58 protein-coding genes are annotated in these 55139 nt (G+C 62.8%); 17 read left to right on the top strand and 41 right to left on the bottom strand.

Annotation, left to right across the window (positions count from 1 at the left end; genetic code table 11):
* Nucleotides 1-132 precede the first annotated feature (132 nt).
* Nucleotides 133-588: a BA14K family protein gene (locus LB520_RS03780; protein ID WP_140841227.1), complete on the top strand. Its 456-nt coding sequence runs from the start codon at nt 133-135 to the stop codon at nt 586-588.
* A 73-nt stretch (nt 589-661) separates the two neighbouring features.
* On the opposite strand, the gene glpK is transcribed toward LB520_RS03780, so the two are convergent.
* The 16 genes from glpK to LB520_RS03700 all read right to left on the bottom strand — a co-directional run bounded on the left by glpK (nt 662) and on the right by LB520_RS03700 (nt 17156).
* On the bottom strand, nt 662-2155 hold the full coding sequence (gene glpK / locus LB520_RS03775; protein WP_224636471.1) for a glycerol kinase GlpK: 1494 nt from the start codon (nt 2153-2155) through the stop codon (nt 662-664).
* 92 nt (nt 2156-2247) lie between these two features.
* Nucleotides 2248-3978, bottom strand: coding sequence for an ABC transporter substrate-binding protein (locus LB520_RS03770; RefSeq protein ID WP_095765319.1), 1731 nt, complete (start codon nt 3976-3978; stop codon nt 2248-2250).
* A gap of 76 nt (nt 3979-4054) precedes the next feature.
* Nucleotides 4055-4342, bottom strand: coding sequence for a DUF2160 domain-containing protein (locus LB520_RS03765; protein ID WP_224636470.1), 288 nt, complete (start codon nt 4340-4342; stop codon nt 4055-4057).
* A gap of 4 nt (nt 4343-4346) precedes the next feature.
* A complete protein-coding gene (locus LB520_RS03760) occupies nt 4347-5255 on the bottom strand; it encodes a carbohydrate ABC transporter permease (protein ID WP_095765317.1) in 909 nt (302 codons plus the stop codon).
* A 1-nt stretch (nt 5256) separates the two neighbouring features.
* Complete coding sequence (locus LB520_RS03755) at nt 5257-6123, bottom strand: carbohydrate ABC transporter permease (protein ID WP_095765316.1); 867 nt, start codon at nt 6121-6123, stop codon at nt 5257-5259.
* Nucleotides 6124-7191 carry an ABC transporter ATP-binding protein gene (locus LB520_RS03750; protein WP_224636469.1) on the bottom strand — a complete coding sequence of 356 codons (1068 nt, stop codon included), beginning with the start codon at nt 7189-7191 and terminating at the stop codon, nt 6124-6126.
* A gap of 10 nt (nt 7192-7201) precedes the next feature.
* Complete coding sequence (locus LB520_RS03745) at nt 7202-8281, bottom strand: ABC transporter ATP-binding protein (protein WP_224636467.1); 1080 nt, start codon at nt 8279-8281, stop codon at nt 7202-7204.
* A 39-nt stretch (nt 8282-8320) separates the two neighbouring features.
* On the bottom strand, nt 8321-9847 hold the full coding sequence (gene glpD, locus LB520_RS03740; protein WP_224636466.1) for a glycerol-3-phosphate dehydrogenase: 1527 nt from the start codon (nt 9845-9847) through the stop codon (nt 8321-8323).
* A 128-nt stretch (nt 9848-9975) separates the two neighbouring features.
* Complete coding sequence (locus tag LB520_RS03735; protein WP_140545843.1) at nt 9976-10743, bottom strand: DeoR/GlpR family DNA-binding transcription regulator; 768 nt, start codon at nt 10741-10743, stop codon at nt 9976-9978.
* Nucleotides 10744-10869: 126 nt separating this feature from the next.
* Entirely contained in the window at nt 10870-12282 is a 1413-nt protein-coding gene (locus tag LB520_RS03730; protein WP_224636465.1) for a pyridoxal phosphate-dependent decarboxylase family protein, read from the bottom strand.
* 58 nt (nt 12283-12340) lie between these two features.
* A complete protein-coding gene (locus LB520_RS03725) occupies nt 12341-13072 on the bottom strand; it encodes a peptidase (RefSeq protein WP_095765311.1) in 732 nt (243 codons plus the stop codon).
* Between the two features lie 32 nt (nt 13073-13104).
* Nucleotides 13105-13899: a transglutaminase domain-containing protein gene (locus LB520_RS03720; RefSeq protein ID WP_224636464.1), complete on the bottom strand. Its 795-nt coding sequence runs from the start codon at nt 13897-13899 to the stop codon at nt 13105-13107.
* Between the two features lie 20 nt (nt 13900-13919).
* The gene (locus LB520_RS03715) at nt 13920-14861 is read right to left on the bottom strand and encodes an alpha-E domain-containing protein (RefSeq protein WP_095765309.1); all 942 of its coding nucleotides are present in this window, start codon (nt 14859-14861) and stop codon (nt 13920-13922) included.
* A gap of 63 nt (nt 14862-14924) precedes the next feature.
* A complete protein-coding gene (locus LB520_RS03710; protein ID WP_095765308.1) occupies nt 14925-15284 on the bottom strand; it encodes a four helix bundle protein in 360 nt (119 codons plus the stop codon).
* Between the two features lie 53 nt (nt 15285-15337).
* On the bottom strand, nt 15338-16750 hold the full coding sequence (locus LB520_RS03705; RefSeq protein ID WP_224602430.1) for a circularly permuted type 2 ATP-grasp protein: 1413 nt from the start codon (nt 16748-16750) through the stop codon (nt 15338-15340).
* A gap of 169 nt (nt 16751-16919) precedes the next feature.
* Nucleotides 16920-17156 (bottom strand): Lrp/AsnC ligand binding domain-containing protein, encoded by a 237-nt coding sequence (locus tag LB520_RS03700; RefSeq protein WP_040995065.1) that lies wholly within the window; start codon nt 17154-17156, stop codon nt 16920-16922.
* Between the two features lie 214 nt (nt 17157-17370).
* Here LB520_RS03700 and LB520_RS03695 point away from each other — a divergent pair, with 214 nt between their 5' ends.
* A complete protein-coding gene (locus tag LB520_RS03695; protein ID WP_224636463.1) occupies nt 17371-17790 on the top strand; it encodes a DUF4864 domain-containing protein in 420 nt (139 codons plus the stop codon).
* A 19-nt stretch (nt 17791-17809) separates the two neighbouring features.
* On the opposite strand, the gene LB520_RS03690 is transcribed toward LB520_RS03695, so the two are convergent.
* The 8 genes from LB520_RS03690 to coaD form a co-directional block, all read right to left on the bottom strand.
* On the bottom strand, nt 17810-19267 hold the full coding sequence (locus LB520_RS03690; RefSeq protein ID WP_224636462.1) for a hypothetical protein: 1458 nt from the start codon (nt 19265-19267) through the stop codon (nt 17810-17812).
* A gap of 92 nt (nt 19268-19359) precedes the next feature.
* The gene (gene tgt / locus LB520_RS03685) at nt 19360-20490 is read right to left on the bottom strand and encodes a tRNA guanosine(34) transglycosylase Tgt (RefSeq protein ID WP_224636461.1); all 1131 of its coding nucleotides are present in this window, start codon (nt 20488-20490) and stop codon (nt 19360-19362) included.
* The gene (locus LB520_RS03680) at nt 20483-20752 is read right to left on the bottom strand and encodes a hypothetical protein (RefSeq protein ID WP_224636460.1); all 270 of its coding nucleotides are present in this window, start codon (nt 20750-20752) and stop codon (nt 20483-20485) included. The genes tgt and LB520_RS03680 overlap by 8 nt, the downstream gene beginning before the upstream one ends.
* Nucleotides 20742-21830, bottom strand: coding sequence for a tRNA preQ1(34) S-adenosylmethionine ribosyltransferase-isomerase QueA (gene queA / locus LB520_RS03675; protein ID WP_224636459.1), 1089 nt, complete (start codon nt 21828-21830; stop codon nt 20742-20744). The genes LB520_RS03680 and queA overlap by 11 nt, the downstream gene beginning before the upstream one ends.
* 90 nt (nt 21831-21920) lie before the next feature.
* The gene (locus LB520_RS03670) at nt 21921-22370 is read right to left on the bottom strand and encodes a DMT family transporter (protein WP_224636458.1); all 450 of its coding nucleotides are present in this window, start codon (nt 22368-22370) and stop codon (nt 21921-21923) included.
* Nucleotides 22371-22380: 10 nt separating this feature from the next.
* Nucleotides 22381-22893, bottom strand: coding sequence for a peptidylprolyl isomerase (locus tag LB520_RS03665; protein WP_095765300.1), 513 nt, complete (start codon nt 22891-22893; stop codon nt 22381-22383).
* 29 nt (nt 22894-22922) lie between these two features.
* Nucleotides 22923-23513 carry a peptidylprolyl isomerase gene (locus LB520_RS03660; RefSeq protein ID WP_411969854.1) on the bottom strand — a complete coding sequence of 197 codons (591 nt, stop codon included), beginning with the start codon at nt 23511-23513 and terminating at the stop codon, nt 22923-22925.
* 18 nt (nt 23514-23531) lie between these two features.
* A complete protein-coding gene (gene coaD, locus LB520_RS03655; protein ID WP_095765298.1) occupies nt 23532-24032 on the bottom strand; it encodes a pantetheine-phosphate adenylyltransferase in 501 nt (166 codons plus the stop codon).
* Nucleotides 24033-24223: 191 nt separating this feature from the next.
* Between coaD and LB520_RS03650 the strand changes: the two genes are divergently transcribed.
* The gene (locus tag LB520_RS03650) at nt 24224-24376 is read left to right on the top strand and encodes a hypothetical protein (RefSeq protein ID WP_095765297.1); all 153 of its coding nucleotides are present in this window, start codon (nt 24224-24226) and stop codon (nt 24374-24376) included.
* A 41-nt stretch (nt 24377-24417) separates the two neighbouring features.
* Here the strand turns inward: LB520_RS03650 and gyrA are convergent, their stop codons facing one another.
* Together gyrA and LB520_RS03640 are read right to left on the bottom strand one after the other, a co-directional pair.
* Complete coding sequence (gene gyrA, locus LB520_RS03645) at nt 24418-27204, bottom strand: DNA gyrase subunit A (protein WP_224528955.1); 2787 nt, start codon at nt 27202-27204, stop codon at nt 24418-24420.
* 163 nt (nt 27205-27367) lie between these two features.
* Nucleotides 27368-28198 (bottom strand): AraC family transcriptional regulator, encoded by an 831-nt coding sequence (locus tag LB520_RS03640; protein ID WP_224636457.1) that lies wholly within the window; start codon nt 28196-28198, stop codon nt 27368-27370.
* Nucleotides 28199-28283: 85 nt separating this feature from the next.
* Between LB520_RS03640 and LB520_RS03635 the strand changes: the two genes are divergently transcribed.
* Together LB520_RS03635 and LB520_RS03630 are read left to right on the top strand one after the other, a co-directional pair.
* Nucleotides 28284-28817 carry a hypothetical protein gene (locus LB520_RS03635; protein WP_224636456.1) on the top strand — a complete coding sequence of 178 codons (534 nt, stop codon included), beginning with the start codon at nt 28284-28286 and terminating at the stop codon, nt 28815-28817.
* A gap of 149 nt (nt 28818-28966) precedes the next feature.
* Nucleotides 28967-29596: a MarC family protein gene (locus LB520_RS03630; RefSeq protein WP_140546758.1), complete on the top strand. Its 630-nt coding sequence runs from the start codon at nt 28967-28969 to the stop codon at nt 29594-29596.
* A gap of 30 nt (nt 29597-29626) precedes the next feature.
* Here LB520_RS03630 and LB520_RS03625 read toward each other — a convergent pair whose 3' ends face one another.
* The 3 genes from LB520_RS03625 to LB520_RS03615 form a co-directional block, all read right to left on the bottom strand.
* A complete protein-coding gene (locus tag LB520_RS03625) occupies nt 29627-30052 on the bottom strand; it encodes an OsmC family protein (protein WP_140841187.1) in 426 nt (141 codons plus the stop codon).
* A 73-nt stretch (nt 30053-30125) separates the two neighbouring features.
* Nucleotides 30126-30533, bottom strand: coding sequence for a DUF2306 domain-containing protein (locus LB520_RS03620; RefSeq protein ID WP_411969853.1), 408 nt, complete (start codon nt 30531-30533; stop codon nt 30126-30128).
* A gap of 33 nt (nt 30534-30566) precedes the next feature.
* Entirely contained in the window at nt 30567-31082 is a 516-nt protein-coding gene (locus LB520_RS03615) for a single-stranded DNA-binding protein (protein ID WP_224636454.1), read from the bottom strand.
* A gap of 236 nt (nt 31083-31318) precedes the next feature.
* On the opposite strand from LB520_RS03615, the gene LB520_RS03610 reads away from it, so the two are divergent.
* The 9 genes from LB520_RS03610 (at nt 31319) to LB520_RS03570 (ending at nt 39792) form a co-directional block, all read left to right on the top strand.
* Nucleotides 31319-31633: an ArsR/SmtB family transcription factor gene (locus LB520_RS03610; RefSeq protein ID WP_095765290.1), complete on the top strand. Its 315-nt coding sequence runs from the start codon at nt 31319-31321 to the stop codon at nt 31631-31633.
* On the top strand, nt 31630-32106 hold the full coding sequence (locus tag LB520_RS03605) for an SRPBCC family protein (protein ID WP_224636453.1): 477 nt from the start codon (nt 31630-31632) through the stop codon (nt 32104-32106). The genes LB520_RS03610 and LB520_RS03605 overlap by 4 nt, the downstream gene beginning before the upstream one ends.
* A 27-nt stretch (nt 32107-32133) precedes the next feature.
* Nucleotides 32134-32736, top strand: a complete 603-nt coding sequence (locus tag LB520_RS03600; protein ID WP_224601284.1) for an ATP-dependent Clp protease proteolytic subunit — start codon at nt 32134-32136, stop codon at nt 32734-32736.
* Between the two features lie 75 nt (nt 32737-32811).
* Nucleotides 32812-33090 (top strand): hypothetical protein, encoded by a 279-nt coding sequence (locus LB520_RS03595; protein ID WP_224544440.1) that lies wholly within the window; start codon nt 32812-32814, stop codon nt 33088-33090.
* A gap of 798 nt (nt 33091-33888) precedes the next feature.
* Nucleotides 33889-36810 (top strand): excinuclease ABC subunit UvrA, encoded by a 2922-nt coding sequence (gene uvrA / locus LB520_RS03590; protein ID WP_224636451.1) that lies wholly within the window; start codon nt 33889-33891, stop codon nt 36808-36810.
* A gap of 28 nt (nt 36811-36838) precedes the next feature.
* On the top strand, nt 36839-37303 hold the full coding sequence (locus LB520_RS03585; RefSeq protein ID WP_224636450.1) for a GNAT family N-acetyltransferase: 465 nt from the start codon (nt 36839-36841) through the stop codon (nt 37301-37303).
* A 26-nt stretch (nt 37304-37329) separates the two neighbouring features.
* Entirely contained in the window at nt 37330-38133 is an 804-nt protein-coding gene (locus tag LB520_RS03580) for a DUF72 domain-containing protein (protein ID WP_263483572.1), read from the top strand.
* Nucleotides 38134-38275: 142 nt separating this feature from the next.
* The gene (locus LB520_RS03575) at nt 38276-38533 is read left to right on the top strand and encodes a hypothetical protein (RefSeq protein ID WP_140841177.1); all 258 of its coding nucleotides are present in this window, start codon (nt 38276-38278) and stop codon (nt 38531-38533) included.
* A 113-nt stretch (nt 38534-38646) separates the two neighbouring features.
* Nucleotides 38647-39792 carry a GGDEF domain-containing protein gene (locus tag LB520_RS03570; protein ID WP_224636537.1) on the top strand — a complete coding sequence of 382 codons (1146 nt, stop codon included), beginning with the start codon at nt 38647-38649 and terminating at the stop codon, nt 39790-39792.
* Nucleotides 39793-39813: 21 nt separating this feature from the next.
* Here the strand turns inward: LB520_RS03570 and LB520_RS03565 are convergent, their stop codons facing one another.
* The 6 genes from LB520_RS03565 to urtA all read right to left on the bottom strand — a co-directional run bounded on the left by LB520_RS03565 (nt 39814) and on the right by urtA (nt 46107).
* Complete coding sequence (locus LB520_RS03565) at nt 39814-39990, bottom strand: hypothetical protein (RefSeq protein WP_095765283.1); 177 nt, start codon at nt 39988-39990, stop codon at nt 39814-39816.
* A gap of 265 nt (nt 39991-40255) precedes the next feature.
* Nucleotides 40256-40951, bottom strand: a complete 696-nt coding sequence (gene urtE, locus LB520_RS03560) for an urea ABC transporter ATP-binding subunit UrtE (RefSeq protein WP_224636449.1) — start codon at nt 40949-40951, stop codon at nt 40256-40258.
* Between the two features lie 70 nt (nt 40952-41021).
* On the bottom strand, nt 41022-41768 hold the full coding sequence (urtD, locus tag LB520_RS03555) for an urea ABC transporter ATP-binding protein UrtD (RefSeq protein ID WP_140841173.1): 747 nt from the start codon (nt 41766-41768) through the stop codon (nt 41022-41024).
* A 6-nt stretch (nt 41769-41774) separates the two neighbouring features.
* Nucleotides 41775-43001: an urea ABC transporter permease subunit UrtC gene (urtC, locus tag LB520_RS03550; RefSeq protein ID WP_224636448.1), complete on the bottom strand. Its 1227-nt coding sequence runs from the start codon at nt 42999-43001 to the stop codon at nt 41775-41777.
* Nucleotides 42998-44614, bottom strand: a complete 1617-nt coding sequence (gene urtB, locus LB520_RS03545) for an urea ABC transporter permease subunit UrtB (protein WP_224636447.1) — start codon at nt 44612-44614, stop codon at nt 42998-43000. Before urtB ends, urtC begins: the two co-directional genes overlap by 4 nt.
* A gap of 182 nt (nt 44615-44796) precedes the next feature.
* A complete protein-coding gene (urtA, locus tag LB520_RS03540) occupies nt 44797-46107 on the bottom strand; it encodes an urea ABC transporter substrate-binding protein (RefSeq protein WP_095765278.1) in 1311 nt (436 codons plus the stop codon).
* A gap of 307 nt (nt 46108-46414) precedes the next feature.
* On the opposite strand from urtA, the gene LB520_RS03535 reads away from it, so the two are divergent.
* Complete coding sequence (locus LB520_RS03535; protein WP_224636446.1) at nt 46415-46804, top strand: hypothetical protein; 390 nt, start codon at nt 46415-46417, stop codon at nt 46802-46804.
* A 58-nt stretch (nt 46805-46862) separates the two neighbouring features.
* Here the strand turns inward: LB520_RS03535 and LB520_RS03530 are convergent, their stop codons facing one another.
* From LB520_RS03530 to LB520_RS03520, 3 genes are all read right to left on the bottom strand, one after another.
* Nucleotides 46863-48434 carry a GMC family oxidoreductase gene (locus LB520_RS03530; protein ID WP_224636445.1) on the bottom strand — a complete coding sequence of 524 codons (1572 nt, stop codon included), beginning with the start codon at nt 48432-48434 and terminating at the stop codon, nt 46863-46865.
* Between the two features lie 48 nt (nt 48435-48482).
* Nucleotides 48483-49031: a gluconate 2-dehydrogenase subunit 3 family protein gene (locus LB520_RS03525; RefSeq protein ID WP_224636444.1), complete on the bottom strand. Its 549-nt coding sequence runs from the start codon at nt 49029-49031 to the stop codon at nt 48483-48485.
* Nucleotides 49032-49106: 75 nt separating this feature from the next.
* Nucleotides 49107-49502, bottom strand: coding sequence for a VOC family protein (locus LB520_RS03520; RefSeq protein WP_224636443.1), 396 nt, complete (start codon nt 49500-49502; stop codon nt 49107-49109).
* A gap of 239 nt (nt 49503-49741) precedes the next feature.
* Here LB520_RS03520 and LB520_RS03515 point away from each other — a divergent pair, with 239 nt between their 5' ends.
* A complete protein-coding gene (locus LB520_RS03515; protein ID WP_095765274.1) occupies nt 49742-50047 on the top strand; it encodes a ribbon-helix-helix domain-containing protein in 306 nt (101 codons plus the stop codon).
* Here the strand turns inward: LB520_RS03515 and LB520_RS03510 are convergent.
* Together LB520_RS03510 and cckA are read right to left on the bottom strand one after the other, a co-directional pair.
* Nucleotides 50044-50754 carry a DeoD-type purine-nucleoside phosphorylase gene (locus LB520_RS03510; RefSeq protein WP_224544432.1) on the bottom strand — a complete coding sequence of 237 codons (711 nt, stop codon included), beginning with the start codon at nt 50752-50754 and terminating at the stop codon, nt 50044-50046. The two genes, LB520_RS03515 and LB520_RS03510, sit on opposite strands and share 4 nt — an antisense overlap.
* Before the next feature lie 104 nt (nt 50755-50858).
* The gene (gene cckA / locus LB520_RS03505) at nt 50859-53444 is read right to left on the bottom strand and encodes a cell cycle histidine kinase CckA (RefSeq protein ID WP_224636442.1); all 2586 of its coding nucleotides are present in this window, start codon (nt 53442-53444) and stop codon (nt 50859-50861) included.
* A gap of 211 nt (nt 53445-53655) precedes the next feature.
* Here cckA and LB520_RS03500 point away from each other — a divergent pair, with 211 nt between their 5' ends.
* Entirely contained in the window at nt 53656-54375 is a 720-nt protein-coding gene (locus tag LB520_RS03500) for a flagellar biosynthetic protein FliO (protein ID WP_224636441.1), read from the top strand.
* Nucleotides 54376-54492: 117 nt separating this feature from the next.
* Here the strand turns inward: LB520_RS03500 and dksA are convergent, their stop codons facing one another.
* Complete coding sequence (dksA, locus tag LB520_RS03495; RefSeq protein WP_095765270.1) at nt 54493-54909, bottom strand: RNA polymerase-binding protein DksA; 417 nt, start codon at nt 54907-54909, stop codon at nt 54493-54495.
* Between the last annotated feature and the right edge of the window lie 230 nt (nt 54910-55139).

Below are 55139 nucleotides of genomic sequence, written 5' to 3'. Positions count from 1 at the left end.
CTGGGGCTGCTTCAGAAAGCCCTACAATAACAATGGGCTGACACAATGGGCTGATGGTGGAACGGGAACCATTGCAATCCGGGCCCGTTTCGCAAAACAGGACGTCCCCATCAACCATCGAGGAGAAGATCAATGAACAAGATCGCATCCGGCCTGTTGGCAACCGCTCTCTCGGCGTCGTTCCTCGCGGCGGAGATGGTGCCGGTCAACGCTCAGCCAGCTTATGTACCGCAACCCCAGGGCCTGTCGTCAGATCTTCAGACCGTGCAGTATCGGGACTGGAGAAGGCACCGCAGCTTCAACCGGGATTTCTCGCGTCGTGGTGACGCCGTCTACTGGAACGGCCATCGCGGCTATCGCGAGTATCGCCGCGGCTATCGCCGGCATGGCGACTATTGGTTTCCGCTGGCAGCTTTCGCCACCGGCGCGCTGATCACCGGCGCCATCGTCAACAGCGAGAACAACCGCGTCTATCGCGGCAACTCGCACGTGCAGTGGTGCTACGACCGCTACCGCTCCTATCGCGCCTCGGACAACACCTTCCAGCCTAACAACGGCCCGCGTCAGCAGTGCGTTTCGCCCTACTGACGGCCTCCAGTCAGTACCCAGGGCCGTTGACTGAGCCCGTGCCTCGAGAGGCACGGGCTCTCTCGTTCCGATGTTAGCGAGAGCTCAGCGTCCTGCGCACCGCATCGCGCCATCCGGCCAGTTTCGCACCCCGCGTTGCGGCGTCCATCTGCGGCTTGAAGCGCCGCTCCAGCGCCCAGCTCTTGGCGAAGTCCTTCGCTTTCGGCCAGACACCCGCCCTCGACCCGGCAAGCCAGGCCGCGCCCAGCGCCGTCGTCTCCAGGATCGTCGGACGGTCGACCGGTGCGTCGAGAATGTCGGCGAGCCTCTGCATGGTCCAGTCGGATGCCACCATGCCGCCATCGACGCGAAGCACCGTCTTGGCCGAAGCGCCTTTCCAGTCCTTGCGCATCGCGTCGAGCAGGTCGCGCGTCTGGAAGGCGACCGATTCCAGTGCCGCGCGGGCGAACTCGGCCGGGCCCGAATTGCGGGTCAACCCGAAGATCGCGCCGCGCGCATCCGCGTCCCAATGCGGCGCGCCGAGGCCGACGAAGGCCGGCACCAGATAGACCTGCTGCGCAGGGTCAGCGGCCGCAGCCAATACTCCGCTTTGCTCGGCCTTGCCGATCACCTTGATGCCGTCGCGCAGCCACTGCACGGCTGCGCCCGCGATGAAGATCGAGCCTTCCAGCGCATAGGTTGTCTTGCCGTTGAGCCGATAGGCGATGGTGGTCAAAAGCCGGTTCTTCGAACGCACCAGATCGGCGCCGGTGTTGAGCAGCGCGAAGCAGCCGGTGCCATAGGTCGATTTCATCATGCCGGGCTCGAAACAGGCCTGGCCGATGGTCGCCGCATGCTGGTCGCCGGCCACCCCGAGGATCCGCATCTCGGCCCCGAAAAGGCTCTTCTCGGTGACGCCGAAATCGTCGGCGCAGTCCTTCACCTGCGGCAGGATCGCGGCCGGAATCTTCAGGATCGAAAGCAGCTCGTCGTCCCAGATATTCTTCTCGATGTTGTAGACCAGCGTGCGCGAGGCATTTGTCGCGTCGGTGGCGTGCACTTTACCGCCGGTCAGCCGCCAGATAAGAAAGCTGTCGATGGTACCGGCAAGCAGTTCGCCCCTCTCGGCGCGGCTTCTGGCACCCTTCACCTTGTCCAACATCCAGGCGATCTTGGTGCCGGAGAAATAGGGGTCGAGCAGCAGGCCGGTCTTCTTCGTGAATGTCTTCTCCAGCCCCTGCTTGTTCAGCTTCTGACAGAGCGGCGCGGTGCGCCTGTCCTGCCAGACGATCGCGTTGTGGATCGGCTTGCCGGTCGCCTTGTCCCAGATGACGACGGTCTCGCGCTGGTTGGTGATGCCGATCGCGGCTACATCCAAAGCCGTGCGGCCGGCGGCCTTCAAAGCCGCTTTCACCGTGGCGAGAACGCTTGCCCAAATGTCTTCCGGGTCATGTTCGACCCAGCCGGAAGCCGGATAATGCTGCGCGAATTCCTGCTGGCCGGTGCCGGCGACTTTCATCTTGTCGTCGAACAGTATCGCCCTGGTCGAGGTCGTTCCCTGATCGATGGCCAGCACAAAACCGCTCATTCCGCATCCCTCCGCTTCTCATGCAACAGGGGAGACGGCAAAGCCGCCTCCCCTGCACTTCCTACATGGGCAAGCACGCCCGCGTCATGCAGTTACTGCTGCTGCCAGCTCTTCACCAGTTCGTCATAGTTGATGGTGACCGGCTTTTCCTTTTCGTTCTCGATCTTCAACTGAGGAGCGAGATTGCCTTTCTTGACCGCGTCGGCATTCCAGTAGGCAAGATCGTGCTCTTCGGCCATCTTCGGGCCGATGTCGCCCTGGACGCCCGACTTCTCGATGCGGCTCATGACCTTTTCCTGCTCGGCGCAGAGCGAGTCCATCGCTTCCTGGGCCGACTTGGCGCCGGACGAGGCATCGCCGATCGCTTGCCACCAGAGCTGCGCCAGCTTCGGATAATCAGGCACGTTGGTGCCGGTCGGCGACCACTGGACGCGGGCCGGCGAGCGATAGAACTCGATCAGGCCGCCGAGCTTCGGAGCGCGCTCGGTGAAGCTCTTGTCGTGGATCGTGCTCTCGCGGATGAAGGTCAAGCCGACATGGCTCTTCTTCACGTCGACCGTCTTCGAGGTGACGAACTGCGCGTAGAGCCAGGCGGCCTTGGCGCGATCGTCAGGCGTCGACTTCATCAGTGTCCAGGAACCCACGTCCTGGTAACCGAGCTTCATGCCGTCCTTCCAGTAGACGCCGTGCGGCGACGGCGCCATGCGCCACTTCGGCGTGCCGTCGTCGTTCAGCACCGCTTTGGCGCCGGCGTCGACCATCGAAGCGGTGAAGGCGGTGTACCAGAAGATCTGCTGCGCGACCCCGCCCTGCGCCGGCACCGGGCCGGATTCGGAGAAGGTCATGCCCTGGGCTTCCGCCGGAGCGTAGGCCTTCAGCCAGTCGAGATATTTCTGGATCGAGTAGACCGCGGCCGGGCCGTTGGTATCGCCGCCACGCGCCGTGCAGGAGCCGACAGGACGCGATTTCTCGTCGACCTTGATGCCCCATTCGTCGACGGGCAGGCCGTTCGGAATGCCCTTGTCGCCATTGCCGGCCATGGACAGCCAGGCGTCAGTGAACCGCCAGCCGAGCGACGGGTCCTTCTTGCCGTAGTCCATATGGCCGTAGACCTTCTTGCCGTCGATCTCGCGGCCTGTGAAGAACTGGGCGATGTCCTCATAAGCCGACCAGTTGACCGGAACGCCTAGGTCGTAGCCGTATTTGGCCTTGAAGTCGGCTTTGTTCTTCTCGTCGTTGAACCAGTCGTAGCGGAACCAGTAGAGGTTCGCGAACTGCTGGTCGGGGAGCTGATAGAGCTTCTTGTCGGGCGCCGTCGTGAACGAGGTGCCGATGAAGTCCTTCAGGTCGAGGTTCGGATTGGTGACGTCCTTGCCTTCATTCGCCATCCAGTCGGTCAGGTTGCGCACCTGCTGGTAGCGCCAATGCGTGCCGATCAGGTCGGAGTCGTTGACCCAGCCGTCATAGAGGTTCTGGCCGGTCTGCATCTGGGTCTGGATCTTCTCGACGACGTCGCCTTCCTGGATGACGTCATGTGTGACCTTGATGCCGGTGATGGCGGAGAAGGCCGGCGCCAGCACCTGTGACTCGTATTGGTGCGTGGCGATGGTTTCCGAAACGACCTTGATGTCCATGCCGGCGAACGGCTTGGCTGCGTCGATGAACCACTGCATTTCCTTTTCCTGGTCGGCGCGTGAAAGCGTCGACAGGTCGCCTATCTCCTTGTCGAGAAAGGCTTTTGCCTCGTCCATACCGGCATAGGCATGGCCCGCTCCCAGCAAAAGGACAAGGGCTGTCGTCGATGTTAGAAATTGCCGTCGCATGTGTCTCCTCCAGTCTTAAGTTGCAAGTGCGATCCGGGGCGGCCGCCAGCACGCGGCCGCTCCGGCTATTCCCCCTCTATACGTATCGGAACACGCCAACGGCGTAGACCACGGAGAGAGCGAGAGCCCACCACAGGTTGGGTCCAACCAGACCCAGCCAAGCGAGATGGATAAATGCGCTGCCAAGCAGCGACAGGAACAAACGATCGCCGCGCGTCGTCTCGAAGCGCAGCACCCCGATGCGCGGATGACCGCCGGGCGAGGCATATTCCCAGACGCCCATGCCAAAGAGCATCAGCACGATGATGATGAAGAAGGCGGCCGTCGGCCACGTCCACGCCATCCAGGAGAAGTCGAGATTCATGGCTTTAGACCCTCCCCAGGGCAAAGCCCTTGGCGATATAATTTCGCACGAACCAGATAACCAAAGCGCCGGGGATCAGCGTCAGCACGCCGGCGGCGGCGAGCAGACCCCAATCCATGCCGGCGGCAGAGACCGTGCGGGTCATGGTGGCGGCGATCGGCTTGGCGTCCGTCGTGGTCAGCGTGCGCGCGATCAAGAGCTCCACCCACGAGAACATGAAGCAGAAGAAGCAGGCGACGCCGATGCCGCTCGCGATCAGCGGCATGAAAATCTTCAGAAAGAAGCGCGGGAAGGAATAGCCGTCGATATAGGCGGTCTCGTCTATCTCCTTCGGCACGCCGGACATGAAGCCTTCGAGGATCCACACCGCGAGCGGCACGTTGAACAGGCAGTGCGCCAGCGCCACGGCAATATGGGTGTCGATCAGGCCGAACGCTGAATAGAGCTGGAAGAACGGCAGCGCGAACACCGCGGGCGGCGCCATGCGGTTGGTCAAAAGCCAGAAGAACAAATGCTTGTCGCCGAGGAAGCGGTAACGCGAGAAGGCATAGGCCGCCGGCAGCGCCACCGCCACCGATATCACCATGTTCATCACCACATAGGTGATCGAATTGATGTAGCCCGAATACCACGAAGGGTCGGTGAAGATGGTGCGATAGTTCGCCAGTGTCGGATTATGCGGGAACAGCGTCAGCGACGACACGATCTCCGCATTGGTCTTGAAGCTCATGTTGATCAGCCAGTAGATCGGCAGCAGGATAACGACGATGTAGACCGTCGGCACGATCCACCACCAGCGTGATTCCTCGCCGCGGCGGCGCATCAGCTTCGCCACCTCGTCCTGCGACAGCGTGCTGCCCACTTCGGTGACCGCCGTCTCGCTCACGCGCGTCGTTTCGTTGGCGCCCGCCATCTCAGCGCTCCGCGTCGTAGTTGGTCATCACGGTGTAGAACACCCACGACAACAACAGGATGATCAGGAAGTAGACCAGCGACATCGCCGCCGCCGGGCCGAGGTCGAACTGGCCGAGCGCCGTCTTGACCAGGTCAATCGACAGAAAGGTGGTCGAATTGCCGGGACCGCCGCCGGTGACGACGAAGGGCTCGGTATAGATCATGAAACTGTCCATGAAGCGCAATAGCACGGCGATCAGCAACACGCGCTGCATCTTGGGCAGCTGGATGTAGCGGAACACAGCCCAGCGCGACGCGCCGTCGATCTTGGCCGCCTGGTAGAAGGCGTCGGGAATCGAGACCAAGCCGGCATAGCAAAGCAGCACGACCAGGCTGGTCCAGTGCCAGACATCCATGATGATGACGGTTACCCAGGCATCGATCGGATCCTGGACGTAGTTGTAGTCGATGCCGAGCGCATTGATGTAATAGCCGAGCAGGCCGATGTCGTTGCGGCCGAACACCTGCCAGATCGTGCCGACGACGTTCCACGGAATGAGCAGCGGCAGCGCCATCAGCACCAGGCAGACCGGCACGCCCCAGCCCTTCTTCGGCATGTTGAGCGCGATGAAGATGCCGAGCGGCACCTCGATCGCCAGGATGATGAAGGAGAAGATCAGGTTGCGCACCATCGCTTCCCAGAAGCGGTCGGAGTGCAGCAGGTCCTCGAACCATTCGGTGCCGGCCCAGAAGAAGACGTTGTTGCCGAACGTGTCCTGCACCGAATAGTTGACGACCGTCATCAGCGGGATGACGGCCGAGAACGCCACCAGCACCAGCACCGGCAGGACAAGGAACCAGGCCTTGTTGTTCCAGGTCTTGTCCATCTATGCCCCCATCTCGACGCGCCAGGAATCGGCATAGATGTTGATGCCGGCCGGATCGAAGCGGACTTTCGGTTCGGCCGGCACTTCGTCATCCTCGCCGATCACCGCGGCGATCTCCCTGCCCTCGAGATTGGCGCGCACGACCTTGTGGCGACCGACGTCCTCGACCTTGCTGACCTGCACCGTCATGCCCTCGCGGCCGAGCCGCACATATTCGGGACGAATGCCGAGCTCGACGGCGCCGGCTTCAGCCTTGGGCACGCCGGGTAACTCGATGTGCTGCGCGCCGAGCTTCGCCGTCCTGCCTTCCAGCGCAACCGGCAGCACGTTCATGCCCGGCGAGCCGATGAAATAACCGACGAAGGTGTGGCGCGGACGCTCGAAAAGTTCGGCAGGCGTGCCGATCTGCACGATCTCGCCGTCATACATGACCACGACGCGGTCGGCGAAAGTCAGCGCTTCGGTCTGGTCATGCGTGACATAAACCATGGTGTAGCCGAAGCGGCGGTGCAGCTGCTTCAACTGCGAGCGCAGCACCCACTTCATATGCGGGTCGATGACCGTCAGCGGTTCGTCGAACAGAATGGCGTTGACGTCGGAGCGCACCAGGCCGCGTCCAAGCGAGATCTTCTGCTTCTGGTCCGCGGTGAGCCGGCGCGCCTTCCTGTTCGCCATCGAAGCGAGATCGATCATGTCGAGCGTCTCGCGCACCTTGCGATCGACATCGGCTTCCGGCACGCGCCGGTTGCGCAGCGGGAAGGCCAGATTGTCGTAGACGGTCATGGTGTCGTAAATGACCGGGAACTGGAACACCTGCGCGATATTGCGCTCCTGCGTCGACAGCCTGGTCACGTCCCGGCCATTGAACAGCAACTTCCCGTGCGAGGGGTGCAGCAGTCCCGAAATGATGTTGAGCAAGGTGGTCTTGCCGCAGCCCGAAGGCCCGAGCAGCGCGTAGGCGCCGCCATCCTCGAAAGTATGGTGCACTTCCTTCAGAGCGAAGTCGGAATCCTTCTGCGGGTTGGGCAGGTAGGAGTGGCGGATGTGGTTGACCTCGATGCGCGCCATCGTTTTCCCCTCAGGCCGCCAGCTTCGACGCCGTCACGGCGCGGCCGTTATGGTCGAATACCATGATGTGGCGCGGATCGATGAACACCTCGACCTCGTCGTCCGTCTCGAAATCGAGAATACCATGCGCAAGCATCACCCAGCGCGCATCGGCGAAATCGAGATGGACGAAGCTTTCCGAGCCGGTGATCTCCGTGATGGTGACCTTGGCCCGCACCGGCACGGCGCCGGCGTTCGGCCGCTCCAGCGACAAATGATGCGGCTGGAAGCCGATCGTGTAGCTGGCATCCGCAATGCCGGCGAGTTCCGTCGGCACTGGCAGCTTGACGCCGCCTTCGAGCAGGAAATCCGACCCCTTCTTGAAGAGCACGATGGTGTTGAGCGGCGGATCGGCGAAGGTCCGCGCCGTCACCAGGTCGATGGGCTTGCGGAACACTTCGACCGTCGGGCCGAATTGCGTGACGCGGCCTTCCGAAAGCGTTGCCGTGTTGCCGCCGAGCAAAAGCGCCTCGTGCGGTTCGGTCGTGGCGTAGACGAAGATCGTGCCGGCCGCGGCGAAGATCTTCGGCAATTCGGCCCGCAATTCCTCGCGCAGCTTGTAGTCGAGATTGGCCAAAGGCTCGTCGAGCAACACCAGGCTGGCATTCTTGACGATGGCGCGGGCAAGCGCGGTGCGTTGCTGCTGTCCGCCGGACAGGCTGAGCGGCGTACGGTCGAGATAGGGCGTCAGCTTCAAGAGCGCCGCGGCGTTGCGCACCTCCTTGTCGATCATGGCCTGCTCGACGCCGGCGACCCGCAGCGGCGAGGCGATGTTCTCGTAGACGGTCATCGCCGGGTAATTGATGAACTGCTGGTAGACCATGGCGACGTTGCGCTTCTGCACCTTCTGTCCGGTGACGTCCTTGCCGTCGAACCAGACCGAGCCCGAAGTCGGCGCGTCGAGGCCCGCCATCAGCCGCATCAGGCTGGTCTTGCCGGAGAGCGTCGGCCCAAGCAGGACGTTCAGCGAGCCGTGCTGAAGCGTCAGCGACACGTCGCGGATATGCTCCTGCGCGCCGACGGTCTTCGTCACGTTCCTCAATTCCAGCATCACGCCTCCTCCCAGGCCTTGCGCATCAGCGGTCGATCCTCATTCCGCCGCCGCGACATGACGGCTGCTCAGTCCGCGCATGAATTCTTCCAATGCCGCCGTCTGCTCGCGGCTGAAATGCAGGCCGCGCTTGGTGCGGCGCCACAACACGTCCTCGGCGGTGACCGCCCATTCGTTTTCGGCCAGATAGCGAACTTCCGCCTCGAAAAGGTCGGCGCCGAAATTGCGGCCGAGATCGGCATTCGACTTGGCGAGCCCGAGCAGCCTTTCCGCCCGCGTGCCGTAGAGCCGGGTGAAGCGGCGCGCCAGCCGCTGGTCGAGGAACGGATAGGCGCTTTTCAGCCTGGCAACCTGGGCATCGAAGCCGGTCGCCGCGAAATCGCCGCCGGGCAGCGGCGCATCATGCGTCCACGGCCTGCCGCGCTTGCCGAGAAAACCTTCGATCTTCTCCAACATCGATTCGGCCAGCCGGCGGAAGGTGGTGATCTTGCCGCCGAAGGCGTTGAGCAAGGGGGCAGAACCCTCCCCGCCATCGGCCTTCAGCACATAATCGCGCGTTGCTTCCTGCGCCTTCGAGGCGCCGTCGTCATAGAGCGGGCGCACCGCCGAATAGGTCCAGACGATATCGGACCGCTTCACCGGCTGCGCGAAATATTCGCTTGCCGCCGCGCACAGATAGTCGATCTCGGCGTCGGAGATCTTCACCTCATGCGGATCGCCCGGATAGTCGCGGTCGGTGGTGCCGATCAGCGTGAATTCTTCCTCGTAAGGAATGGCGAAGATGATGCGGCCATCCTTGTTCTGGAAGAAATAGGCGCGCGGGTCGTCGAACTTCTTTCCGACTACGATATGGCTGCCCTGCACGAGGCGGACATTGTGGACGTCGTTCTGGCCGACCGCGGTCGAGAGCACGTGATCGACCCAGGGGCCGGCAGCGTTGACGAGAAGCCGCGCGCGGACCTCTTCGGTCTCCCCGGTAAGCACATTCTGCACCTTCACGGTCCAAAGCGCGCCGTCGCGCCGCGCGCTGACGACTTTTGTGCGGGTGCGGATAATGGCACCCCGGTCGGCGGCATCACGCGCGTTCAGCGCCACCAGGCGCGCGTCGTTGACCCAACCGTCCGAATACTCGAAAGCCTTGCGGAACAAAGGCTTGAGCGGCTTGCCTGCCGGATCGCGGGCCATGTCCAGCGTCTTCGTCGCCGGCAGCAGCTTGCGCCCGCCGATATGATCGTAAAGGAACAATCCCAACCGGATCAGCCAGGCGGGCCTGAGGCCCTTGGCATAGGGCAGCACGAAGCGCATCGGCCAGATGATGTGCGGCGCGTTCTTCCACAGAACCTCGCGCTCCATCAGCGCTTCGCGCACCAGCCGGAATTCAAAGAATTCGAGATAACGCAGGCCGCCATGGATGAGCTTGGTCGAACCGGAGGAGGTCCCGCTGGCGAGATCGTTCATTTCGGCAAGGTAAACTGAAAATCCGCGGCCAACGGCATCGCGGGCTATGCCGCAGCCGTTGATGCCGCCGCCGATGACGAAAATGTCATGGATCGGATATGCGTCCAAAGATTCCTCCAACGATTTCGCATTGCACCATTTTTGTGTTTTACGAAACCGTGACGGAATTATTTCGAACTCAAAGCGAATGTCAAACGAAATATCGCAGTCGGCTGAGCAAGCCGTCGAGGCGTGCCTTATTCGAACGCTGTCTCGATCAGCCGGACTTCGGTTTCCTCGCAAATCCTGCGAATCGACGGGATCTCGCAACGATCGGTGATGAAGGTATTCACCTGCGAAAGATGGCCAATCCGGACCGGCGCGGTGCGTTCGAATTTCGTCCGGTCGGAAACCAGGATGACGTGGCGGGCATTTGCGATGATGGCCTGCGCAACCTTCACCTCGCGGAAATCGAAGTCGAGCAGCGCGCCGTCATGATCGATCGCCGAGGCGCCGATGACGGCGTAGTCGACCTTGAACTGGCGGATGAAATCGACGGCTGCCTCGCCGACAATGCCGCCGTCGGAACCGCGCACAACGCCGCCGGCGATCACCACCTCGATCGTGGGGTAGATGCGCATCCTATTGGCAACATTGATATTATTGGTGATGACCATAAGCCCGTTATGGTCGAGCAGCGCCTTGCTGACGGCCTCGGTGGTGGTGCCGATATTGATGAACAGCGAAGCATTGTCAGGAATCAGCCGCGCCGCCGCGCTGCCGATCGCCTCCTTCTCGTCGGCGGCAATCTTGCGGCGTGCCTCGTACTCCATGTTCTCGATGCCGGACGGGAACAGCGCACCGCCATGGATACGGGTCAGCAGGCGCTGATCGCACAGGTCGTTGAGGTCCTTGCGGATGGTCTGCGGCGTCACGTTGAAATGCGTCGCCAGGTCATCGACCAGCACCCGGCCATGGTCTTTCGCCCTCTGGATGATCTCGGCATGGCGTGGCGAAAGAAACATTGCGCGTCCTCCATTTTCGTTTTTCCCCGTCTATATCGGAAAACGAAAGCGAAGAAAAGGTATAAGCCGGCTAACGAAAATCACCTGATTGAAAAAGGCAAACCAGTGTGGAACAGGTCTGCTGCCTCAGGATACGCGCCGCGCAATCTCGGTTATGACGTCGAACGCCGCATCGACATCTGCCGCCGTCGACTCGAACTGCCCCGCCTGAAAGCGGATCGCCACGCGCCCATCTACCCGCGTTTGAGTCAGGTAAATGCGGCCGTCGGTGTTGATGGCGTCGACGAGGCGGAGGTTGTGCTCGTCAGGGTCGGCGCCTGCCACCGTGCGGTGCCGGAACGAGAACAGCGAAAGCATTGGCTCGCTGACGAGCTCGAAATCCTCTTCCCCGGCAAGGCGCGCGGCAAGCCCTGCGCTCCAGGCGACATGGTTGCGGATCATGGTGCGCAGGCCCTCGAGGCCATGGGCGCGCAGCAGGAACCAAAGTTTCAGGGCGCGGAAGCGGCGGCCGAGCGGCACCGACCATTCCGAATAGTTGATGATGCCGTCATGACCCAGCGTCTTCAGAAACTCCGGCTTGATGGCCAGCGTGCGCACCAGATCTTCCGGCTGGCGCACGAACTGGATCGAGCAATCGAACTGCGCGCCGAGCCACTTGTGCGGATTGAAGACAATGGAATCGGCGCCTTCGACGCCGGCCCAGAAATGCCGGTATTCCGGGCAGATCATCGCCGACCCTGCCCAGGCGGCGTCGACATGGAGGTAAAGCCCGTGCCGCTGAGCGACCGCGGCCACCGCCGCGATGTCGTCCGTGCCGCCGGTGCTGGTGCCGCCGACGCAGGCGATGATGCCGGCTGGCAGCAGGCCGGCCTTGCGATCGGCAACGATCGCGGCCTCGAGCGCGTGCGTATCCATGGCGCGAAAACGTCCGGCGACCGGGATACGGACAAGGTTGTCCTCGCCGATGCCGGAGACCCAGATGGCTCGGTCGATCGAGGTATGGACCTGGTCGGAGGAATAGACGCGTAGCTTCGCCTGCCCGGCCAGCCCCTTTTTGTTGCCCTGCCAGTCGAGCGCCCGCTCGCGCATGGTGAGCACCGCCGCAAGCGTCGCCGAGGAAGCCGAATCCTGGATGACGCCGGAAAAGCCCACGGGCAGGCCGAGCGCCTGGCGCATCCAGTCGACAATGCGCGTTTCGAGTTCGGTCGCCGCCGGCGAGGTCTGCCACAGCATGCATTGCGCGGCCATCGCCGAGACCAGATATTCGGCCACCACCGAAACCGGCGCTGCATTGGCGGGAAAATAGGCGAAGAAGCGCGGATGCTGCCAATGCGTCATGCCCGGCACGATCTTTTCTTCGAAGTCGGCGAAGATCCTGTCCATCGACTCCGGCATTTCCGGCGGCGACGCCTCGATGCTTCTGAAAATCTCGCCCGGCGCGATCGCCGGCCGCACCGGACGGTCGCGCAGGTTGGCGCGATAGTCAGCGCCCCAGTCGGCGGCGCGCCTCGACCAATCGCGGAATTCGTCGCTGTCCATATTTTCCCTCCCCAGCGGCCGTCGAAGATACCGGCCAGTCGAACCGCTCTCGCAAAGCCTATCCCGGAAAATCCGGCAGATTTGAAAAAGCGATTTTCAGCGCGTTGGACCAGCCGTCCGATATGGTGCGGTAGTAAGGGTCATCATGGCCGATCCGTCGGTTCAGCCCCACACTGAGCGCATCCTGTTCCAGGAACAGCAGATCGAGCGGCAGCCCGACCGAGAGGTTGGATTTCAGCGTCGAGTCGAACGACACCAGAAGCAGCTTCACCGTTTCGGCCAGGCTCATTGCCCGATCATAGGCACGGATGATGATCGGCTTGCCGTATTTCGTCTCGCCGATCTGGAAGAAAGGCGTGTCGTCGGTCGACTCGATGAAATTGCCTTCCGGATAGATCATAAACAGTCTGGGCGGGCTGCCCTTGATCTGGCCGCCGAGGATGAAGGAGGCATTGAAGTAGGAATCCGCCTTGTCGCCATTCGGCGAGGCATGCTCTATCACTTCCTTCACTGTATCGCCGACCAGCCGCACCGTCTGGTACATGGAGGGAGTTTCGAGCAGCTTCGGATGACGGTCGCTGACCGCCTTGTTACGCTCGTCGAGCAGGCTGACAACGGCCTGCGTCGTGGCAAGGTTGCCCGCCGACATCAGCACGATGACGCGCTCGCCGGGCTGTTCCCACACATGCATCTTCTTGAAGGTCGAGATCGAATCCATGCCGGCATTGGTGCGCGTGTCCGACATGAACACGAGCCCGCTATCGATCTTGAGGCCGACGCAATAGGTCATGATTGCTCTTCTGCTAGCGATTCCGGCGCAGATTACTGCTCTACCGTGACGGTGACGGCAAGCTTCTCTTGCGCCTGTCCGAGCAGTATTCCCGACACCGGCGAGGCATCGCGATAGTCACGCCCCGTCGCCACCCGCACATAGCGTTCGTCGGGAGAGATACCGTTCGCCGGGTCGAAGGCAACCCATCCGAGTCCCACGACATAGGCCTCGGCCCAGGCATGGCTTGCCGCCTGCTCGACGGCCGCATCCATCATCAGGTAGCCGCTGACATAGCGTGCGGGAAAGCCGAGGGCGACTGCGGCGGCGATGAAGATGTGGCTGTGGTCCTGGCAGACGCCGGACTTCAACGCGAGCGCCTCCTCCGCCGGCGTCACGACGCTGGTCGTGCCCGGCCTGTAGGCGACGCGTTCGCCGATAGCGCCCATCAGCCGGTGCAGTCGCTCGATCTCGGTGCCCTGGCCCAGCGTGCCGGCCAGTTCACGTATGCCCTCGCCGGCGACGGTGAGTGGCGTCGGCTGTCCGAACAGCCAGAGCGGCGCAAAGCCCTGATGCGGACCTGTCACGCCCGCCGTGTCATGCGTGGTCACGTCTCCGGCTGCCTCGACAGTGATCGAATTCTGGCCGCTCTCGGCGCTCACCAGCCGCGTCTCGTTGCCGAAATGGTCGGCAAAGCGCACCTCCTCGCGCGCGCCTTCGACCTTGACCGCCCAGGAGCCGACGGTCTGCGTGCGCCCGCTGGAAGGCCAAAGGCGCAGCCGCTGCAGCAGATACTGCACCGGCTGATCGTAGCTGTATTCGGTACGATGGGTGATCTTGAGCCGCATAACGCTCGCCTCGGCTGGCCTCAATAGAACCGGTAGTCCTGGGCGATCTCGTCGCCCAGCCTGGTGTTGTCGCGAATGAACTCGGCCAGGAACTCGTGCAGGCCATGATCGAATATGTCCTTGATCGAACCCCTTTTGAGCAGCGCCTGGATCTTCTCGGCCGTGCCATGGCAAGCATGGCGTTCACCGTAATCGTCGGCGAGGAATTTCAAATGCTCGCCGAGGAAGCGGTAGCAGAAAGTCAGCGAGCGCGGCATGCGCACGTTGAGGATCAGATAGTCGGCGATATTCGTCGGCTTGTAGTCGGCTTCATAAACCCAGCGATAGGAGCGATGCGCCGACACCGAGCGCAGGATCGATTCCCACTGGTAGTTGTCTAGCGTCGAGCCGACCCAGGACAGCGACGGCAGCAGCACATAATATTTCACGTCGAGGATGCGCGCCGTGTTGTCGGCGCGTTCGACATAGGTGCCGAGCTGCGAGAAATCGAAAATCTCGTTGCGCAGCATGGTGCCGTAGAATGAACCGCGGATCAGCGCCGTCTCGCGCTTGATTGCATCGAGGACCGTCGGCAGGTCGCGTTCGTCGATCGGCCTTGCCAGCATGCGCTTCAGCGACATCCAGGCTTCGTTGATGCTTTCCCAGGTCTCGCGGGTCAGCGCCGTGCGCACCATGCGGGCATTGTTGCGCGCCGTCTCGATCGACGACATCGTGCTCGACGGGTTCGAGGTGTCGCGCAGCAGGAAGTCCGAGACGTTGGCGGCGGTATAGTCCTGGTACTTCTGGCTGAAGGCGATGTCCGAGCCGGCGCTGAGCAGGACCGAGTTCCATTCCTCCGAAGCGCTCTGGGTGCGCGTCAACGCCATGCGTAGGCCGGCATCGACCAGGCGCGCCATGTTTTCGGCCCGCTCGATATAGCGGTTCATCCAGTAGAGACCGTTTGCGGTGCGGCCCAAAAGCATATCAGCTTGCTCCGGTGTCGAGCGAATAGCGAATAGCGAGTAGCGAATAGGGAGAAAAAGACTTCATGACTTTTGCTGCAGGCTCCGGATCATCGAACGTAGCATCTTTCCTATTTCGTCAGTTTGGCCAAGCAAGCTGGCGACCTTCGCTTCGACCATCAGCCCAACCTCTCCGCACAGGATGAGATGTGTCTCCAACTCTTTCAGAGAGCCCTGCGCTACCCGAAGAAATTGAATGAAAGCTCCCGTATTTTCTCTTCCGTGACCTTCCGCAACATTCGCTGCGATGGAAGCCGCCGAGCGTCTTATCTGAGAGGTCATTCCGTACGCTTCGCTGTTTGGAAAAGCTTTCGTGGCCGAATAGCAATCCACGGCCAACCTCAAAGCCGCCTTCCAAACAATCAGATCTCTGTAGGAATTGATTGCCGTCGTATCCCCCTTTTCCCTACTCGCTATTCGCTACTCTCTATTCGCTCTTAATCATCCAGCACCCACGTATCCTTCGTCCCGCCCCCCTGTGAGGAATTGACCACCAAGGACCCCTCCTTGAGCGCGACGCGCGTCAAGCCGCCGGGCACGATCTGGATACGATCCGAAACCAGCACGTACGGCCGAAGATCGACATGGCGCGGCGACAGGCCCTTTTCGGTCAGGATCGGGCAGGTCGACAGCGCCAGGGTCGGCTGGGCGATGTAGTTCGAGGGCTTCGCCTGCAGCTTTTTTGCAAAGTCCTGGCATTCCTTCTTGGTCGCCGCCGGGCCGACCAGCATGCCGTAGCCGCCGGAGCCGTGCACTTCCTTGATGACGAGCTCGTGGATGTGCTCGAGCACATATTTGAGGCTGTCGGGCTCCGAACAGCGCCAGGTCGGGATGTTGCCGAGGATCGCCTTGCGGCCGGTGTAGAACTCGACGATCTCCGGCATGTAGGAATAGATCGCCTTGTCGTCGGCGATGCCGGTTCCCGGCGCGTTGGCGATGGTGATGTTGCCGGCGCGGTAGACATCCATGATGCCGGGCACGCCGAGCGCGGAATCCGGCCGGAAGGTCAGCGGATCGAGGAAGTTGTCGTCGACGCGCCGGTAGAGCACGTCGATCTGCTTGTAACCTTCGGTCGTACGCATCGCCACATGGCCGTCGACGACACGTAGGTCCTGCCCTTCGACGAGTTGCACGCCCATCTGGTCGGCAAGGAACGCATGCTCGAAATAGGCCGAGTTGTACGAACCCGGCGTCAGCACCGCGATCGTTGGCGCGCCCTTGCTGCTTTGCGGCCGCACCGCGGCCAGCGACTGGCGCAGGAGTTGTGGGTAGTTCTCGACCGGCCGAACCTTGATCTTCTGGAACAGCTCCGGAAAGAGCTGCATCATCGTCTCGCGGTTCTCCAGCATGTAGGAGACGCCCGACGGCGTGCGGGCATTGTCCTCCAGCACGTAGAACTCGTTCTCCGAGATGCGGACGATATCGACGCCGATAATGTGGGTGTAGACGCCGGCCGGCGGCCTGATCCCGATCATCTCGGGCAGGAAGGCCTCATTCCTGGCGATCAGGTCCTTGGGTACCCGCCCGGCGCGCAGGATCTCCTGGCGATGATAGATGTCGTCGAGAAAGGCGTTCAGCGCCTGCACGCGCTGCTCGATGCCTTGCGTCAGCCGGCGCCATTCCTGGCCGGAGAGGATGCGCGGGACGATGTCGAAAGGGATCAGCCGCTCGGAAGCTTCCTGCTCGCCATAGACGGCAAAGGTAATGCCGGTCTTGCGGAAGACGCGCTCGGCATCCTGCATTTTCTGGGTAAGCCTGGCTGGGTCCTGCTCCTTCAGCCAGCGATCGTAAGCCTCATAAGGTCTTCTCAATCCGGAAACTTCCGGAAGCATTTCGTCGAACGCTGCCAATCGCGTACTCCCCTCTGAGACCATTTCACTGGCCTCGCCGGAGAAAATCAAGCGCAATCGGAGATTTAGGAAGCCGCGGCGGCCACTCTATGCAAATTGCCTAAAATCAAGGCACGGACAGCAAGGCTGGGTCAGCTCCTGCTTCCCGGCGGGGCACAGACAGGCCCGGTCAGAACGCCCGGAAGGTCACAATGGTGAAGGTGTCCTTGATTCCAGGCAGAATCTGCACCCGCTCGTTGACGAAATGGCCAACGTCTTCCTCGTCGTCGATATAGAATTTGGCAAGCAGGTCGTAATTGCCCGCGGTCGAGTAGATCTCGGAGGCGATCTCGGCATCGGCGAGCGCGCTGGCAACCTCATAGGACTTGCCCAGGTCGCACTTGATCTGCACGAAAAATGCCTTCATTGCCCGGTCCTGCCAGCCTGCTTCATGAATAAGCGGCCCTTGTGGCAGACTGCTGCCCGGCTTTCAAGCTTCCCGCGCCGCGCACCTCGAAGAGTACCTGATCCCGCTTCCCGACGCTGAAATGGTGAAATCTTCGCATCCCGGTGAAACCACGCCATGGCGCGATGCGTATGTTAGATTGCATTCGCCAAAGCGAATTCCGGGGAGGCAGGCCATGCGCCGCGCTTTGTTCGCACTTGCTCTTGTTCCGATGTTGATAGCCTCGCTTGCTTTCGCCGGCGACGCCGAGATCAAGGCCGCGCAGTCGGTCATCGACAGCCAGTTAAAGGCCTTCGTCGCCGATGACGGCGCCACCGCCTACAGCTTCGCCGCGCCGAACGTGAAGCAGATCTTTCCGACCGTCGACACCTTCATGAACATGGTGACGAACGGCTACGCGCCGGTGCGCAAGCCCCGGTCCTATTCCTTCGGCAAGGTCGAGCAGACCGGACCCGGCTCGATCATCCAGCAGGTGCTGATCGTCGGGCCCGACGGCAAGGATTATGAGGCGGTCTATACGCTGCAGCAACAAGCGGACGGCAGCTTCAAGATCACCGGCTGCAGCCTGCGCGCCTCGACTTCGGTCAGTACCTGAGCCCGCCCCGCATGACCGCTCAATCTCGGCGGCTATACAGTGTCCAGCCCAGACCGGAGAGGCCCCAGAAGGTCGAGGCTCCGGCTCGTTCGTAGGCAAGCGCGCAATCGAAATCCACGCGCTCCGGCTGTTTTTGGGTATCGCCTTCGAGAATCAGCCAGTCCGCGCGTCCGGTGCAAATCTTGTCCTGGGTGACGAGCGATGCCTGGCGGCCGATGCGCGCAGCGAAATAATCGACCACCATGCCGGTGCGGAAATCGGCGTTGGTGGCATATGTGGCGGCGCCGCTCTTTGTCATCTCGTCCACCATCCCGGAATAGGAACCGCGCCCATGCTCATAGAAATGGGCCAGCAACGCCGCGTTACCGCCGGCCACAAGAACGAGCATCCCGGCGGCAAAAAGCCTTCTCTTACCGCCGGCGTCGAAGCCGCGTCCGATCAAGTCTCCGGCCCAAAGCAGCAACAAGGTTCCGCTGACAATGAAATAGCGCGGGAATTCAACATTCGGCAGATGCGCCGCCGCCATCAGGGCGGGCAGCCCGACGACGCCGATGGCATAAAGGCTGGCCCGGCGATCGCGCGAGACGCCTGCATGTGCCAAGACCAGGATGCAGGTCACCGCGACGCACGTCCAGTCGCCGATCCAGTCCGGTAGACCGAAAAGATAGCGGATCATTCCGCCATAGCCGGCGGCGAATTTCTCGAGCGAGAAAGAGGAAAAACCGCCGATATTGAAGCTGAACCATCGTGCGCCTACAAGCATTGCCGCGGCAAGCGGAAGCACGGCAAGGAAAGCAGGCAGAAAGGCTTGGACGACCTCCTTGTTGACGACAATCAGACTGCGGCTGCCTCGCCAGCTCAGCCACGCCGTCCAGGCCGTTAGCACCACCACCGTTTCGACCATTGTCAGGTGGGAAAGGAAGCCAAGCAGAATTGCGACAGCAAGAGCGACGCCGTACGCACCCCGCTTGTCGAACCAGCGCTCCAGAAGAGCCACCGCAACGAGTGTGAACAGCGCCAGGCCGGCATAGCCACGCGCCTCCGAGCCGTAGTGAACCATCGGATAGCTCAACGCAAACAGCAGCGCCGACCCAATCATTGCCCAGCGTCCGCGCGATATCGCCGCGGCTGCAATGACGGTGCATCCGCTGAGCGTTATTGAGAAGCCGCGCTGGACCAGCGGCGCGGCATCGGGCCCGACGACATACTGGTATATCGAGTTGAGAAAGTGGTTGTTGTCGTGGTTCACACGCCAGAATATCTGGTCGATCGAGGTCAGCGGCTTCAGCAGCGTGATGCTCCAGATCTCGTCGTGCCAGAGATCCCCGCGCGCGCCGAGCAGGCGCAAGATAAGGCCGACAAGCACGACCCCTGAAATTACAAGTAATAGACTGTAACTCCATTGCTGGGTCGCCGCAGAACCTGGCCGGTAAAAATTAGCGCTTGCTGCTTTATGGTCGACGATCGACACGTCCATCTTTACCAAAGTCGTGCCGCCCCTTGCCTCGATATGGCAAGGCATACTTACTCTTGATCTGATTTATGAAAGGTTTTCCGACGCTTCCCCGATCAGAGGACCGGGATATCGCCCCGCGCCCAGCTTTCGGTAATCTCGGCGGCGCGCGCTTCGAAAGCCTGCGCCTCGATGGCTGCTCGGACGTCCTGCATCAGCCTCTGATAATAAGACAGGTTGTTCCAGGTGAGCAGCATGGCGCCGAGCGCTTCCTGCGAGCGCACCAGGTGATGCAGGTAGGCGCGCGAATAATCGCGCGCGGCCGGGCAGTCGCTTTCCTCGTCGAGCGGGCGCGGATCGTCGGCATGGCGGGCGTTCCTGAGATTGACCTTGCCGCGGCGCGTGTAGGCAAGGCCATGGCGGCCGGCGCGGGTCGGCATCACGCAGTCGAACATGTCGATGCCGCGCGCCACCGATTTCAGGATATCGTCCGGCGTGCCGACGCCCATCAGGTAGCGCGGTCTGTCGGCCGGCAGCTCCGGGCAGGTGATGTCGAGCATCTCCAGCATCACCGGCTGCGGCTCGCCGACCGCGAGCCCACCGACCGCATAGCCTTTCAGATCCATCGCTTTCAGCGCCTGGGCGGAGCGCACGCGCAAGGCCGCGCTGTCGCCTCCCTGGACGATGCCGAACATCGCCTTGCCTGGCTGGTCGCCGAACGCCGCCTTGCAGCGCTCTGCCCAGCGCAGCGACAATTCCATGGCGCGCTCGATCTCCTCGGGCTTGGCCGGCAGCGCCGTGCATTCATCGAGCTGCATCTGGATGTCGGAATCGAGCAGTCCCTGGATTTCGATCGATCGCTCCGGCGACATCTCGTAGGGCGCGCCGTCGATATGCGAGCGGAAGGTGACGCCCTGTTCGGTTAGCTTCCTGAGCTTCGACAGCGACATGACCTGAAAGCCGCCGCTGTCGGTCAGGATCGGATGCGGCCAGCGCGCGAACTCATGCAGGCCGCCGAGTCTGGCCACGCGCTCGGCGCCTGGTCGCAGCATCAGATGGTAGGTGTTGCCGAGGATGATGTCGGCGCCGACCCCGCGCACCTGGTCCATATACATGGTCTTGACGGTGCCGCCGGTGCCGACCGGCATGAAGGCCGGCGTGCGGATCTCGCCGCGCGGCATCGAGACCAGGCCGCGCCGCGCCTTGCCATCGGTGGCAAGCACCTCGAATGAAAAAGTCTCAGCCATTGAATTCCTTGTCGTGCTCCGGCGCGCCGGGCGCCTGCTCGTCGAGCGACTGCCGGTAGCGGATGCAGCCGCGCATGAATTTCGGCCATGGCGGCACGGCAATCGCCGGCTCGGTCCTTTCCGGCAAAAGCTCCCAGAGGTCAGGATGATGCCAGCACAGATCATGCCCGGTCGCGTCGCGATGCGCGCGAATGCCGGCGCGCAGTTTCTTCACCTCCGCGATCAGCGTATCGCGGTCCATGCTGTCGAGGTCATCGTCCATTGCTCGTCTCCGCACGAAAAAGCAGGCTTGCGTCTCCATAGGAGTAGAACCTGTAGCGGTTCTCGGTGGCATGCGCATAGGCCGAGCGCATCGTCTCCAGCCCGCTGAAGGCCGAGACCAGCATGAACAGCGTCGAGCGCGGCAGATGGAAATTGGTCATCAGCATGTCGGCCGTACGGAAGCGATAGCCGGGCGTGATGAAGATGTCGGTGGGTCCGGACCAAGGCTCTATCCTGCCGTCGTCGCGCGCCGCGCTCTCCAAGAGCCGCAGCGATGTCGTGCCGACGCAGATGATCCGCCCTCCCCGCGCCTTGGCCGCGTTGAGCGCCGCCGCCGTCTCCGGGCTTACCGAGCCGGTCTCGGCATGCATTTTGTGGTCGGTCGTGTCGTCGGCCTTCACCGGTAAAAAAGTGCCGGCGCCGACATGCAGCGTGACGAAGCGGCGCTCGATGCCGTTGGCGTCGAGCGCCGCGAACAGCTCCGGGGTGAAATGCAGGCCGGCGGTAGGCGCGGCCACCGCGCCTTCCTCGCGCGCATAGATCGTCTGATAATCGGCGCGGTCGCGCTCGTCGTCCTCGCGCTTCGACGCAATGTAGGGCGGCAGCGGGATATGCCCGACGGCATGCAGCGCCTCGTCGAGAAAGGCGCCCGACAGATCGAAGCCGAGCAGCGCTTCGCCGCCCTCGCCTTTTTCAAGCACCGTGGCGTCGAGCCGGCCCAGAAAGCAGGAACTGCCGTCATGGCCGAACTGGATGCGGTCGCCGGCGGCGATGCGCTTTCCCGGTCGCATGAAGGCCAGCCAGCGGTCGGGGCCGGTGCGCATGTGCAGCGTCGCCTCGACCTGCGCCGCCGCTTCGCCGCGCAGCCTGATGCCCTTCAATTGCGCCGGGACGACCTTGGTGTCGTTGAACACCAGCACGTCGCCGGCCTTAAGCAGCGCCGACAGGTCCCGGACTGTCCGGTCCTCGAAACCGGCACCCGGCCTCACCACCAGCAGCCGAGCGCTGTCGCGCGGCTCGGCCGGCCTGAGCGCGATGCGGTCTTCGGGAAGATCGAAATCGAAGAGGTCCACTTTCATGCCTGCGGCAATAACCCGATCGCCGCGCTCTCGCCACCGTCTTGTTGCCGCGCCTTGCGAGCAATTGCCGTCGAACGAAACAGCCGACGCTCAGGTCAGCCGCACCAGCAGCGCTCCGGCCAAGAGCAGCACAGCGCCGGCGACACGGCCAAGCGAGATTTCGCGCACCGCCACGCCAAGGAAGCCGGCGCGGTCGATCAGCATGCCGGCGATCAGCTGGCCGGCGACCAGGAAGGCCATCAGCGCCGCCGCGCCGATGCGTGGCGTGAGGATCGTCGACAGCGTCACATAGAAGCCGCCGAGCATGCCGCCGGCGACGAACAGCCAGGGCGCCGGCGCCTTCCAGTCGAGCGAGATGCCCTGCAGCTTCATCACCGAAATCGAGATGATGCCGAGCACGATGGCACCGGACAGGAAGGAAAAGGCGGCGGCCGCGACCGGAAGGCCGAGGCCCTTAGCCAATTGCGAATTGATCGGCGCCTGGATGGCGATGAAGGCGCCGGACAGGATGCCGAGCAGGGACCAGACAGCGCCCATCATCGTTCCGCCTTTACTTGACGTCTGCCGCGACTTTCAGCGACACGATCTTGTCGGGATCCTGCACCGGCTCGCCGCGCTTGATCTTGTCGACATTCTCCATGCCTTCGATGACCTGGCCCCAAACCGTGTACTGACGGTTGAGGAAGGCCGCGTCGTCGAAGCAGATGAAGAACTGCGAGTTCGCCGAGTTCGGGTTCTGGGCCCTAGCCATCGAGCAGGCGCCGCGGCCGTGATTGGCGTTGGAGAACTCGGCCTTGAGGTCTGGCTTGTCGGAGCCGCCCATACCCGCGCGCGACGGCGCATAAGTGGGCTTGCTCGAATTGCCGAACTTGACGTCGCCGGTCTGCGCCATGAAGCCGTCGATGACGCGGTGGAACACCACGCCGTCATAGGCGCCTTCGCGCGCCAGTTCCTTGATGCGGGCGACGTGCCCGGGCGCCAGCTCGGGATACATTTCGATGACGACCGGGCCCTTGGTCGTTTCCATGATGAGCGCGTTCTCGCGATCCTTGATCTCAGCCATGTCGGAAATTCCTTTGAAAATTGAGCGAGTTACTTACTGTCGGCGGCGATGCGAACCTTGATCATGCGGTCGGGCTCGGTGACCGTGCCGTTGTCGGCCTCATCGCCCTTCTTGATCTTATCGACGAGATCCATGCCGCCGACCACCTTGCCGACGATGGTGTACTGGCCGTCGAGGTTCGGCGCCGGCGCGAACATGATGAAGAATTGCGAGTTGGCCGAGTTCGGGTCCTGCGAACGGGCCATGCCGACCACGCCGCGCGCGAACTGCTCGCTCTGCGAAAACTCGGCCGGCAGGTCGGGAAGATCGGAGCCGCCGGTGCCGACGGCTTCGGGGTCGAACCCCTTCTTCATGTTGCCGAATTTAACGTCGCCCGTCTGCGCCATGAAGCCGTCAATGACGCGGTGGAAGGCGACGTTGTCGTAGGCGCTGTCGCGCACCAGCTTCTTGATCTGCGCGACATGCTTGGGCGCCAGATCGGGACGCAACGCGATGGTCACGTCGCCGTCCTTGAGCGTGATGATCATGGTGTTTTCCTTGTCGGCGGCGACGGCCGGCAAGGACGCCGCGAAAAGGCCGGCAACCACGACAAGGAACGAAGCGAGCTTCTTCAGCTGCATGGGTATCTCCGGGAAAACCTATTTGGTGAACTTGGCGGCGAGCGCGCCGGCAACGGCCGCAGGCACGAACGGGCGGATATCGCCGCCCATCGACGCAATCTGGCGCACAAGTGTGGCGGTAATGGTGCGCACCGACGGGCTGGCGGGCAGAAAAACCGTCTGCAATTCGGGCGCCATCGTCTCGTTCATGCCGGCCATCTGCATTTCGTAATCGAGGTCGGTGCCGTCGCGCAGCCCCCGGATCATGATCGAGGCGCCGTGCTTGCGGGCCGCGTCGATGACCAGCCCGTCGAAGGACACGACCTTGATACGATCGCTGTCGCGACCGAATTCGACCTTGGTTGCGGCCTCGATCAACTCAACGCGTTCCTCGAAGGAAAACAACGGCTTCTTGCCCGGATGAATGCCGATCGCCGCGTAGACGGTGTCGGCCACCGCCAGCGACGCTTTCAGCACATCGAGATGGCCATTGGTCAGCGGGTCGAAAGAGCCGGCGTAAAGGGCGGTGCGTTCCGTCATGGCAGGCTTCTAGCGACCCTCTCGGACAAAGGCAAATCTCATTAATTGCATTGCCGTGAACCTTTTCGCGCCGATGAACGACAGATGAATGTGGCAATCACGAACATTTCACGCAGCGTTCACTAGGTTGCCGCTTCAAGCGGTGAAACCAAATCCCCACCTCATCGTTGTACGCCCAGGAGAACACGCAAATGCTGATCTACATGCTTGCCACTGCAATGACCATTGTGATGCTGATCGCGACTGCATTCGGGTTGCATCAGGAAGCAGCGCGAGTGCGCGTCAAGGCCAATACCAAGCGGCTCGATGGTTTCGCCCATCGCAACGTCTACCGTCGCCACTGATCATGATCGCACCGGCCCAGAGAGGCCGGTGAAGCTTGAACCTATTCGCCTTCGCCCATGTCGTCGGTGCCGGTCTCGCTTGAAGCCACGTCTTCGGCCTCTTCGTCCGACTGCGGTTCCGAAATCCGCTCCACCGATACAACCTTCTCGCCTTCGGCCGTGTTGAAGATCGTCACGCCCTTAGTGGCCCGGCTGGCGAAGCGTATGCCGTTGACCGGCACGCGGATGACCGTGCCGCCGTCCGAAACCAGCATGATCTGATCGTCATTGCCGACCGGGAACGTCGCGACCAGCCGGCCGATCTCGGCTACCTTCGACACATCGGTGGCGCGGATACCTTTGCCGCCGCGGCCCGTCAGCCGGAAATCGTAGGACGACGAGCGCTTGCCGTAGCCATATTCGGTCACCGTGAGCACAAGCTTCTCATGCGCCTTGAGGAACTCGTAGCGCTCCTCGGAAAGCTCGGCTTCCTCGCCGATTTCCTCATTGGTGAGCGCGATCTCCTCCTCCTCGCCGGCTCCGCCGGCGGCAAGCCTGCGCTCCGCCGCGGCGCGCTTCAGATAGGCTGCGCGCTCTGCGGGCGACGCATCGACGTTCTCGATGATGGACATCGAGATGATGCGGTCGGTCTCGGCCATGGTTATGCCGCGCACGCCGACGGAATTGCGGCTCTGGAACACACGCACATCGGAGACCCGGAAACGGATGCACTGGCCGGAATTCGCTGTCAGAAGCACATCGTCATTGTCGGTGCAGGTCTCGACGCCGAGGATCTCGTCGCCCTCTTCCTCCAGCTTCATGGCGATCTTGCCATTGCGGTTGACCTGGACGAAGTCGGACAGCTTGTTGCGGCGCACGGTGCCACGCGTGGTCGCGAACATCACATCGAGCTCGCCCCAGCTGGTTTCGTCCTCCGGCAGCGGCATGATCGTCGTAATGCGCTCGCCCTGCTCGAGTGGCAGCATGTTGATCAGCGCCTTGCCGCGCGATTGCGGGTTTCCGATCGGCAGCCGCCAGACCTTTTCCTTGTAGACGATGCCGCGCGAGGAGAAGAACAGCACCGGCGTGTGCGTGTTGGCGACGAACAGGCGGGTGACGAAATCCTCTTCCTTGGTCGACATGCCGGAGCGGCCCTTGCCGCCGCGGCGCTGCGCTCGGTAGAGTGAAAGCGGCACGCGCTTGATGTAGCCGGAATGGCTGACGGTGACGACCATGTCCTCGCGCTGGATCAGGTCCTCGTCTTCCATATCCGAACCGCCGTCGGTCAGCTCGGTGCGGCGCGGTGTGCCGAACTCGTCGCGGACCGCGACCAGCTCGTGCTTGACGATCTGCTGGATACGCGCGCGCGATGACAAAATATCAAGGAAATCGACGATTTCAGCGCCGATCTGGTTCAATTCGTCGGCGATCTCGTCGCGGCCGAGCGCGGTCAGGCGCTGCAGGCGCAGGTCAAGAATGGCGCGCGCCTGTTCCTCGGACAGATTATAGGTGCCGTCCTCGTTGATGCGATGGCGCGGATCGTCGATCAGCTGGATCAGCGGAGCGACGTCGTGTGACGGCCAGCGCCGCTCCATCAACTGCTCGCGCGCCGTCTGCGGATCCGGCGCGGTGCGGATCAGCTTGATCACCTCGTCGATATTAGCGACCGCAATCGCCAGCCCGACCAACACATGCGCCCGCTCGCGCGCCTTGCGCAGCAGATATTTCGTGCGACGGCTGACGACTTCCTCGCGGAAGCCGACAAAGGCCTTCAGCATGTCGATCAGCGTCAGCACTTCCGGCTTGCCGCCGTTGAGCGCCACCATATTGGCGCCGAACGAGGTTTGCAGCGGCGTGAAACGGTAGAGCTGATTGAGGACAACGTCGGCTACGGCGTCGCGCTTCAACTCCACGACGACGCGGTAGCCCTGGCGGTCGCTCTCGTCGCGGATGTCGGAAATGCCCTCGATGCGCTTGTCGCGCACCAGCTCGGCCATCTTCTCGATCATCGAGGCCTTGTTCACCTGATAAGGAATCTCGGTGACGACGATGGATTCGCGGTCATTGCCGCGCTGCTCGATCTCGACGCGGCCGCGCATGACGATCGAACCGCGGCCCGTCGAATAGGCATTGTAGATGCCCGAACGGCCAAGCACGATGCCGCCGGTCGGGAAATCCGGACCGGGCACGATCTCCATCAGCGCCGTCAGGTCGATCGCCGGATTGTCGATGAGAGCGATGGCGCCGTTGCAGACTTCGACGAGATTGTGCGGTGGAATGTTGGTGGCCATGCCGACGGCGATACCGCCGGAGCCGTTGACCAGAAGGTTCGGGAAACGGGCCGGCAGTACCTTGGGCTCGCTGCCGGACGCATCATAAGTATCCTGAAAATCGACGGTTTCCTTGTCGATGTCCTCCAAGAGCTCATGCGCGACCTTGGTGAGCCTGGACTCGGTGTAGCGCATCGCCGCCGGCGGATCGCCGTCGATCGAGCCGAAATTGCCCTGACCGTCGATCAGCGGCACGCGTAGCGACCAGTCCTGCGCCATGCGCACCAGCGCGTCATAGATCGAGGCATCGCCATGCGGATGGTATTTACCCATCACGTCGGCGACCGGGCGGGCCGATTTCACATATTTGCGGTTCCAGTGGTAGCCGCTCTCATGCGAGGCATAGAGGATGCGGCGATGCACCGGCTTCAGGCCGTCGCGCACGTCGGGCAGCGCACGGCTGACGATCACGCTCATGGCGTAATCGAGATAGGAGCGCTGCATCTCCTCGATGATCGAAATCGGCTCGATGCCGGTGGGGCCGCCGTCCGGCCCGCGCGGTGTCTTCTGGTCGGTCAAATCAGGTCACAATCCAGTCGGGAATCACTCACCGCTTATATAGGAAGCCTCGCCGAAACTCCAATGTCGGCCGGACTTTTCCAGAGACAATTTTGATGGCAATTTCAAATGGATATCGCTGATTGCGACGATATGGCCAAGGTCGATTTCGCTTCAGCCGGCGTTAGCGCCCTCTGGTCCGTCTGGCGCGATACACGCCGGGAGCTTGTCCCATCTCGCGCCGGAACCGGCGGTTGAAGGTCGACAGATCGTTAAAGCCGGCATCGAAGGCGATCGTCGAGATCGCCGCGCTCGAGCTGCGCAGACGCACCGCGGCGCGGTGCAGCCTCGTCCTCAGCAGGAATTGATAGGGCGTCATGCCGGCAACCTGCCGGAACGTGCGCAGGAAGTGAAACGGGCTTGTCGCCACGCCGGCAGCGAGCTTGGCAAGCGACAATGGTCGATCGGGGTTGAGCTCGATCAGCCGCACCGCCTCGGCAACGCGTTTCTGGTCGCGGCGGCTGGGCGCCCGGCCAGCTGTGGAAGTGTCGGCCGCAGCCGTGGCGACCGCCCCGGCCATGCGCAGGCCCAGTTCCTCGAATGCGTCGCCGTCGCCCGCTTCCCGTGCCGCCTCCGCCTCGGCCAGCAGAGGCGCCAGCGCCGGCAAGGGCGGCAGGCGTGGATGGGTAAAGCCGAGCCGTTTCACATCCGGCAGGTCGGCCAGGACGCGCTCCAGATAGGCCGGCGAAAAATGGAAGGAGAGGCAGCGGTCGCCGGCGCCGTGCTCATGCCCGCATTCATAGCAGGCGCCGGGATTGCCGAGCAGGATGGCGCCCGGCGCCAGCATCGCCGTCCCCTGGCGCGTGCGATAGCGGAACGTGCCCCTGGTCACGGCGGCGACGCAAAAGCTGCAATGCTCTTCCTCGAATGGCTTGTCGCCGGCGATGGCCGTGCACACCACGTCGGACACCTGCCAGCCATGTCCGGAAGCCAGAGTTTTCTGCGCGGTCGTCATGGCTGAAAGATAGCAATTTTTCCCAAGCGCAGAACACTGCCATACCGCTATTGCTGGCCCTCTCCTGACAAACGAGGCAGCAACAATGACCGATCCTTTTGCCGAGGCCCTGCACAGCGACGGCCCAAAACCGGACCTTGCCGAAAAGCTGAAACTCTATGGCCGCTTCATCGGCGCATGGACGTTCGATGCCACACGCATTCTCGAGGATGGCACAAGGCTCGCGGGTCGCGGCGAAGTGCATTTCGGCTGGGTTCTCGAAGGCCGCGCCGTGCAGGACGTCTGGATCTTGCCCGCGCGGAACACCGGGGCCCAGACTTCGCTCGGAGCATGGACCTTCTACGGCACCACATTGCGTGTCTACGATCCGGGCGCCGACGCCTGGCACATCTTCTGGAGCGACCCGCGCAACCAGTATTACAGCCGCCAACTCGGCCACGCCGAGGACGGCACGATCGTCCAGGTCGGTACCGACGGCACCGGCGCGTCTGTGCGCTGGAGCTTTTCACGCATTACCGAAAACTCGTTTCGCTGGCTCGGCGAGCGCTCGCATGATGGCGGCGCGACCTGGCGCATGGAGGTCGAGTTTCTGGCTCGTCGCCTAAATGAACCTCAATAGCGATCGAAAAGCCGCAAGGAATTGAAAGTAGCGATCCTTCGCGCCTGCTTTCGCAGCTTCGCACACCATTTCCTTCCCGCTTTCCAGCGCCACGGCTTTGCTCTACCAATTGCAAAACCTGGGCTTCGCCCGGCGGGAGGGGACCAGCGATGCCGAGTTTCGACAGCCTGTTCAACGCCTTCGTCACCATCCTGGTGACCATCGACCCGCCGGGACTGGCGCCGCTGTTCCTTGCCGTGACGCGCGGCATGAATCGTGACGAGCGCCAGCAGGTTTCGGTCCGCGCCTCGGTGATCGGCTTCCTGGTCATGGCGCTGTTTGCGATTGCCGGCGCCTCGATCCTGTCGGTGTTCGGCATAACGCTGCCGGCCTTCCGCGTCGCCGGCGGCTTCCTCTTGTTCTTCATCGCCTTCGAAATGGTGTTCGAGCGCCGTCAGGACCGTAAGGAGAAGATCGGCGACGTCGCCATCACCAAGGACATGATTCACAACATCGCCGCCTTCCCGCTGGCAATCCCGCTGATCGCCGGTCCGGGCGCCATCTCGGCAACCGTGCTGCTATCGGGCTCCTTCCAGGGTTTTGGCGCACAGGCGGCGCTGGTCGGGATCATAGCGATCTGCCTGGTGATCACCTTTCTGGTTTTCGTGCTGTCCGAGCGCATCGACCGCATCCTCGGCCAGACCGGCCGCTCGATCCTGACCCGTCTGCTCGGCGTCATTCTCGCGGCGCTTGCCGTGCAGTTCGTGGCGGACGGCATCAAGGCGCTGATGGCCGCTTGAACAGTAGCCTACTGCCTACTGCCTACTGCCTCACTTCGCCGCCGTCTCGACCACCTCGAAATCATGCGTGATTGTCGCCGTCTTGGCCATCATGGCACTGGCCGAGCAGTATTTCTCGATCGACAGATCGATCGCGCGTTTCACCTTGTCGTGCGACAGGGCTCTGCCCTTGACGATGAAATGCATGTGGATGCGGGTGAACACTTTTGGGTCGGCTTCGGCTCGGTCGGCGTCGAGCTCGACCACGCAATCCTCGACCGCCTCCCGGCCCTTCTCGAGGATGTGCACGACATCATAGGCCGAGCAGCCGCCGGTGCCGATCAGCACCAGTTCCATCGGGCTCGGTCCCGGCGTCTTGCCTTCCGGCCTGTGCGCCGTGCCCAGCACGACCTTGTGGCCGCTGCCGGACTCGCCGACGAAGGTGCGTTCCTCGACCCATTTGATGCGTGCTTTCACGTTGACCTTCCTTGAGAAATTGCCGTCCGCCAAGGCGTGTTGATATTCAGGTCAGGCCGGCCTCACCTGAATATCAACACGCCTTACTGGCCGAACACAACGGCGTGCATGATCCGGCCGGCAGCAGCGTGAAGATGCCGGCGCCGACCAGCGCGAACAGATAGAGCTTGATCATGGCGCCGCGATGCGCGGTTACCTTATGCGTGTGCGCGTACCAGGCCGCCAGCGGCACGGTGCCCAGCACCAGGATCGACAACAGATGGATCGGGCTGAACGAACCGACGAGCCGGATCTGCTGGATCCAGAAGCTCGATATGGCGATGACCAGCATCAACGCCACCCAGGTGTAGCCCAGCACACGATGACGCACAGTACCTTTCGGCAGCGCCAGCTGGGCGCCGCCGATGGCCAAAGCGGCGAAGGCCGCGAATGCATGGCATGGAATGGGAGGCGGCGCCGACAGAAGCGGTCCGAGCGACATGACGCCTCCCCTCAGACGGCCGTTTCGAGACGCTTAGAACGGGATCTCGTCGTCCAGCTCGCGTGACGAGCCGCCGCCCCTGGAGCCGCCACTGCCGCCGCGGTTGAAGCTTTCATTCGGGCTGGACTGGCCGAAATCCGAGCCTCGGCTGTTGCCGCCACCGGAATAACTGCCGACCTGGCCGCCGCCGCCCTCGCCGCGCGCGTCGAGCATCTGCAACTCGCCTCGGAATTTCTGCAGCACGACCTCGGTGGTGTATTTGTCGGCACCGGTCTGGTCCTGCCATTTGCGGGTCTGCAGCTGACCCTCGACATAGACCTTCATGCCCTTCTTCAAATACTGCTCGGCCACCTTGGCGAGCTGGTCGTTGAAAATGACGACGTTATGCCACTCGGTCTTTTCCTTACGCTCGCCCGAGTTCTTGTCGCGCCAGCTTTCCGACGTGGCGATGCGAATGTTGACGACCGGATCACCGGAATTCAGGCGGCGGATTTCAGGATCCGCTCCGAGATTGCCGACCAGAATGACCTTGTTGACGCTACCCGCCATCTTACTTCTCCGCGCTCATCCGAAACAAATTTCAAGTCGCTCACCTTATAGCCTGCGGGTCGTCGCCGCCCGCAAAAGGCTGGCTTTTCCCACAAGGTTTTTGTTCTCTTTTCGTTCTAGTCATAGCTGCACTTTCTGTCAAGGAATGTCAGCAAAGGCAGGAGTGGACGTGCATTCTGATATGGCGATCAAATAGAAGCTTGCCAAATCGATAAGTATCGACTTATGCTTCTGTCATGATCGAAGCAGAGATTTTCCGCGCTCTGGCCGACCCGACGCGACGCGCGGTTTACGAGCGGCTGACCGCTGGCGAGATGAGCGTGAGCGAGCTGCGCGCCGGCATGAGGGTGTCCCAGCCGGCGGTCTCGCAGCACCTTGCCGTATTGCGCGGCGCCGGCCTGGTGGTCGAGCGGCGCGCCGGCCGCAACGCATATTATCGCGCCGATCCGCAAGGGCTCGACCCGCTGCTCGGCTGGATCGAACGCTACCGCGCCTTCTGGCCGGAACGCATCGAGAAGTTGAAGACGGTTCTGAAGGGAATGGACCAATGACGGCAACCGAAAACCCGATTGTCAACGAAGCGCCGCTCAGCTTCGAATGCGACCTCCCTGAGCCGCCGGAAAAGGTCTGGCGGGCGCTGACCGAGCCGGAACTGCTCGCCGCCTGGATGATGCCGAACGACATCAAGCCGGAAGCCGGCAGCCGCTTCGCCTTTGCCGGACCGGATGCGCCGATCGAATGCGAGGTGCTCGAGGCCGAGCCCGGCAGGCTGCTGCGCTATTCCTGGCATCAGCGGCCCGACGCGAACGACCGCGACCGGTTTCCGGCCTTCGACAGCATCGTCACCTTCACGCTGACGCGCACCGCCTCAGGCGGCACGCATCTCAGCATCGTCCATGACGGCTTCGTGCCGGTGGCGGAACCTGTCCTCGCCATTGCCGGCGCTGGCTGCGGGCTCTCGCTTCACGCGCGCAAGAACCCGATCGCCGCCAACGCGCCCTGCATGATGCTGCGCGCGGCCTGATCAAAAAGAGGACCGAGGAAACCCGTCATGAGCATTGCCAATCTGGTGCCGATGGTCATCGAGCAATCGAGCCGCGGCGAGCGTTCCTTCGACATTTTTTCGCGGCTGCTGCGCGAGCGCATCGTCTTCATCAACGGCGAGATCAACGACAACGTCTCGGCGCTGGTCTGCGCGCAGCTTCTGTCGCTGGAGTCCGACCACCCCGACAAGGAGATCTCGATCTACATCAACTCGCCGGGCGGCATGGTGACCAGCGGCTTCGCCATCTACGACACGATGCAGTACATCTCCTGCCCGGTGTCGACGGTCTGCATGGGCTTTGCCGCCTCGATGGGCTCCTTCCTGCTGATGGCCGGCGCGCCGGGGCGGCGGATCGCGCTGCCCAACACAAGGATCGTGCTGCATCAGCCGCTGGGCGGCTTTCAGGGCCAGGCCTCAGACATCCAGCGCCATGCCGAGGACATCGTGCGTACCAAGCAGCATATGACCGAGCTCTACGCCAAGCATTGCGGCCGGACCTACGAGGAGGTCGAGCGCACGCTCGATCGCGATTACTTCATGAGCGCCGCGGAAGCCAAGACTTGGGGCCTTGTCGACCACGTCTACGACACGCGCAAGAAAGCGGCCTGACGTTGCGGGAAGGCGCGCGGCAAATTGATCGCCGCGCGTCTGGCATTGCCCTAGCCGCGTCCCTATAGTCCGCGCATGATCGATCCGTTCCAATCCAGGCACTTGTGCGTTGCCCTCGCCGCGCTTGCCGGCGCGCTGGTGGCCGGCGCCGCCCTTGCCGACGACAGTTCGGCGCAGAAACTGCCTGGCGTCAGCGGCGACTACCGCATCGCCAAGCCGGCGCCGCAGCCGGAACCAGACGCGCTACCGGCCGGCAGCGACGGTTCCTTCAAGATCGGCGACACCGATGTCAGGATCGGTGGCAGCATAACGATCGATATGGCCACGGGCGGCGCTCGGATCCCGAACCATTGATTGCGAGCGGGTCAAACGCGAACACCACAAAATGTAAGCCCCGCCACTGCTTCCGCAGGTGGACGGGGCTTTCATGGATCTGATAATCCAATTTTAGCCGGGAGTGGACTGCCGGCGTTCTGTTTCGGATGCAACGCGGCGTTCAGCCGACGATCCGACTATCGTCTCTGATTGTTAAGAATCGGCAAGTCACGGTTTGTCGGGCCGGCGTTTCAAGTCTGCCCTGGCACTTATGCCCGCCGCGGCTCCATCTCAGTGTGGAGCCTCAAGGGACTGTCCGGTGGCGTCATGCTCCGCTCCTGGGTCCGTTGCGACAATGTCGTTCGAAGCGCAAATCGCTATCGCCTGCGGCGTCTCGCAGACCGCCTATTGGGCGGCGAGGCCATCGAAAGACGGCCGGCTTCGTTGACGCGTTTGAGACTGCTCCCCTGGGCCCGGGACGTCAACTGTTGAATAGTCGGTTACCGAAAAATGTGATCGCCTCGAGGTTACGTGCAGGTAAGTCGAGTGCTTCGACACACCCAACGGCGCGTAGCTCGGCCCCGATTGTTTCCACAACGCTTGGACAATTGTTCTCACAACGCTTGAGCGATTGTTTCCACAACGCTTTGTCAGGAGCGTGTTCGACCTTTGTTCTTTCCGCTTGCCCGGTCGCGCGAAAGACGGTTAAACCCATGATCGGCTTGTCCCGTCGAGATTGTGGCGTCTCTCGACGTGGCGGTGAAAATACCTACATAGGGGATGGCCGGGACAATCCCGCCAATCCAGCAAATTCCAGATCTGAGGCGGCGACCGGCGATGGCCGACCATAAATACCTTTCCATTCGCGGGGCGCGCGAACACAATCTCAAGAACGTCGATCTCGACCTGCCGCGCGACAGCCTGATCGTCATGACCGGATTGTCGGGATCCGGCAAATCGTCGCTTGCCTTCGACACCATCTATGCCGAGGGCCAGCGCCGCTACGTCGAAAGCCTGTCGGCCTATGCCCGCCAGTTCCTCGAGATGATGCAGAAGCCGGACGTCGACCAGATCGACGGCCTGTCGCCCGCCATCTCGATCGAGCAGAAGACCACCTCGCGCAACCCGCGCTCGACCGTCGGCACCGTCACCGAAATCTACGACTACATGCGCCTGCTGTTCGCGCGTGTCGGCATCCCCTATTCGCCGGCCACCGGCCTGCCGATCGAAAGCCAGACGGTTTCGCAGATGGTCGACCGCGTGCTGGCGCTGGACGAGGGCACGCGCCTGTTCCTGCTGGCGCCGATCGTGCGCGGCCGCAAGGGCGAGTACCGCAAGGAACTGCTGGAACTGCAGAAGAAGGGCTTTCAGCGCGTCAAGGTCGACGGCGTCTTCTACGAGATCGCCGACGTGCCGGCGCTCGACAAGAAATACAAGCACGACATCGACGTCGTTGTCGACCGCATTGTCGTGCGGGGCGATCTGGCCACGCGGCTCGCGGACTCGATCGAGACCGCGCTGAAGCTTGCCGAAGGTCTTGCCGTGGCCGAATTCGCCGACAGGCCGCTCGACGCCAGCCAGACCGGCGAGGATTCGGTCAACAAGTCGAAGAACGAGACGCATGAGCGCATCCTGTTCTCGGAAAAATTCGCCTGCCCGGTGTCCGGCTTCACCATTCCGGAGATCGAGCCCAGGCTGTTCTCCTTCAACAACCCATTCGGCGCCTGCCCGACCTGCGACGGCCTCGGCAGCCAGCGCGCCATAGATCCCAACCTCGTCGTGCCGGACGAGAACGTGTCGCTGCGCGACGGCGCCATCAGCCCGTGGGCGAAATCGACCTCGCCCTATTACGCGCAGACGCTGGAAGCGCTGGGCAAGGTCTATGGCTTCAAGCTCGGCGACAAGTTCAAGGATCTAAGCGCCGAGGCCAAAGAAGCCGTGTTGCGCGGCACGGGCGAGCGCGAGATCACCTTCCAGTATGATGACGGCCTGCGCTCCTACAAGACGACCAAGACCTTCGAGGGCGTCATCCCCAATCTCGACCGACGCTGGAAAGAAACGGAGTCCGCCTGGATGCGCGAGGAGATCGAGCGCTTCATGTCGGCCACCCCCTGCCCCGCGTGCAACGGCTACCGTCTGAAGCCGGAAGCGCTGGCGGTGAAGATCGGCGGCAAGCATATCGGCGAAGTCACCGAGATGTCGATCCGCAAGGCCGACCAGTGGTTCACCGACGTGCCGGCGCAGTTGAATGACAAGCAGAACGAGATCGCGGTCCGCGTGCTGAAGGAAATCCGCGAGCGGCTGCGCTTCCTCAACGATGTCGGCCTCGACTATCTGACCTTGTCGCGCAATTCCGGCACGCTGTCGGGCGGCGAGAGCCAGCGCATCCGGCTCGCTTCGCAGATCGGCTCCGGCCTCACCGGGGTGCTCTATGTGCTGGACGAGCCGTCGATCGGCCTGCACCAGCGCGACAATGCGCGCCTGCTCGATACGCTCAAGCACCTGCGCGACATCGGCAACACGGTGATCGTCGTCGAGCATGACGAGGACGCCATCCTGCATGCCGATTATGTCGTCGACATCGGCCCAGCGGCCGGCATCCATGGCGGCCAGATCATCGCGCAAGGCACGCCGCAGCAGATCATGGCCACACCTGCCTCGATCACCGGCAAATATTTGTCGGGCGAGCTCGAAGTGGCAACGCCCGCAGTGCGGCGCGAGGCGAAGAAGAACCGGCGCATCAAGGTGGTCGGCGCGCGCGGCAACAATCTCAAGAACGTGACGGCGGAAATCCCGCTTGGCACCTTCACTGCGGTCACCGGCGTGTCCGGCGGCGGCAAATCGACCTTCCTGATCGAGACGCTGTTCAAGGCGGCCTCGCGCCGCATCATGGGCTCGCGCGAGCATCCGGCCGAGCACGACCGCATCGAGGGCCTGGAATTCCTCGACAAGGTCATCGACATCGACCAGTCGCCGATCGGCCGCACGCCGCGCTCCAACCCCGCGACCTATACCGGCGCCTTCACGCCGATCCGCGACTGGTTCGCAGGGTTGCCCGAAGCCAAGGCGCGCGGCTATCAGCCGGGCCGCTTCTCCTTCAACGTCAAGGGCGGCCGCTGCGAGGCCTGCCAGGGCGACGGCGTCATCAAGATCGAGATGCACTTCCTGCCCGATGTCTATGTTACCTGCGACGTCTGCCACGGCAAGCGCTACAACCGCGAGACGCTCGACGTGCTGTTCAAGGGCAAGTCGATCGCCGACGTGCTCGACATGACGGTCGAGGAAGGCGTCGACTTCTTCTCGGCGGTGCCCGGTGTACGCGACAAGCTGGAGACGCTGAAGCAGGTCGGCCTCGGCTATATCCATATTGGCCAGCAGGCGACGACGCTCTCGGGCGGCGAGGCGCAGCGCATCAAGCTTGCCAAGGAATTGTCGCGCAAGGCGACCGGCAAGACGCTCTACATCCTCGACGAGCCGACCACCGGCCTGCATTTCCACGACGTCGCCAAGCTGCTCGAAGTGCTGCACGAGCTGGTCGACCAGGGCAACACGGTGGTGGTGATCGAGCACAATCTCGAAGTGATCAAGACCGCCGACTGGGTGCTGGACCTCGGCCCCGAAGGCGGCGACGGCGGCGGCGAGCTGGTGGCGTCCGGCATGCCGGAAGCGATCGTGCGCGAGAAGCGCAGCTACACAGGCCAGTTCCTCAAGGAGCTGCTGGAGCGGCGCCCCGGAGGCAAACGCGAAGCGGCGGAGTGAGCGCGCATTTCGTCGGAAGGGCGCTTGAATGACAATTAGAAGAGCGCTTTCCGGTGATCTTCCGGCCGTTGCCGCGGTGACGACGGCTGCCTATGCGTCCTACACCGCTCTGTTCGGCGCCCCGCCGATTCCGGTGACGGAAGACTACGCGCCGCGCATCGAGCGCGGCGAGGTCTGGCTGCTCGAAGAGGACGGAGGACTGGCCGGGCTGATCGTCCTCGAACGGCATCCCGACCACGCCATGATCTTCAGCATCGCCGTCGCGCCGGCCTTCCAAGGTAAAAAACTCGGCATCAAACTGCTCAACTTCGCCGACGAGCAGGCGCGGTTGTGGGCCGTACCGGAGGTGCGGCTTTACACCAATTCGCGGATGGAGCGGAACATCGCGCTCTATTCCGCCTACGGCTATCGGGAAACGGGTCGCCGCGCCAACCCACACCGGCCAGGATGGACCCTGGTCGACATGATGAAGTCGGTCGACCGAGCCGCCTGATCACATTTGAACAGAGGAGGACGATAATGAGCCAAGGAAAAATCCGCTCCGGCATGGGCGGCTGGACTTTCGAGCCTTGGGACACCTCCTTCTACCCGGACAAGCTCGCCAAGGCCAAGCAACTCCACTACGCCAGCCGGCAGGTCCCGACCATCGAGGTCAACGGCACTTATTATTCCAGCTTCAAGGAACCGACTTTCGCCAAGTGGGCCAACGAAGCGCCGGAGGGTTTCGTCTTCTCGCTCAAAGGCAACCGCTTCGTCACCAACCGGAGGGTGCTCGGCGAGGCCGGCGAATCGATGATGCGCTTCCTGGGCTCCGGCGTTGCCGCGCTCGGCGAGAAGCTCGGCCCGATTCTGTGGCAGTTCGCGCCGACCAAGAAATTCGACGCGGACGATTTCGAAGCCTTCCTGAAGCTGCTGCCCGAGAAGCAGGACGGTGTGCCTCTGCGTCACGCGCTGGAGGTGCGCCACGACAGCTTCGTCGTGCCGGAGTTTCCAGCGCTCGCCCGAAAATACAACGCCGCGATCGTCTATGCCGATCACGCAAAATATCCGGCGATCGCCGATGTAACCGGCGACTTCGTCTATGCGCGGCTGCAGACCGGCAGCGACGACAACCCTGACTGCTACACGCCGAAAGGCCTCGACGAATGGGCGGGACGGGTGAAGACCTGGGCGCAAGGCAAGCAGCCCGCCGACCTGCCGCGCGCCGATCCCAAGACCGATGCGCCGGTCAAGCCGCGCGACGTGTTCGTCTACTTCATCACCGAGGGCAAGGTGCGCGCGCCGTTCGGCGCCATGGCACTGATGAAGCGGGTGACCGATTGAATGGGCGAGCTCCGCCGGAACTTACGGGGCATCTTGACCGTTTTGCCTTTCTCGCCGGGAGCCGGTTTTCACAGCGGTTGAGCTTTCGCGGAACCACGGCCCAGGCTCCGGTATCGGGGGAGCCCAAAGAAAGCGAGGTGATATGGCTGTCATCCTCATCGGGGCATTGCTCATTGTCGCCGGCATTGTGTACATGGCCGGCGCGGTCCTCAGGCGCGGGAAACTTAGCGATCCGGCAGCTGCAGCCTCGGATCGCCGGGTGCCAAACCTTACAACGCCTGGCCCGACGCTTGAGCCACGCCGGCGCGGCCTCGGTTTCCTCGGCCTGTCACAGAACTGGCCGGGTCTGCTGATGATGGGGGTCGGCATCATCCTGCTGTTGTTGGTGGCGGTCCTCTGACGCCGCGGAATTATGGCATCTTCACCGCTATCGTAACGTAATCGATACTTCCTTGCTGCACTAATAGAACGCACGGCAGGTTGCAGAGACCCGGCGGCGGCAAGGGCGAGCGCATGCTTCTCGACTACAATTCATTGCTGCTGGCCGTCGGCTTCTCCGCAGCCTGTCTCAGCCTCACCCTGTTCGGGACCTGGCTGACCGCCCGTTCCGACAGATTCCTGCTGACATGGGCGACCAGCGTGCTGGTGGTGGTGGCGGAGGTTTTTGTCTATGACGCCTATATCGATGCGCCCGGAACAGTCCTCGGCATCCTGGCGCTGGGGCTGCTGCTGTTCGGCTTCTCGGTGATGTTGGGCGCCGCCCACCAGTTCCGGACCGGCCGCTCGCCGCTGCCGCGCATCACGCTTGGCACTGCCATCTCCTTTGCGCTTGCGTTACCGCCAATGGCGCTCGGCTATGACGGTCTGGGCTTCATGCTTGAGAATTTCCTTGCCGCGCTGCTCCTATTCGGCACCGCGCATGAATATTGGAAGGGTCGCGAGGAGGCACCGGCGCAACTCGTGGGCGTGGCGCTGCTCTATTCATTGACCGCTGTTTCCTTCGTGCTTTGCGCGGCCGTGCTGGCTTGGGACGGCAAGCTCATCCTCGGCCACGCGCCGAGCAACTGGGCGGAGGATCTGAGCTTGGTCATCGTCATCGCCTCGATGACCGGCATCGGCGCGCTGTCGCTGGCGCTCAACCAGGGGCGGCTCGCGCGCCACCACAAGCATGAGGCCGAGACCGACGTGCTGACCGGGCTGCTCAACCGCCGCGCGTTGTTCGACCTGCACGGCAAGACGCCGGTCAGCGCTTTCACGGCGGTGGTGGTGTTCGACCTCGATGGCTTCAAGGCGATCAACGACCAATTCGGCCACGCCGCGGGAGACGAAGTGTTGAAGGTCTTTGCCCAAGTGCTTTCCGCTGACCTGCGTCCGAGCGACTCAGTCGCCCGCATGGGTGGCGAGGAATTCGCGATGGTGTTGAGGCGCACCTTGCCAGAGACGGCCGAGGCGACGGCCGAACGTGTCAGGGCCGCGTTCGCCGCGCGCATTGTTGAGACGGAAACCGGGCCGTTGCGCTGCACGGTCAGCGCGGGCTTCGCATTTGGCAGCAGGGATGGCATGAGCTTCGACAAGGTGCTCAGCGCCGCCGACAAGGCGCTCTATGCCGCCAAGCGCGGCGGCCGCAACCGCGTCCTGGATTTTCGCCGCGCCGGCTGAGTTTTACCGCCGCGTGCAAACTCAATGGTGTGAGATTACTTCGTTGAAGGCGTCGAGATCGACGTAGAAAACCTTGGTGATCTCATCCAGGAGATGATCTTCGTCATAGCCTTGCGACATCAGGATGTTGATCGCGGTCATGATGTCGACGCGCTCGGTGAGGCGCCGCTTTTGGTAGTCCTCGACAAAACGTTCCATCGCCGTCCCCTGGCAAAATTCTTTTTGGACGCATTGACCGACAATCACTGCGGGGAAAGCTAGGTGGATTGGCTTGCGTGGAACTTGCGGACGGAGTCCGCGCCTTCCCCCTCATTCGCAACTGATACGGAAAGCGGCCGACTCACCAGGGCCAAGAAAAGACTAGCATGCGGTATTCAACGCGCCAGAGCTCGGCCTGGCCAGCGGAGAGAAATACTGGGGTTGCTGCCGCCTCGCGATGTCGACCGAAGTCGAGCAAACGATTCTAGACTGTCAGAAACTTCCGCACATCCGCCCGGTCGAGGTCTTCTGCAGGACCGGTATGCACGATCTGGCCCCGATCCATGATGTTGACCTCGTCGGCAAGTTCCCGGCAGAAGTCGAGATATTGCTCGACCAGAAGCACGGCGATTCCCGCCTGGTCGCGCAGATAGCGGATGGCGCGGCCGATATCCTTGATGATCGAAGGCTGGATGCCTTCGGTCGGCTCGTCGAGCACCAGGAGCTTGGGCCGCATCACCAGCGCGCGCCCAATGGCGAGCTGCTGCTGCTGGCCGCCGGACAGGTCGCCGCCGCGCCGCGACAGCATCTGCTTCAGCACCGGGAACAGCTCGAAGACATAGGCCGGAATGTTGCGGTCGGCGCGCCGCAGCGGCGCGAAGCCGGATTCCAGGTTTTCGCGCACCGTCAGCAGCGGAAAGACTTCCCTGCCCTGCGGCACGAATGCGATGCCCGACCGGGCGCGGTCATACGCCGCGCTCCGGTCGAGCGCCTTCCCCTCGAAGGCAACGCTTCCGCTCGTCAGCCGGTGATGGCCGACGATCGATCTCATCAAACTGGTCTTGCCGACGCCGTTGCGGCCGAGCACGCAAGTGATCTTGCCGGCGCCGGCTTTCAGCGAAACGCCGCGCAGCGCCTGGGCGGCGCCGTAATGCAGCGTGGCATTGGAGACCTCGAGCATGGTCAGCCCCTTCTCCAGCGCTTCAGGAAGGCGAAATCGAAACGGCAAAATGGAACCCGCCAAACCATGCTCACCGCCCCAGATAGACTTCGACGACACGCTCGTCCGCCGAGACGAAATCGAGTGTGCCTTCCGATAGCACCGAGCCCTCGTGCAGGCAGGTGACCTTGACGCCGAGCTCGCGCACGAAATGCATGTCGTGCTCGACGACGATCACCGAATGGTCGCGGGCGATGTCCTTGAGCAGACGCGCGGTCTCCTCGGTTTCCGCATCGGTCATGCCGGCGACAGGCTCGTCGACGAGCAAAAGCTTTGGGTCCTGCGCCAGGAGCATGCCGATCTCCAGCCACTGCTTCTGGCCATGGCTGAGATTGGCGGCGAGCTCGCCGCGCTTGTCGCCGAGACGGATGATGCCGAGGATATCGTCGATGCGCCGCGTCTCGGCCGCCGAACGGCGATGGAACAGCGCGGGAAAGATCGAGCGCGGCCCTTTTAGCGCCAGCATGAGATTGTCCTCGACGCTGTGGCTCTCGAAGACGGTCGGCTTTTGGAACTTGCGGCCAATGCCCATCATGGCGATCTCGGCCTCGTCATGCCGCGTGAGATCCACCTCGCCGTCGAAGAACACCTCGCCCTCGTCCGGCCGCGTCTTGCCGGTGACGATGTCCATCATCGTTGTCTTGCCGGCGCCGTTGGGCCCGATGATCGCGCGCATTTCGCCCTTGTCGAGCACCAGCGACAGGTTGTTGATAGCGCGAAAGCCATCGAAGGAAACCGAGACGCCGTCGAGATAAAGGATGGTGTTCGACTTGCTCATGATCGTTCACTCCGCTGGCTGCGGCTCGGCGCCGGTGGCAGACCAGGCGCCGGGCGTCGTCGCCGCCGAGCGCACGATCTTCGGCTCCGGCGGCTCTTCGGGATCGGCGCCGGCTTCCGCCGCAAGCGAAGCTGACCGCAGCGCCTTGGCCTGGCTGCGCCAGGCATCCCACATGCCGACGATGCCCTTGGGCAAAAGCAGCGTGACGGCGACGAACAGGCCGCCCAGCGCGAACAGCCAGAATTCCGGCAGCACGCCGGTGAACCAGGACTTGCCGGCGTTGACCAGCAGCGCGCCGACGATCGGGCCGACAATGGTGCCGCGCCCGCCGACGGCGGTCCAGATCACCACCTCGATCGAGTTGGACGGCTCGAATTCGCCGGGATTGATGATGCCGACCTGCGGCACGTAAAGCGCGCCGGCGATGCCGGCCATGATAGCCGAGACCGTGAAGGCGAACAGCTTGACGTTCTCCGCCCGCCAGCCGAGGAAACGGGTGCGGCTTTCGGCGTCGCGCACCGCCATCAGGAGCTTGCCGTATTTTGAGCGCACGATCGCAGCGGTAACGAAGACGGCGAGCGCCAGCGTAACGGCGCTGGCCGCAAACAGGGCCGAGCGCGTGGCGTCGGCCTGGACGCTGAAGCCGAGTATATCCTTGAAATCGGTCAGGCCGTTGTTGCCGCCAAAACCCATGTCGTTGCGGAAGAAGGCGAGCAGCAGCGCATAGGTCATCGCCTGGGTGATGATCGAAAGATAGACGCCGGTGACGCGGCTGCGGAAGGCGAACCAGCCGAAGACGAAGGCGAGCAGGCCAGGCACGGCCAGCACCATGAGCGCCGCGAACCAGAAATGATCGAAGCCGTACCAGAACCAGGGCAGCTGCTTGTAGTTCAGGAACACCATGAAGTCCGGCAGGATGGGATTGCCGTAGACGCCGCGCGAGCCGATCTGGCGCATCAGATACATGCCCATCGCATAGCCGCCAAGCGCGAAGAAGGCGCCGTGGCCGAGCGAAAGGATGCCGCAATAGCCCCAGACCAGGTCGAGCGCCAGCGCCAGCAGCGCGTAGCAGAGATATTTGCCAATCAGCGCCACGATGTAAGGCGGGATGTAGAAGGCGCTTTGCGGCGAGACCGCCAGGTCGAGCAGGGGCACGATGATGGCGGCGGCCAGCAGGACGAAGATGGCAATGCCGATGCGGCGATCGGCGGAAAGGAAGCGCTGCGCGATCATGCTTCCACCGCCCTGCCCTTCAGCGCGAACAGGCCGCGCGGACGCTTCTGGATGAACAGGATGATCAGCACCAGAACGACGATCTTGCCGAGCACCGCGCCGGCATAGGGCTCGAGGAACTTGTTGATGATGCCGAGCGAGAAGGCGCCGACCAGCGTCCCCCACAGATTGCCGACGCCGCCGAAGACCACGACCATGAAACTGTCGATGATGTAGCCGCGGCCGAGATTGGGCGAGACATTGTCGATCTGGCTGAGCGCCACGCCCGCGATCCCGGCGATGCCCGAGCCCAACGCAAAGGTCAGCGCGTCGACCCAAGGCGTCCTGATGCCCATCGAGGTGGCCATGCGGCGGTTGGCGGTGACGGCGCGCATCTGCAGCCCCCAGGGCGTGCGCTTCATGACGTAGAGCAGCACACCGAACACGGCGAGCGCGAACACCAAGATCCACAGCCGGTTCCAGGTGATGGCCAGCTGGCCGACATCGAACGAACCCGACATCCAGGACGGATTGCCGACCTCCTGGTTGGTCGGCCCGAAGATGGTGCGCACCGCCTGCTGCAGGACCAGCGAGACGCCCCAGGTGGCCAGAAGCGTTTCCAGCGGGCGGCCATAGAGGAAGCGGATGATGCCGCGTTCGATTGCAAGGCCGACCAGCCCCGCGACAAGGAAGGCGAGCGGCAGCGCGATCACCAGCGACCAGTCGAACAGGCCCGGAAACGAGGTGCGGATAACTTGCTGGACGACGAAGGTGGTGTAGGCGCCGAGCATCACCATCTCGCCATGCGCCATGTTGATGACGCCCATGACGCCGAAGGTGATGGCAAGCCCGATCGCCGCAAGCAGCAGCACCGATCCCAGCGAAATGCCGTACCAGATGTTCTGGCCCGCATCCCACAAAGCCAGCTTGGAGTTGATCTTGCCGATCGCGGCGGCTGCCGCCTCCTTGACCGCGCCCTGGGCGTTCGCCTCAACTGAGGTGAGCAGCGAGAGCGCGTCGCGATCACCACGCGCGGCGACGACCGAGATCGCCGCGAGCTTATCGGCTTCGGGCTTGTCGGAAACCAGAACCGATGCCGCGCGCGCCTGCTCGAACAGGGCCTTGACGCCGGGATCGATTTCGGCGGCGATTGCGGCATCCAGCGGCCCGATGTTCGCCGCATCGGGCGTCTTGAACATCGTCATTGCCGCGGCAAGACGCACGCTTGCGTCCTTGGCGCGCAAGGTCAGCGTGCCCAGCGCGTCGCGGATGACACGACGCAGCCCGTTATTGACCTTGATCTTGGTGAGGTCGGCCTTGGCCGCTTCGGCGGCGTTCTCGCCGCTCAGCGGATCGAGCAGCTCGATGCTGTCGCCGCTCTCCTTGCCGACAAAAACCTGGGAATCGGCCTTGCGGATGTAGAGATTGCCGTCGGCCAGCGCCGAAAGCGGCCGCTCGACGGCGGGATCGCCGCTCGCGGCAAGCTCGCGCACGACGGCCTCGGTAGCCGAGAAGCCGGTTGCAGCTGCGAATTTGCCGATCGATGCGCGAAGGTCGGCCTCAGCCGCCTTCGACGGCGTCAGTCCAGCCATCGTCAGCAGCAACATCAGACCAATTGCGCGCAGCAGCAGCATTGTCGTTTTCAAGCAGCTTTCTCAAGCAATTCCAGGAAAAGTGTGAAGCGGTTTTCCGTCCGGAATTGCGCAAAACTAGGTTTCAGGGATCTTGCCCGGGCGGGTCAGGAACCTGCCCGGGCGGCGGTCTCGGATCGCGGGGCCACTCCGCGATCCGACAGACCTGGGATCACGGACCGGGATTAATTGGTGCCCTTGCCGCCGCACTTTCCGGTGGCGACGTTGAAGTTGCCGCAGGACAGAGGCGCGCGCCAATCGGAGATCAGGTCCTTGGAATCCGGCAGGTAGTCGGACCATTCGTCGCCCATGACGAGGCCGGGCGTTTGCGAAACGGTCTCGAACTGGCCGTCGGCCTGGATCTCGCCGATCAGCACCGGCTTGGTGATGTGGTGGTTGGGCATCATCGTCGAATAGCCGCCGGTCAGGTTCGGCACCGAAACGCCGACCATGGCGTCGATGACCTTGTCCGGATCGGTGGTGCCGGCCTTCTCCACCGCCTTCACCCACATGTTGAAGCCGATATAGTGGGCTTCCATCGGGTCGTTGGTGGTGCGCTTGTCGTTCTTGATGAACTTGTGCCAGTCGTCGATGAACTTCTTGTTCGCCGGCGTGTCGATGCTTTCGAAGTAGTTCCAGGCGGCGAGATGGCCGACCAGCGGCCCGGTGTCGAGACCGGCCAATTCTTCCTCGCCGACCGAGAAGGCCATGACCGGAATGTCCTCGGCCTTGACGCCCTGGTTGCCGAGCTCCTTGTAGAACGGCACGTTGGCGTCGCCGTTGACGGTCGACACCACGGCCGTCTTCTTGCCGGCCGAGCCGAATTTCTTGATCGCCGAGACCTCGGTCTGCCAGTCGGAGAAGCCGAACGGCGTGTAGTTGACCATGATGTCCTCGGCCGGCACGCCCTTCGACTTGAGATAGGCTTCGAGGATCTTGTTGGTGGTGCGCGGATAGACATAGTCGGTGCCTTCAAGCACCCAGCGCTTCACCGAGCCGCCATCGGCGCTCATCAGGTAATCGACGGCCGGAATGGCCTGCTGGTTCGGCGCCGCACCGGTGTAGAAGACGTTGCGCTCGCTCTCCTCGCCCTCATACTGGACGGGATAGAAGAGGATATTGTCGAGTTCCGAGAACACCGGCAGAACCGATTTGCGCGACACCGAGGTCCAGCAGCCGAACACGGCCGCGACCTTGTCCTTCGAGATCAGCTCGCGCGCCTTTTCGGCGAAGAGCGGCCAGTTGGACGCCGGATCGACCACCACGGCCTCCAGTTTCTTGCCGAGCAGGCCGCCCTTGGCGTTTTGCTCGTCGATCAGCATCAGCATGACGTCTTTCAGCGTCGTCTCCGAAATCGCCATGGTCCCCGACAGCGAATGGAGGATACCGACCTTGATCGTGTCTTCAGCCGCCTTGGCGGAAGCTGAAGCCAGCAGACCAGCCGCGACGACGCCGGCGGACAGGATTTTTGTTATTTTCGCGAAGTTACCCCTCATATGACACACTCCCAAGCTGGTTGTTTTGCATCGCAATATTAGCGGTGCAAGCGACGTGCCAGATAGGAATGCGCTGAACTGATTTTCGCGATAATGCAGTGATTACAGTCGGTTATATGATAGCCGCGCAACTGTCGCCTCTACTGCAACGCGGCAGGATTGAGAAAAGTTTACGCACCTCTGCCTAGATTTTGCCCAAATTGTAAAAATGCCTATGATTTCACCACATAGGCAAGGATAGCTTTGTCGGCCCTGTTGCGGGCTCATGGCGAAATGGGGCAAGGTCGCCGTGCAAACGAGCGACGTCATGGCCCTGCGAACAATCCTGGCTTTCCTGCTTCTTGTGTCCGCCGCCGGCGGCGCCCGCGCCGATTTTGCCGACGGCAAGCTGCCGGACGGCGTCTACCACTGCGAGGTCTACCTGCTCGGCCTGTTCCTCAACCTGGGCGACATCACCATCAAGGGCAGCCTCTATAGCGGCCCGGTGACCTTCGGCGTCGCGCCGCCGCCTTACAATTACCAGATGAATCCCAATGGCGAGATCACCTGGCTCGGTCCGCTCGGCGGCTACACCAGCGGCGGCAATTCGGTCTCGATGACCCAGGCGACCTTGGATGACCCGAGCGGTCCTTCGTTCGACATCATCATGAAACAGCAGGACGGCGCCTTCACAGCCTCGACCTGCACCAAAAGATAGCCCGCATAAAAAAGGCGCGGAACCCGTTTGGGTCCCGCGCCAGCAGGCAGTCGGGAGGTCAGATCGTTTTCGCCGACATCTGGGCGGCGATGTAGTCAGCCTGGCGGATCGCCAGCGTCACGATGGTCAGCGTCGGGTTCTCCGCCGCACCCGTGGTGAACTGGCTGCCGTCTGAGATGAACAGGTTCTTGATATCGTGCGACTGGCCGTGCTTGTTGACGACGCCGTCCTCCGGCTTTTCGCTCATCCGGTTGGTGCCGAGATTGTGGGTCGAAGGATAAGGCGGCGTCGGGAAGGTCCGCGTCGCGCCGACCGCGGCGTAGAGCGCCTGGCCTTGGCTGTAGGCATGGTTGCGCATGGCCTCGTCGTTCGGATGATCGTCGAAATGGACGTCGGCGATCGGCATGCCGTGCTCGTCCTTCTCGTCCTTGTGCAGCGTGATGCGGTTCTCTTCGCGCGGCATGTCCTCGCCGACGATCCACAGGCCTGCCATATGGTCGTAATGATCGAGCGCCGTGGTGAAGGAGCGGCCCCAGCCGCCGGGGTTGAGAAAGGCCGCCATGAACGGCAGGCCGAGCGACAGCGTCTCCATCTCATAGCCGCCGACGAAGCCACGCGACGGATCGTGGCGCGCCTCGTCGCGGATGATGCCGGCCATGGTGGTGCCGCGATACATATGCACCGGCTTGTCGAAGATGGCATAGACCGAGCCGGTGGTGTGACGCATGTAGTTCTTGCCCACCTGTCCCGACGAGTTGGCGAGCCCGTGCGGGAATTTCGATGATTCCGAGTTGAGCAGCAGGCGCGGGCTCTCGATCGAATTGCCGGCGACGGCGACGATGCGGGCTTTCTGCTCCTGCAGCTTGCCGTCCTTGTCGGCATAGACGACGCCGGTCACCTTGCCTGAAGCGTCATGATTGATCTTGATTGCCATCGAGTTCGGCCGCACCTCCAGATGCCCGGTCGCCTCGCCTTTCGGGATCTCGGTGTAGAGCGTCGACCATTTGGCGCCCCATTTGCAGCCCTGGAAGCAGAAGCCGGTCTGCTGGCAGGAATTGCGGTCGTCGCGCTCCACCGAATTGATGGCCATGTTGCCGGTATGGCATTCCTTGTAGCCGAGCTTGTCGGCGCCGGCCTTGAGCACCTTGAAATTGTTGTTGCCCGGCAGCCGCGGCCAATTGTTGGTGCCGGTGACACCCATCTTGGCTTCGGCCTTGGCGTAATACGGCTCCATCTCGGCCAGCGTCACCGGCCAGTCGAGGAGGTTGGCGCCCTTGACCTTGCCGTAGGTCGCGGCCGCCTTGAACTCGTGCTCCTGGAAGCGCAGCGAGGCGCCGGCCCAGTGCGTGGTCGAGCCGCCGACCGACTTGACGATCCAGGCCGGCAGGTTCGGAAAATCCTTGGCCACGCGCCAGTCGCCCGAAGTGGTGCGCTTGTCCTTCCAGGCGAGCTGGGCGAACGACTCCCACTCGTCGTTGATGAAGTCCTCATATTCGTGGCGTGCGCCCGCCTCGAGGATGACGACGTCGATGCCTTTCTGGGCGAGCTCGTTGCCGAGCGTGCCGCCGCCCGCGCCCGAGCCGATGATGACGACCACTCCGTCATTGTTGAGATCAAATTGTGCTGCCATGGTTTCCTCCCATGAAATCTGTCGAAAAGCGGTTCGTGACAGAGCGGCCTACAGCCACTCGATGTCGTTGAAGCCGCGCGCGATGTAGCCGCCCTTGGAGTAGGACTCGCCTTCGTAGCCGAAGATCGGCCACACCTCCTTCTGATTGTAGAGGCTGACGACAAGACCGCCGCGCACCGCCTGGAAGAACGGCGTCTTCTCGATACCGGTGAGCAGCGCCACCCGCTGCTCTTCCCAGCCAAGCCCGCGATAGCCTCCCTTGCCAGCCTTCTTGTCGAGCTCGGCGATGCCTTTCTCGATCAGCTCCTTGCGGGCAGGGTCCTTGGCGGCCGTCTCGTCATGGCCCTTGACGGCAATGGCGTAATATTTGTCCGGCACCTGGTCGTGCGGGTAGATGTCGCGCGCCACCTGGATCAGCGTCGCTATCGTTTCGGGCTTCAGTGCCCAGGTTTCGAGACCCCAGGCGTGTTCGGGGCTGATGACGGCGCTGCCGGAGATGATGAGCAGCGCGCCCGCGCCGCCACGTTTCAGAAGCTCGCGCCTAGATAGTCCGGCCTTTCTCTCATAACCCGGTTTCTTCTCGTAGACTGTAACCATGATTTTCCTCCCTGCTTCCTGTTCGCACCCCTGAGAGTGCCGTTGCTGGCGCCGCGCCTCTCCGCGGCGTATCCCCTATTGGAAGCGCCCTCCCCGCTGCAGGACCTCGACCTTGTAGCCGTCGGGATCCTCGATGAAGAAGAAGCGGGCGATCAGCGCCCCGTCGTGATTGAACTCGACAATCTTCTTCGGATTGAGACCGAGCGCGCCGATCCGGTCGTGTTCGCTGTCGAGATCGGCGACCGAGACGGCGAGATGGCCGTAGCCGTCGCCAAGCGCGTAGGGCTCGGTACGTCCCTTGTTCACGGTCAGCTCCACCTCGAAAGGCGAACTCTCATTGCTGAGATAGACAAGCGTGAAGGTCTCGAAATCGAGCCGCTGGGCGACCTCGAGGCCGAAGGCCTTGTTGTAGAAGTCGACGGAGCGCGCTTCGTCGAGAACCCTGATCATGGAATGGATCGTCTTCGCCAAATCGGACTCCGTGAGCTCTCATGCTTTCGAAGCCGATTATGCGCGCCGGCGAAAAATGGTGGTGGCAGCCGATTACCACGCGTGGAGCAGGAAAACGGCTAGTGTCGCTCCAATTTTAAGGACGAAAGTCCGATTGCCGTCGGCGGCTATCGGATCGAAAATGACCAACGCAGGCAGTGTTCAAAAAGGCGCCAGCCAACCCAATCGGCGCCCAAGACAAACAACAACGGGAGGTACCGATGTGCAGAGTCTTCGCCGGGCAGGACCCGGAAGGCTACCGGCAGATCAACAGGTCGATCCGCATCGACGGCCATTCGACCAGCATCCAGCTCGAGGCGACATTCTGGGGTCTGCTTGACGAGATCGCCGACAGCCAGGGACTGACGACGCCGAAATTCATCTCGAAGCTCTATGACGAGGCGATCGAGATCAACGGCCAGATCCCGAACTTCGCTTCCATGCTGCGCACGACCTGCGCGCTCTATTTGCGCGGCCATCGGCCCAGCGCCGAAGACCAGGCCGCATTGAAGCAGGAAGCCGCCTAACTGCTCTCGACTGCGACTTCGAGCGCCAGCCGGGTCATGTCGGTGAAAAGCGCCTGGCGCTCCGAATCGTCGATCAGCTCGCCGGTGGCGACATGGTCGACGACGGTCAGCAGCGACAGCGCTCGAGCGCCGAACTGTGCCGCAATCCGATAGAGCGCGCTGGTTTCCATATCGACGGCCAACGCCCCCAGCGCCATCGGCTCGTCAAACCGAGCGCGGCCATCGGGATGGTGGAAGACGTCGCTGCAGATCGTCAGTCCGGCGCTGCAGGCGATACCGAGATCGGCGGCGCATTGCAGCGCCCGCGCATGCAGCGCCGGGTCCGGCCCCGCCGACTGGTAAAGCCCGAACACTTGCCCGCTGATTGCACTCTCGGCCCGCACCTCGCTGGAGATGACGACGCCGCGCAAAGGCACGTCTTCCGACAAGCCGCCGCATGTGCCGGTGCGGATCAGCGTTTTGACGCCGTAATACTCCATCAGCTCAAAGGCATAAATCAGGAAAGACGGCGCCCCTATCCCGGTCGTCTGGATGCTGACCGGCTTGCCGCGGAACCGGCCGGTGAAGCCCAGCGCGCCCCTTCGGCGGTTGACGCAGCGCGGTGCCTCGAGAAACATCTCCGCCATCCATTGCGCGCGCTCGGGATCGCCCGGCAACAGCACCGTTTCGGCATAGCCCCCCCGGCCCGCCTCGATATGCGGCGTCACGCGCTATCACCCCTGATAGACCCATCCGGCGACCATCATGGCAGGACTGCCGCAATGCGCAAGCTCTGGCTTATTTAGAGCAATCCAAGGAAGCGCTGAACGCCCTAGGATTCCAGCACGTCCTTGACGATCGTCGCCAGTTGCTTGAGCGAGAACGGTTTCGGCAGGAAACCGAAATGCGCCTCGGCCGGCAGGTTCTTCGCAAACGCGTCCTCGGCATAGCCCGAAACGAACACGAACTTGATGTCCGGCTGGCGTTTGCGCAGCTCGCCGAGCAATGTCGGTCCGTCCATCTCCGGCATCACCACGTCGGACACGACGATATCGACCTTGCCGCCGAGCGCCTCGAACACTTCAAGCGCCTCGACGCCGGACGACGCCTCGTGCACGGTATAGCCGCGCGAGGTCAGCGCCCTGACGCCGCCCATGCGCACGGCATCTTCGTCCTCGACCAGAAGCACCGTGGCCGAGCCGGAAAGATCTTTTGCGGTATCGGCGGTCTTGGCCGGAGCAGTCGCCGCTGTCGACGGCACCTCGCCAGGCTCGGCCTGCTTCTTCACCTCGGCGATGTGGCGCGGCAGGAAGATACGGAACACCGTGCCCTTGCCGACTTCGGAATCGCAGAAGATGAAGCCGCCGGTCTGCTTGATGATGCCGTAGACCATCGACAGGCCGAGGCCGGTGCCCTTGCCCACTTCTTTGGTTGTGAAGAAGGGCTCGAAGATCTTTTTCAGCACCTCGGGCTCAATGCCGCTGCCGGTGTCCTCGACGTCGACGAGCACATAGTCGGCCGGCGTCAATTCGCGGTAGGCGAAGGATTTGCACTCGTCGGCGGTGACGTTGCGGGTGCGCACAGTGAGATCGCCGCCGCTCGGCATGGCATCGCGCGCATTGACGGCGAGATTGACCACCACCTGCTCGAACTGGCCGATATCGACCTTGACCGGCCACAGGTCGCGGCCGTGGTCGATCTTCAGCTTGATGTCGTTGCCGACGAGGCGCGCGAGCAGCATCCTGAGATCGGCCAGAACATCGGTCAGGTTGAGCACTTCCGGCCGCAGCGTCTGCTTGCGCGAGAAGGCGAGCAATTGCCGCACGAGCGAGGCCGCCCGGTTGGCGTTCTGCTTGATGTTCATGATGTCGGGGAAGGACGGGTCCGACGGCCGGTGGTTGGTCAAGAGAAGGTCGGACGCCATGATGATGGCGGTCAGCACGTTGTTGAAGTCGTGCGCGATACCGCCGGCGAGCTGGCCGACTGCCTGCATCTTCTGGCTCTGCGCCATCTGGCCCTCGAGCGCCTTCTGCTCGGTGGTCTCGACCGCGTAGACGATCGCCGCCTCCTCGGCGCCTTCGCTGCCCGCGCTGTCGGCGACGGCATTGACGTAGAAGCGGATGTGGCGCTCCTCATTGCCGGGCAGGACGGAATCGATCGGCTCGATATTGGCCTGCCGCTGCCGCGCCTTCTCGAAGGCGGCGGCGAATGCCGGCCGGTCGCGTTCGTGAACGATCGTTTCGAAGCGCACCCGCCGGTCGACGGCGTCGCGGTCGACCACGGACGAAAACAGCTGCAGGAACGGCGCGTTGGTGCGCAGGATGCGTCCGCTCGCATCGACGCCGGCAATGGCCATCGGCGTCGAGTTGAAGAAGCGGGTGAAGCGAACCTCGGAGGCCCGCAGCTCCGCGGAAGCGTCCTCGCCCTGGGTGCGGTTGAGCACGATCGTGCGGGTCGGGCCGTTCACGCCTTCGCGGCTTGCCGAAACCCGGTGCATGAAGCGCACCGGCAGCGCCTGGCCGCTCATCGTGGTGAGGTCGAGGTCGATGACGGCGTTGCGCGTGGTGCCGGGATCGGCCTTGACCGAGCGGACCAGCGCCATGCCGTCGCCGGCGATGATTTCCGGCAGCGTGATGGCGCCCGGCGTGAAGGAGGCGAGGTCGATGCCAAGCCACTCGGCAAGCGTGGCGTTGATATAGGTGACCCGGCCTTCCTGATCGGCCGAGAAGAACCCGGCCGGCGCATGGTCCAGATGGTCTATGGCTTTCTGCAGGTCGAGGAAGAAACGCTCCTGCTCCGCCCGTTCCTGCGAGATGTCGGCCAGCTGCCAGGCCAGCATCGGCAGCCTTTGTCCGGGCATGCTGAAGGCGCGGGCGCGGGCGCGGTACCAGCGCGCGCCCGGCTCGGCGCCCGGCTTGATCGACTGCGCCAGCCGGAACTCGCCGTCGCCAGCCTGGCCGTCGCGCAGGCCCGACGCCAGCCGGTAGATCGTCATCGAGGCTTCGGGAACATCCGACAACAGCCCTTCGACGGTCTTGAGATCGGCGGCCGAGGCGGCACCCGTCATGTCGGCATAGGCGCGGTTGGCGTAGACGACGCGGCCCTTGGTGTCGGTGACCAGCAGGCCCTGCGACATGGAGTCGACGAAGGCTTTTGACAATTCGTCGCCGGTCGACCGCGGTGCGATCTGCACGAAGCCGATCGCGGTCGCGAACAGGAAGCCGACGCCGATCATGGCGAGCACGCCGAGCATGCCGAGCAGGAAAGGATCGCCGAGGCGCTCGCGGAAAAGTCCGAAGACGATCGCGGCGCCGGTCAAGACGACGATGAAGACGATGAGCCTGGTGACGGCGCCCGGACGCGTGTTCTGGTCGACGATCGGTACCGGATAGAAATCGCCGCGCGCTTCCTTGGCCATGTTCCCCCTGCTCGTGATTCCGGTGTCCGACGGGCACGGACGGCCGGTTGAATCACATTCTCCTGTAGCGGAAAAGGCCTCGGCGGCAAATGTCCGATAAAATCAACGATTCATGTTTCAAACTGTTCACGATGGATGATGTGAACTTGCGGTCGCTGGTCCCAACGGTCTAGTGTTCCCTGACTTCAAAGATGGCGATTGGGGTGCACCGATGCAGTGGCTGGATAATGTAGCGGGCCCGGGTTATGTCGCTGCAATCTTGTGGACGGTAGCGGCTCTCATCATGCTGGTTGTCGTCCTGCTCGCCATCAAGGTGGTCCGCAACCTGACGTTCGGCACCTTCGTCGCCGGCGGCAGGAACCGCAAGACGCGGCTTGCCGTGATGGATGCCACCGCTGTCGACAGCCATCGCCGGCTTGTCCTGGTGCGCCGCGACGACATCGAGCATCTGATCCTGATCGGCGGGCCGACCGATGTCGTGGTCGAGCGCGACATCAGGCTGGCGGCGCTGCGCCGCCCGGCATTGACGGGCGACGCCGGTCAGCAGCAGACAGGAGTTGCGCAACGCCCGCGCGCGCCGCAACCGGCGCCCGCACCCGCCCCCGCCAGGCCGGCGCCGCCGCCTGCCGCCCAGCCGGCTGCCGTCGCACGTCCGCGCGCGCCGGCGCCCGCACCCGCGCCCAAGCCGGCGGCGCCGAGCCAGCCGACGGCGAAGGTTATGCCGCTGCCGGGCTACGGAACGACGAACGGCAGCACCCGATATGCGCCGCCGCCCCCGAACGAGTCCATCGACGACACGCTGATGCACGAGCTCGAGACCTCTCTCGACGAGACGCATTCCCAGCCGGCACCCGGCAAGCCCGCGGCCAAGCCTTCGCTCGATGACGAGATGACCAAGCTGCTTGGCGAGTTGGGCAGCCACAAGCGCTGACCGGCCACCGGCGCAAGCGGGCCTTTCGCGCCTTTGTCGGCAAAGACAATGGGAGCGCTGAAAACAAGAATGGCCGGAATTCCGGCCATTTTTGATGTTCCTGCCTGTTGGATCGCGTCAGTCGTCGCGATAGACCTTCTCGCGGCGTTCATGACGCTCCTGCGCCTCGATCGACAACGTCGCGATCGGACGCGCATCAAGCCGCTTCAGCGCGATCGGCTCCCCGGTCTCCTCGCAATAGCCGTAGGTGCCTTCGTCGATACGCTGGAGCGCGGAGTCGATTTTCGAGATGAGCTTGCGTTGGCGATCGCGGGCGCGCAATTCGATGGCACGGTCTGTTTCGGAGGAGGCGCGATCGGCTAGGTCGGGATGGTTGGCGTTTTCCTGCTGGAGGATTTCTAGGGTTTCGCGCGCTTCGCGCAGAATGTCGTTCTTCCAGGTGATAAGCTTTTGACGGAAGTACGATTTTTGCCGTTCGTTCATGAACGGCTCGTCTTCGGAGGGTACGTAATTGGCGGTAACGATATCGTTCATTCGACTCACCCAACAACCCCAAAATTTGGCGCCTATATATTCGGGGAAAAGAGCCTGCACAAGCGCTATCGGCGACAGTTTCACGCAATTGTTAGTCTTGCATCGGCAACTCCGGCCACAATGTTGTTCAACGGCAGAAAACGAATTCGCACCTGATTCGTTGCAGTTGCCGGCCGACCATTGTGCATGACATCGTTCTGGTGACTAATCGCGCTTTGTCACGAAGGCAG

The organism is Mesorhizobium sp. CA12 (genome assembly GCF_020165255.1).
Taxonomy (GTDB): Bacteria; Pseudomonadota; Alphaproteobacteria; order Rhizobiales; family Rhizobiaceae; genus Mesorhizobium.
The sequence above is the reverse complement of the archived record's forward strand: the minus strand, read 5'-3'. Positions and strand labels throughout refer to the sequence as shown.

Excerpts from the sequence above, each read along its gene's own strand:
- LB520_RS03770 (WP_095765319.1), bottom strand. The coding sequence starts at position 3,978 with ATGCGACGGCAATTTCTAACATCGACGACAGCCCTTGTCCTTTTGCTG.
- LB520_RS03565 (WP_095765283.1), bottom strand. The coding sequence starts at position 39,990 with ATGGAACGTTTTGTCGAGGACTACCAAAAGCGGCGCCTCACCGAGCGC.
- LB520_RS03585 (WP_224636450.1), top strand. The coding sequence starts at position 36,839 with ATGACAATTAGAAGAGCGCTTTCCGGTGATCTTCCGGCCGTTGCCGCG.
- LB520_RS03600 (WP_224601284.1), top strand. The coding sequence starts at position 32,134 with ATGAGCATTGCCAATCTGGTGCCGATGGTCATCGAGCAATCGAGCCGC.
- coaD (WP_095765298.1), bottom strand. The coding sequence starts at position 24,032 with ATGACGGAACGCACCGCCCTTTACGCCGGCTCTTTCGACCCGCTGACC.
- LB520_RS03570 (WP_224636537.1), top strand. The coding sequence starts at position 38,647 with ATGCTTCTCGACTACAATTCATTGCTGCTGGCCGTCGGCTTCTCCGCA.
- queA (WP_224636459.1), bottom strand. The coding sequence starts at position 21,830 with ATGAAAGTGGACCTCTTCGATTTCGATCTTCCCGAAGACCGCATCGCG.
- LB520_RS03730 (WP_224636465.1), bottom strand. The coding sequence starts at position 12,282 with ATGGACAGCGACGAATTCCGCGATTGGTCGAGGCGCGCCGCCGACTGG.
- LB520_RS03515 (WP_095765274.1), top strand. The coding sequence starts at position 49,742 with ATGTGCAGAGTCTTCGCCGGGCAGGACCCGGAAGGCTACCGGCAGATC.
- urtB (WP_224636447.1), bottom strand. The coding sequence starts at position 44,614 with ATGCTGCTGCTGCGCGCAATTGGTCTGATGTTGCTGCTGACGATGGCT.
- LB520_RS03615 (WP_224636454.1), bottom strand. The coding sequence starts at position 31,082 with ATGGCGGGTAGCGTCAACAAGGTCATTCTGGTCGGCAATCTCGGAGCG.
- LB520_RS03665 (WP_095765300.1), bottom strand. The coding sequence starts at position 22,893 with ATGGCTGAGATCAAGGATCGCGAGAACGCGCTCATCATGGAAACGACC.
- tgt (WP_224636461.1), bottom strand. The coding sequence starts at position 20,490 with ATGGCTGAGACTTTTTCATTCGAGGTGCTTGCCACCGATGGCAAGGCG.
- LB520_RS03765 (WP_224636470.1), bottom strand. The coding sequence starts at position 4,342 with ATGAATCTCGACTTCTCCTGGATGGCGTGGACGTGGCCGACGGCCGCC.
- LB520_RS03650 (WP_095765297.1), top strand. The coding sequence starts at position 24,224 with ATGCTGATCTACATGCTTGCCACTGCAATGACCATTGTGATGCTGATC.
- LB520_RS03535 (WP_224636446.1), top strand. The coding sequence starts at position 46,415 with ATGGCCCTGCGAACAATCCTGGCTTTCCTGCTTCTTGTGTCCGCCGCC.
- urtD (WP_140841173.1), bottom strand. The coding sequence starts at position 41,768 with ATGAGCAAGTCGAACACCATCCTTTATCTCGACGGCGTCTCGGTTTCC.
- LB520_RS03640 (WP_224636457.1), bottom strand. The coding sequence starts at position 28,198 with ATGACGACCGCGCAGAAAACTCTGGCTTCCGGACATGGCTGGCAGGTG.
- LB520_RS03575 (WP_140841177.1), top strand. The coding sequence starts at position 38,276 with ATGGCTGTCATCCTCATCGGGGCATTGCTCATTGTCGCCGGCATTGTG.
- LB520_RS03735 (WP_140545843.1), bottom strand. The coding sequence starts at position 10,743 with ATGTTTCTTTCGCCACGCCATGCCGAGATCATCCAGAGGGCGAAAGAC.
- urtA (WP_095765278.1), bottom strand. The coding sequence starts at position 46,107 with ATGAGGGGTAACTTCGCGAAAATAACAAAAATCCTGTCCGCCGGCGTC.
- LB520_RS03755 (WP_095765316.1), bottom strand. The coding sequence starts at position 6,123 with ATGGACAAGACCTGGAACAACAAGGCCTGGTTCCTTGTCCTGCCGGTG.
- urtC (WP_224636448.1), bottom strand. The coding sequence starts at position 43,001 with ATGATCGCGCAGCGCTTCCTTTCCGCCGATCGCCGCATCGGCATTGCC.
- LB520_RS03580 (WP_263483572.1), top strand. The coding sequence starts at position 37,330 with ATGAGCCAAGGAAAAATCCGCTCCGGCATGGGCGGCTGGACTTTCGAG.
- dksA (WP_095765270.1), bottom strand. The coding sequence starts at position 54,909 with ATGAACGATATCGTTACCGCCAATTACGTACCCTCCGAAGACGAGCCG.
- LB520_RS03670 (WP_224636458.1), bottom strand. The coding sequence starts at position 22,370 with ATGATGGGCGCTGTCTGGTCCCTGCTCGGCATCCTGTCCGGCGCCTTC.
- LB520_RS03595 (WP_224544440.1), top strand. The coding sequence starts at position 32,812 with ATGATCGATCCGTTCCAATCCAGGCACTTGTGCGTTGCCCTCGCCGCG.
- LB520_RS03660 (WP_411969854.1), bottom strand. The coding sequence starts at position 23,513 with ATGCAGCTGAAGAAGCTCGCTTCGTTCCTTGTCGTGGTTGCCGGCCTT.
- LB520_RS03760 (WP_095765317.1), bottom strand. The coding sequence starts at position 5,255 with ATGGCGGGCGCCAACGAAACGACGCGCGTGAGCGAGACGGCGGTCACC.
- LB520_RS03530 (WP_224636445.1), bottom strand. The coding sequence starts at position 48,434 with ATGGCAGCACAATTTGATCTCAACAATGACGGAGTGGTCGTCATCATC.
- LB520_RS03700 (WP_040995065.1), bottom strand. The coding sequence starts at position 17,156 with ATGAAGGCATTTTTCGTGCAGATCAAGTGCGACCTGGGCAAGTCCTAT.
- LB520_RS03635 (WP_224636456.1), top strand. The coding sequence starts at position 28,284 with ATGACCGATCCTTTTGCCGAGGCCCTGCACAGCGACGGCCCAAAACCG.
- LB520_RS03690 (WP_224636462.1), bottom strand. The coding sequence starts at position 19,267 with ATGGACGTGTCGATCGTCGACCATAAAGCAGCAAGCGCTAATTTTTAC.
- LB520_RS03720 (WP_224636464.1), bottom strand. The coding sequence starts at position 13,899 with ATGCGGCTCAAGATCACCCATCGTACCGAATACAGCTACGATCAGCCG.
- LB520_RS03620 (WP_411969853.1), bottom strand. The coding sequence starts at position 30,533 with ATGTCGCTCGGACCGCTTCTGTCGGCGCCGCCTCCCATTCCATGCCAT.
- LB520_RS03630 (WP_140546758.1), top strand. The coding sequence starts at position 28,967 with ATGCCGAGTTTCGACAGCCTGTTCAACGCCTTCGTCACCATCCTGGTG.
- LB520_RS03745 (WP_224636467.1), bottom strand. The coding sequence starts at position 8,281 with ATGCTGGAATTGAGGAACGTGACGAAGACCGTCGGCGCGCAGGAGCAT.
- LB520_RS03680 (WP_224636460.1), bottom strand. The coding sequence starts at position 20,752 with ATGGACGATGACCTCGACAGCATGGACCGCGATACGCTGATCGCGGAG.
- cckA (WP_224636442.1), bottom strand. The coding sequence starts at position 53,444 with ATGGCCAAGGAAGCGCGCGGCGATTTCTATCCGGTACCGATCGTCGAC.
- LB520_RS03725 (WP_095765311.1), bottom strand. The coding sequence starts at position 13,072 with ATGACCTATTGCGTCGGCCTCAAGATCGATAGCGGGCTCGTGTTCATG.
- LB520_RS03750 (WP_224636469.1), bottom strand. The coding sequence starts at position 7,191 with ATGGCGCGCATCGAGGTCAACCACATCCGCCACTCCTACCTGCCCAAC.
- LB520_RS03780 (WP_140841227.1), top strand. The coding sequence starts at position 133 with ATGAACAAGATCGCATCCGGCCTGTTGGCAACCGCTCTCTCGGCGTCG.
- LB520_RS03715 (WP_095765309.1), bottom strand. The coding sequence starts at position 14,861 with ATGCTTTTGGGCCGCACCGCAAACGGTCTCTACTGGATGAACCGCTAT.
- LB520_RS03695 (WP_224636463.1), top strand. The coding sequence starts at position 17,371 with ATGCGCCGCGCTTTGTTCGCACTTGCTCTTGTTCCGATGTTGATAGCC.
- uvrA (WP_224636451.1), top strand. The coding sequence starts at position 33,889 with ATGGCCGACCATAAATACCTTTCCATTCGCGGGGCGCGCGAACACAAT.
- LB520_RS03610 (WP_095765290.1), top strand. The coding sequence starts at position 31,319 with ATGATCGAAGCAGAGATTTTCCGCGCTCTGGCCGACCCGACGCGACGC.
- LB520_RS03500 (WP_224636441.1), top strand. The coding sequence starts at position 53,656 with ATGCAGTGGCTGGATAATGTAGCGGGCCCGGGTTATGTCGCTGCAATC.
- urtE (WP_224636449.1), bottom strand. The coding sequence starts at position 40,951 with ATGCTCGAGGTCTCCAATGCCACGCTGCATTACGGCGCCGCCCAGGCG.
- LB520_RS03605 (WP_224636453.1), top strand. The coding sequence starts at position 31,630 with ATGACGGCAACCGAAAACCCGATTGTCAACGAAGCGCCGCTCAGCTTC.
- LB520_RS03525 (WP_224636444.1), bottom strand. The coding sequence starts at position 49,031 with ATGGTTACAGTCTACGAGAAGAAACCGGGTTATGAGAGAAAGGCCGGA.
- glpK (WP_224636471.1), bottom strand. The coding sequence starts at position 2,155 with ATGAGCGGTTTTGTGCTGGCCATCGATCAGGGAACGACCTCGACCAGG.